Origin of the sequence: Streptomyces sp. NPDC059696, from assembly GCF_042733745.1 — a bacterium.
GTDB lineage: Bacteria > Actinomycetota > Actinomycetes > Streptomycetales > Streptomycetaceae > Streptomyces.
In genome coordinates this window covers 1-47,799 of record NZ_JBHWFG010000043.1, presented here as the reverse complement: position 1 = coordinate 47,799, position 47,799 = coordinate 1, and the positions used below count along the sequence as shown (strand labels likewise).

General features: G+C 71.2%; 40 protein-coding genes and 2 pseudogenes. 23 read left to right on the top strand and 19 right to left on the bottom strand.

What is annotated here, in order from left to right:
* Positions 1 to 290: 290 nt before the first annotated feature.
* On the bottom strand, positions 291 to 1,736 hold the full coding sequence (locus ACFV20_RS32655) for a glyceraldehyde-3-phosphate dehydrogenase (protein WP_385663493.1): 1,446 nt from the start codon (positions 1,734 to 1,736) through the stop codon (positions 291 to 293).
* A gap of 160 nt (positions 1,737 to 1,896) precedes the next feature.
* On the opposite strand from ACFV20_RS32655, the gene ACFV20_RS32650 reads away from it, so the two are divergent.
* The 4 genes from ACFV20_RS32650 (at position 1,897) to ACFV20_RS32635 (ending at position 6,633) form a co-directional block, all read left to right on the top strand.
* The gene (locus ACFV20_RS32650; protein WP_385663491.1) at positions 1,897 to 2,769 is read left to right on the top strand and encodes a hypothetical protein; all 873 of its coding nucleotides are present in this window, start codon (positions 1,897 to 1,899) and stop codon (positions 2,767 to 2,769) included.
* A gap of 178 nt (positions 2,770 to 2,947) precedes the next feature.
* Positions 2,948 to 3,385, top strand: coding sequence for a Fur family transcriptional regulator (locus ACFV20_RS32645; protein WP_385663488.1), 438 nt, complete (start codon positions 2,948 to 2,950; stop codon positions 3,383 to 3,385).
* Positions 3,386 to 3,453: 68 nt separating this feature from the next.
* Positions 3,454 to 5,679 carry a catalase/peroxidase HPI gene (gene katG / locus ACFV20_RS32640; protein WP_385663485.1) on the top strand — a complete coding sequence of 742 codons (2,226 nt, stop codon included), beginning with the start codon at positions 3,454 to 3,456 and terminating at the stop codon, positions 5,677 to 5,679.
* Between the two features lie 165 nt (positions 5,680 to 5,844).
* Positions 5,845 to 6,633, top strand: a complete 789-nt coding sequence (locus ACFV20_RS32635) for a carbonic anhydrase (protein ID WP_385663483.1) — start codon at positions 5,845 to 5,847, stop codon at positions 6,631 to 6,633.
* Positions 6,634 to 6,683: 50 nt separating this feature from the next.
* Here ACFV20_RS32635 and ACFV20_RS32630 read toward each other — a convergent pair whose 3' ends face one another.
* Together ACFV20_RS32630 and ACFV20_RS32625 are read right to left on the bottom strand one after the other, a co-directional pair.
* Positions 6,684 to 8,078 (bottom strand): Tat pathway signal sequence domain protein, encoded by a 1,395-nt coding sequence (locus ACFV20_RS32630; RefSeq protein WP_385663480.1) that lies wholly within the window; start codon positions 8,076 to 8,078, stop codon positions 6,684 to 6,686.
* Positions 8,079 to 8,191: 113 nt separating this feature from the next.
* Positions 8,192 to 9,907, bottom strand: a complete 1,716-nt coding sequence (locus ACFV20_RS32625; protein ID WP_385663477.1) for a VanW family protein — start codon at positions 9,905 to 9,907, stop codon at positions 8,192 to 8,194.
* Positions 9,908 to 10,124: 217 nt separating this feature from the next.
* On the opposite strand from ACFV20_RS32625, the gene ACFV20_RS32620 reads away from it, so the two are divergent.
* The 3 genes from ACFV20_RS32620 to ACFV20_RS32610 all read left to right on the top strand — a co-directional run bounded on the left by ACFV20_RS32620 (position 10,125) and on the right by ACFV20_RS32610 (position 13,097).
* On the top strand, positions 10,125 to 11,390 hold the full coding sequence (locus tag ACFV20_RS32620; protein WP_385663474.1) for a glycosyltransferase family 4 protein: 1,266 nt from the start codon (positions 10,125 to 10,127) through the stop codon (positions 11,388 to 11,390).
* The gene (locus tag ACFV20_RS32615) at positions 11,387 to 12,244 is read left to right on the top strand and encodes a transferase (RefSeq protein ID WP_385663471.1); all 858 of its coding nucleotides are present in this window, start codon (positions 11,387 to 11,389) and stop codon (positions 12,242 to 12,244) included. Before ACFV20_RS32620 ends, ACFV20_RS32615 begins: the two co-directional genes overlap by 4 nt.
* Before the next feature lie 190 nt (positions 12,245 to 12,434).
* Positions 12,435 to 13,097 carry a YceI family protein gene (locus ACFV20_RS32610; RefSeq protein WP_385663468.1) on the top strand — a complete coding sequence of 221 codons (663 nt, stop codon included), beginning with the start codon at positions 12,435 to 12,437 and terminating at the stop codon, positions 13,095 to 13,097.
* Between the two features lie 3 nt (positions 13,098 to 13,100).
* On the opposite strand, the gene ACFV20_RS32605 is transcribed toward ACFV20_RS32610, so the two are convergent.
* The 4 genes from ACFV20_RS32605 to ACFV20_RS32590 all read right to left on the bottom strand — a co-directional run bounded on the left by ACFV20_RS32605 (position 13,101) and on the right by ACFV20_RS32590 (position 16,753).
* Positions 13,101 to 13,649 (bottom strand): molybdenum cofactor biosysynthesis protein, encoded by a 549-nt coding sequence (locus ACFV20_RS32605; RefSeq protein WP_385663465.1) that lies wholly within the window; start codon positions 13,647 to 13,649, stop codon positions 13,101 to 13,103.
* A gap of 273 nt (positions 13,650 to 13,922) precedes the next feature.
* On the bottom strand, positions 13,923 to 14,945 hold the full coding sequence (locus ACFV20_RS32600) for an MASE1 domain-containing protein (protein ID WP_385663462.1): 1,023 nt from the start codon (positions 14,943 to 14,945) through the stop codon (positions 13,923 to 13,925).
* A gap of 51 nt (positions 14,946 to 14,996) precedes the next feature.
* Positions 14,997 to 15,827 (bottom strand): PP2C family protein-serine/threonine phosphatase, encoded by an 831-nt coding sequence (locus ACFV20_RS32595; protein ID WP_385663459.1) that lies wholly within the window; start codon positions 15,825 to 15,827, stop codon positions 14,997 to 14,999.
* A 122-nt stretch (positions 15,828 to 15,949) separates the two neighbouring features.
* Positions 15,950 to 16,753, bottom strand: coding sequence for a DUF817 domain-containing protein (locus ACFV20_RS32590; protein WP_385663457.1), 804 nt, complete (start codon positions 16,751 to 16,753; stop codon positions 15,950 to 15,952).
* A 357-nt stretch (positions 16,754 to 17,110) separates the two neighbouring features.
* Here ACFV20_RS32590 and ACFV20_RS32585 point away from each other — a divergent pair, with 357 nt between their 5' ends.
* The 3 genes from ACFV20_RS32585 (at position 17,111) to ACFV20_RS32575 (ending at position 20,050) form a co-directional block, all read left to right on the top strand.
* Positions 17,111 to 17,710 carry a DUF998 domain-containing protein gene (locus ACFV20_RS32585; protein WP_385663454.1) on the top strand — a complete coding sequence of 200 codons (600 nt, stop codon included), beginning with the start codon at positions 17,111 to 17,113 and terminating at the stop codon, positions 17,708 to 17,710.
* Positions 17,711 to 17,860: 150 nt separating this feature from the next.
* Positions 17,861 to 19,066, top strand: a complete 1,206-nt coding sequence (locus ACFV20_RS32580) for a glycoside hydrolase family 64 protein (RefSeq protein WP_385663452.1) — start codon at positions 17,861 to 17,863, stop codon at positions 19,064 to 19,066.
* Positions 19,067 to 19,378: 312 nt separating this feature from the next.
* Entirely contained in the window at positions 19,379 to 20,050 is a 672-nt protein-coding gene (locus ACFV20_RS32575) for a hypothetical protein (RefSeq protein ID WP_385663449.1), read from the top strand.
* Between the two features lie 305 nt (positions 20,051 to 20,355).
* Here the strand turns inward: ACFV20_RS32575 and ACFV20_RS32570 are convergent, their stop codons facing one another.
* From ACFV20_RS32570 to ACFV20_RS32560, 3 genes are all read right to left on the bottom strand, one after another.
* Positions 20,356 to 20,781: a DUF6003 family protein gene (locus ACFV20_RS32570; protein WP_385663446.1), complete on the bottom strand. Its 426-nt coding sequence runs from the start codon at positions 20,779 to 20,781 to the stop codon at positions 20,356 to 20,358.
* Positions 20,782 to 20,852: 71 nt separating this feature from the next.
* Positions 20,853 to 21,362 carry a hypothetical protein gene (locus tag ACFV20_RS32565; protein ID WP_385663443.1) on the bottom strand — a complete coding sequence of 170 codons (510 nt, stop codon included), beginning with the start codon at positions 21,360 to 21,362 and terminating at the stop codon, positions 20,853 to 20,855.
* A 61-nt stretch (positions 21,363 to 21,423) separates the two neighbouring features.
* Entirely contained in the window at positions 21,424 to 22,275 is an 852-nt protein-coding gene (locus ACFV20_RS32560; protein ID WP_385663440.1) for a restriction endonuclease, read from the bottom strand.
* 359 nt (positions 22,276 to 22,634) lie between these two features.
* Between ACFV20_RS32560 and ACFV20_RS32555 the strand changes: the two genes are divergently transcribed.
* The gene (locus tag ACFV20_RS32555; protein ID WP_385663437.1) at positions 22,635 to 22,943 is read left to right on the top strand and encodes a hypothetical protein; all 309 of its coding nucleotides are present in this window, start codon (positions 22,635 to 22,637) and stop codon (positions 22,941 to 22,943) included.
* Positions 22,944 to 23,035: 92 nt separating this feature from the next.
* Here the strand turns inward: ACFV20_RS32555 and ACFV20_RS32550 are convergent, their stop codons facing one another.
* Positions 23,036 to 23,410, bottom strand: a complete 375-nt coding sequence (locus ACFV20_RS32550; RefSeq protein WP_385663435.1) for a hypothetical protein — start codon at positions 23,408 to 23,410, stop codon at positions 23,036 to 23,038.
* Positions 23,411 to 23,673: 263 nt separating this feature from the next.
* Here ACFV20_RS32550 and ACFV20_RS32545 point away from each other — a divergent pair, with 263 nt between their 5' ends.
* Complete coding sequence (locus ACFV20_RS32545; protein WP_385663432.1) at positions 23,674 to 26,385, top strand: tetratricopeptide repeat protein; 2,712 nt, start codon at positions 23,674 to 23,676, stop codon at positions 26,383 to 26,385.
* A gap of 246 nt (positions 26,386 to 26,631) precedes the next feature.
* On the opposite strand, the gene ACFV20_RS32540 is transcribed toward ACFV20_RS32545, so the two are convergent.
* Together ACFV20_RS32540 and ACFV20_RS32535 are read right to left on the bottom strand one after the other, a co-directional pair.
* Positions 26,632 to 26,877, bottom strand: coding sequence for a DUF2283 domain-containing protein (locus tag ACFV20_RS32540; protein WP_385663429.1), 246 nt, complete (start codon positions 26,875 to 26,877; stop codon positions 26,632 to 26,634).
* A gap of 69 nt (positions 26,878 to 26,946) precedes the next feature.
* Entirely contained in the window at positions 26,947 to 27,711 is a 765-nt protein-coding gene (locus tag ACFV20_RS32535) for a transposase family protein (protein ID WP_385663426.1), read from the bottom strand.
* Positions 27,712 to 27,998: 287 nt separating this feature from the next.
* Between ACFV20_RS32535 and ACFV20_RS32530 the strand changes: the two genes are divergently transcribed.
* Positions 27,999 to 28,412: a hypothetical protein gene (locus tag ACFV20_RS32530; protein ID WP_385663423.1), complete on the top strand. Its 414-nt coding sequence runs from the start codon at positions 27,999 to 28,001 to the stop codon at positions 28,410 to 28,412.
* A 74-nt stretch (positions 28,413 to 28,486) separates the two neighbouring features.
* Here the strand turns inward: ACFV20_RS32530 and ACFV20_RS32525 are convergent, their stop codons facing one another.
* Positions 28,487 to 28,885, bottom strand: coding sequence for a nuclear transport factor 2 family protein (locus tag ACFV20_RS32525; protein WP_385663420.1), 399 nt, complete (start codon positions 28,883 to 28,885; stop codon positions 28,487 to 28,489).
* Positions 28,886 to 28,993: 108 nt separating this feature from the next.
* Here ACFV20_RS32525 and ACFV20_RS32520 point away from each other — a divergent pair, with 108 nt between their 5' ends.
* Together ACFV20_RS32520 and ACFV20_RS32515 are read left to right on the top strand one after the other, a co-directional pair.
* On the top strand, positions 28,994 to 29,290 hold the full coding sequence (locus ACFV20_RS32520) for a hypothetical protein (protein ID WP_385663417.1): 297 nt from the start codon (positions 28,994 to 28,996) through the stop codon (positions 29,288 to 29,290).
* A 246-nt stretch (positions 29,291 to 29,536) separates the two neighbouring features.
* Positions 29,537 to 29,830: a hypothetical protein gene (locus tag ACFV20_RS32515; RefSeq protein WP_385663414.1), complete on the top strand. Its 294-nt coding sequence runs from the start codon at positions 29,537 to 29,539 to the stop codon at positions 29,828 to 29,830.
* Between the two features lie 26 nt (positions 29,831 to 29,856).
* Here the strand turns inward: ACFV20_RS32515 and ACFV20_RS32510 are convergent.
* Positions 29,857 to 30,430: pseudogene (locus tag ACFV20_RS32510) on the bottom strand (dihydrofolate reductase family protein).
* Between the two features lie 314 nt (positions 30,431 to 30,744).
* Between ACFV20_RS32510 and ACFV20_RS32505 the strand changes: the two are divergent.
* The gene (locus ACFV20_RS32505) at positions 30,745 to 31,506 is read left to right on the top strand and encodes a ZIP family metal transporter (protein ID WP_385663411.1); all 762 of its coding nucleotides are present in this window, start codon (positions 30,745 to 30,747) and stop codon (positions 31,504 to 31,506) included.
* 108 nt (positions 31,507 to 31,614) lie between these two features.
* Entirely contained in the window at positions 31,615 to 32,823 is a 1,209-nt protein-coding gene (locus ACFV20_RS32500) for an acyltransferase family protein (protein WP_385663409.1), read from the top strand.
* 96 nt (positions 32,824 to 32,919) lie between these two features.
* Here ACFV20_RS32500 and ACFV20_RS32495 read toward each other — a convergent pair whose 3' ends face one another.
* A complete protein-coding gene (locus tag ACFV20_RS32495) occupies positions 32,920 to 33,804 on the bottom strand; it encodes an NAD(P)-dependent oxidoreductase (protein WP_385663527.1) in 885 nt (294 codons plus the stop codon).
* Positions 33,805 to 34,046: 242 nt separating this feature from the next.
* Here ACFV20_RS32495 and ACFV20_RS32490 point away from each other — a divergent pair, with 242 nt between their 5' ends.
* Entirely contained in the window at positions 34,047 to 34,646 is a 600-nt protein-coding gene (locus ACFV20_RS32490) for a TetR/AcrR family transcriptional regulator (RefSeq protein ID WP_385663406.1), read from the top strand.
* Positions 34,647 to 34,954: 308 nt separating this feature from the next.
* Here the strand turns inward: ACFV20_RS32490 and ACFV20_RS32485 are convergent, their stop codons facing one another.
* Positions 34,955 to 35,695, bottom strand: coding sequence for a YoaK family protein (locus ACFV20_RS32485; protein WP_385663403.1), 741 nt, complete (start codon positions 35,693 to 35,695; stop codon positions 34,955 to 34,957).
* 476 nt (positions 35,696 to 36,171) lie between these two features.
* Here ACFV20_RS32485 and ACFV20_RS32480 point away from each other — a divergent pair, with 476 nt between their 5' ends.
* From ACFV20_RS32480 to ACFV20_RS32470, 3 genes are all read left to right on the top strand, one after another.
* Positions 36,172 to 37,437, top strand: a complete 1,266-nt coding sequence (locus ACFV20_RS32480; RefSeq protein WP_385663524.1) for an MFS transporter — start codon at positions 36,172 to 36,174, stop codon at positions 37,435 to 37,437.
* Positions 37,438 to 37,699: 262 nt separating this feature from the next.
* A complete protein-coding gene (locus ACFV20_RS32475; RefSeq protein WP_385663400.1) occupies positions 37,700 to 39,781 on the top strand; it encodes a SpoIIE family protein phosphatase in 2,082 nt (693 codons plus the stop codon).
* A 321-nt stretch (positions 39,782 to 40,102) separates the two neighbouring features.
* On the top strand, positions 40,103 to 42,265 hold the full coding sequence (locus ACFV20_RS32470) for a SpoIIE family protein phosphatase (RefSeq protein WP_385663397.1): 2,163 nt from the start codon (positions 40,103 to 40,105) through the stop codon (positions 42,263 to 42,265).
* A gap of 187 nt (positions 42,266 to 42,452) precedes the next feature.
* Here the strand turns inward: ACFV20_RS32470 and ACFV20_RS32465 are convergent, their stop codons facing one another.
* Positions 42,453 to 43,640, bottom strand: a complete 1,188-nt coding sequence (locus ACFV20_RS32465; protein WP_385663394.1) for a type III polyketide synthase — start codon at positions 43,638 to 43,640, stop codon at positions 42,453 to 42,455.
* Between the two features lie 811 nt (positions 43,641 to 44,451).
* On the opposite strand from ACFV20_RS32465, the gene ACFV20_RS32460 reads away from it, so the two are divergent.
* Positions 44,452 to 46,428 (top strand): glycosyltransferase family 2 protein, encoded by a 1,977-nt coding sequence (locus ACFV20_RS32460; RefSeq protein WP_385663391.1) that lies wholly within the window; start codon positions 44,452 to 44,454, stop codon positions 46,426 to 46,428.
* 27 nt (positions 46,429 to 46,455) lie between these two features.
* Here ACFV20_RS32460 and ACFV20_RS32455 read toward each other — a convergent pair whose 3' ends face one another.
* Entirely contained in the window at positions 46,456 to 47,340 is an 885-nt protein-coding gene (locus ACFV20_RS32455; RefSeq protein ID WP_385663389.1) for an NAD-dependent protein deacetylase, read from the bottom strand.
* A 232-nt stretch (positions 47,341 to 47,572) separates the two neighbouring features.
* Here ACFV20_RS32455 and ACFV20_RS32450 point away from each other — a divergent pair.
* Positions 47,573 to 47,799 (top strand): annotated as a pseudogene (locus tag ACFV20_RS32450) (hypothetical protein); the annotation flags it as partial.

Genomic DNA, 47,799 nt, shown 5'->3' with positions numbered 1-47,799 from the left:
ACATGGTGGTCGGGTGGGGGGGGCGCTGCCCGGTGGGGGGACGCGGCACACGACCACGGCGGTGAGCCGACCCCAGCGGATCGGCCCCGCGTGCCGCGAGTTCCGGCTCGCGCCACGGTGATCGCCCAGAAAAACGCAGTCGACCAGTGGTGTGCCCGGCCGAGTTCGCCAGGCAGGCCGCTCATACGTTCTGCACGGCCGGGATCACGTCCGGCAGCCGGGTCGAGTTGACCCGCCGGTGACATACGAAAGCGCGGGGCCCGCACGCCCCGCGCTCTCGTCTTCCGGGGTCAGACCGCCGGGGCCGGGTACGTCGGGTACTCCACACCGGAGACGTGCTGCACGACGCGGATGACCTGGCACGAGTAGCCGAACTCGTTGTCGTACCACAGGTAGAGGATCGCGTTGTCGCCGTCGACCTTGGTGGCGCCGGCGTCGACGATCGAGGCGTGGCGCGAGCCGATGAAGTCGCTGGAGACCGCGTCCGGGGCCGTGGTGAAGTCGATCTGGCGCTTGAGCGGCGAGGTCAGGGAGACGTCGCGCAGGTGGTCGAGGACCTCCTCGCGGGTGGTCTCCCGGCCGAGCCGCAGGCTGAGGATCGCGATCGACACGTCCGGGACGGGGACCCGGATCGAGCTGCCGGTGATCGGCGCCTTGAGGTCGGGCAGCGCCTTGGCGACGGCGGAGGCGGCACCGGTCTCGGTGATGACCATGTTCAGCGGCGCGGACCGGCCACGACGGTCGGCCTTGTGGTAGTTGTCCAGCAGGTTCTGGTCGTTGGTGAACGAGTGCACCGTCTCGACGTGACCGCGCTGGACCCCGAACTCGTCGTCCATCGCCTTCAGCGGCGGCACGATCGCGTTCGTGGTGCAGGACGCGCAGGACAGGATCTGCTCGTCCGGCTTGATCGTGTCGTGGTTGACGCCGTGCACGATGTTGGGCACGTCGCCCTTGCCGGGCGCGGTCAGCACGACCTTGTCGATCCCGGGGCGCAGGTGCTGGGACAGGCCCTCGCGGTCGCGCCACTTGCCGGTGTTGTCGATGAGGATGGCGTCCTTGATGCCGTACGCCGTGTAGTCGACCTCGGACGGGTCGTTGGCGTAGATCACCTTGATCGCGTTGCCGTTGGCGACGATCGTGCTGTTCGCCTCGTCGACGGTGATGGTGCCCTGGAACTGGCCGTGGATCGAGTCGCGGCGCAGCAGCGAGGCGCGCTTGACGATGTCCTGCTCGCCACCGCCGCGCACCACGATGGCCCGCAGCCGCAGACCGTTGCCCGAGCCGGCCTTCTCGATCAGCAGCCGGGCCACGAGCCGGCCGATGCGGCCGAAGCCGTAGAGGACGACGTCCCTGCCCTCACGGCGCTCGATCTTGTCGGCGCCCGTGGCACCGGCGACGGCCTCGGCGGTGAACTCCGCGATCGACAGGCCCCGGTCGTCGGCCTGGTAAGCCTCGGCGAGCAGGCCGATGTCGATCTGGGAGGGGCCGAGGTCGAGCGTGGTGAGGGTCTGGAGGAACGGCAGGGTGTCGGTGACCGACAGCTCCACTCCGGCGATCTGCCGGGCGAACCGGTGGGTCTTCAGGATGCTGACCACCGACTTGTTCACCAGGGAGCGGCTGTGCAGCAGGACCGTCACGTCCCGCTCCCGGTGCAGCTTCCCGATGATCGGGATCATCGACTCCGCGATCTCCTCGCGGATCTTCCAGTTGGTGAACGAGTCGTCGTTGACAGTCACGAATCCATCTTTCGAGCTAGGCGGCGCTCATATGTTAAACCGTCGATTTTCCGGATCATGAGCGGGGTGCCTCCGGTGCGGTCGGCGGCGTCCCCGCGTGCCTCGAAGGGCGGTGCCTGAGACGATCGAAACCGGATCTTCCGTGCGAAACGGGGTGCCTATGGACTTCGACTCCGTGGCCGACGAGCTGTACGCCCTGCGCCCGGAGGAATTCACCGCCGCCCGTGCCTCCGCCATGGCCGCCGCCCGCACCGCCGGTGACAGGGAACTCGCCGAGCGGATTCGCGCGTTGCGCAAGCCCAGTCTCGCCGCCTGGGTCAGCAACCTCCTGGTCCGCAGCAGCCCCGGAGAGGTCGAGCCCCTGCTGAGTCTGGGGGAGGGGCTGCGCCAGGCCCACCAGAACCTGGACGGCCCACAGCTGCGCGAACTGAGCCGCCGCCGGCACGCACTCGTCCGGGCCCTGTCCCTGCAGGCGCGCGGGCTCGCGAGGGAGGCCGGTCACCCGATCGGTGAGAGCGTCCAGCGTGAGGTCGAGAACACCCTGCACGCCGTCCTGGCCGACCCCGAGGCCGCTCGGACCTGGGCCGAAGGCCGCCTGACCAAGCCCCTGAGCGCGGCCGCCGGCTTCCCCGCCGTCGCCGAAGGCGCCCGGCCGCAGCGACCCGCACCGGCGCCCGCACCCGCACCCGCCCCTCCGGGCAAGAAGGCGAGCGAACAGCAGCGGCGCCGACTGCGGCAGGCCCGCGAGGACGCCGAGGCCGCCGACCGTGAGCTGCGGGAGTCCCAGGGTGAGGCGGAGGCGGCGGGCCGGGCCGCGGCGGAGGCGAAACAGCAGGTCGACGCCCTTCAGCGGCGCGTGGAGGACCTCACCGGGGAACTGGAGCGCGCCAGGAGCGAACACCAGCAGGCCCGCTTCGCCGAACGAACCGCCCGGGAGCGGACCCGCACCGCCGAACGCCACGCCCGGGAAGCCGCGCGCAAGGCCGCGACGGCCGCCGCCCGGCTCGAGCGCCTCACCTCATCGGACGTGTGAACCACCGGTCCGCGCGGCGGTGCACGACGCCGAGCGTCTCTCGTGGCGCCATCATGCGAGTGTGACTGAACTCACATCCCCCAAGTAGCCCGCCCCACAGAGGCCTCACGCTCCCGACACCAAAATTGAACCGTTCGTTTTCTTGAACGAATCGTGTTTGTGTGGCTAGGTTGGCTCCATGACCGCAACCGGGAACCCGACCACCGCCGAGGAGCTGCGAGGTGCCGGCCTGAGGGTGACGGCCGCCCGCGTCGCGCTGCTCGAAGCCGTGCGGGACGGTGACCACCTCGGTGCCGAGGCCATCGCCTCCGAGGTGCGCGGCCGCGTGGGCCACATCTCCGTCCAGGCCGTCTACGAGGGACTGCACGCCCTCACCGCGGCCGGACTCATACGTCGCCTCGACCCACCCGGCAGCCCGGCCCTCTACGAGGGGCGGGTCGGCGACAACCACCACCACCTCGTGTGCCGCTCGTGCGGAGCCGTCGCCGACGTCGACTGCGCGGTCGGCCACGCCCCCTGCCTGACCGCGTCCGACGACCGCGGCTTCGACGTCGACGAGGCCGAGGTCATCTACTGGGGCCTGTGCCCCGCCTGCTCCACCGCTCGCAGTTCCTGAGCACGTGATCCACCCGAGCACCGTGATCCACCCGAGCACTGTGATCCACCCCGTCCGGAAGGATTTCCATGACTGAGAACCACGACGCGATCGTCACCGACTCGAAGTCGGAGGAGGCGGGAGGCGGCTGCCCCGTGGCGCACGGCCGTGCCCTGCACCCGACCCAGGGCGGTGGCAACCGCCAGTGGTGGCCCGAGCGGCTCAACCTGAAGATCCTCGCCAAGAACCCCGACGTGGCCAACCCCCTCGGCAAGGACTTCGACTACGCCGAGGCGTTCAAGAACCTCGACCTCGACGCCGTCAAGCGGGACATCGCCGAGGTACTGACCGACTCGCAGGACTGGTGGCCCGCCGACTTCGGCAACTACGGCCCGCTGATGATCCGTATGGCCTGGCACAGCGCCGGCACCTACCGCATCAGCGACGGCCGCGGCGGCGCCGGTGCCGGCCAGCAGCGCTTCGCGCCGCTCAACAGCTGGCCGGACAACGGCAACCTCGACAAGGCCCGCCGTCTGCTGTGGCCCGTGAAGAAGAAGTACGGCCAGTCCATCTCCTGGGCCGACCTCCTGATCCTCACCGGCAACGTGGCCCTGGAGCAGATGGGCTTCGAGACCTTCGGCTTCGCCGGCGGCCGCGCCGACGTCTGGGAGGCCGAGGAGGACGTCTACTGGGGCCCCGAGACCACCTGGCTCGACGACAAGCGCTACACCGGCGACCGTGAGCTGGAGAACCCGCTCGGCGCCGTCCAGATGGGCCTCATCTACGTCAACCCCGAGGGCCCCAACGGCAACCCGGACCCGATCGCCGCGGCCCGCGACATCCGCGAGACGTTCCGCCGCATGGCGATGAACGACGAGGAGACCGTCGCGCTGATCGCCGGCGGCCACACCTTCGGCAAGACCCACGGTGCCGGCCCGGCCGACAACGTCGGCGCCGACCCCGAGGCCGCCTCCATGGAGGAGCAGGGCCTGGGCTGGCGCAGCACCTACGGCACCGGCAAGGGCGGCGACGCCATCACCTCCGGCCTGGAGGTCACCTGGACCACCACGCCGACCCAGTGGAGCAACGGCTTCTTCAAGAACCTCTTCGAGTTCGAGTACGAGCTCGAGCAGAGCCCGGCCGGCGCCAACCAGTGGGTGGCCAAGGACGCCCCGGAGATCGTCCCGGACGCGCACGACTCCTCGAAGAAGCACCGTCCGAAGATGCTCACCACGGACCTGGCGCTGCGCTTCGACCCGATCTACGAGCCCATCTCCCGCCGGTTCTACGAGAACCCCGCGGAGTTCGCGGACGCCTTCGCCCGCGCCTGGTTCAAGCTGACCCACCGTGACATGGGCCCGAAGTCCCTCTACCTCGGCCCCGAGGTCCCGGAGGAGACCCTGCTGTGGCAGGACCCGCTGCCCGAGGCCGAGGGCGAGTCCATCGACGACGGCGACATCGCCACCCTCAAGACCAAGCTCCTCGAGTCCGGTCTGTCGGTCTCGCAGCTGGTGTCCACCGCGTGGGCCTCGGCGTCCACCTTCCGCGGCAGCGACAAGCGCGGCGGCGCCAACGGCGCCCGCATCCGCCTGGAGCCGCAGCGCGGCTGGGAGGTCAACGAGCCCGACGAGCTGGCGCAGGTCCTGCGGGTCCTGGAGGGCATCCAGCAGGAGTTCAACGCCGGTGCCGGCGCCAAGAAGGTCTCCCTGGCCGACCTGATCGTCCTCGGTGGCACCGCCGCCGTCGAGAAGGCCGCCAAGGAAGCCGGGTTCCAGGTGGAGGTCCCCTTCACCGCCGGCCGGGTGGACGCGACGGAGGAGCACACCGACGCCGAGTCCTTCGAGGCGCTGGAGCCGACCGCCGACGGATTCCGCAACTACCACGGCAAGGGCAACCGCCTGCCGGCCGAGTTCCTGCTGCTGGACCGCGCGAACCTGCTCACGCTCAGCGCCCCCGAGATGACCGTCCTGGTCGGCGGTCTGCGCGTGCTGGGCGCCAACTACCAGCAGTCCCAGCTCGGCGCGTTCACCAAGACGCCCGGCTCGCTGACCAACGACTTCTTCGTCAACCTGCTCGACCTGGGCACCACCTGGAAGTCGACGTCCGAGGACCAGACCACGTTCGAGGGCCGCGACGCCGCCACGGGCGAGGTCAAGTGGGCCGGTTCCCGCGCCGACCTGGTGTTCGGCTCGAACTCCGAGCTGCGCGCCCTCGCCGAGGTCTACGCGAGCGACGACGCGAAGGAGAAGTTCGTCAACGACTTCGTCGCGGCGTGGGTCAAGGTCATGAACCTGGACCGGTTCGACCTGGTCTGATCACCCCCGCACGACAGGACGCCCGGGCCGGCAGGCCCGGGCGTCCTCGCTGGTTGTCTGAGAGAGCGTCAAAAGGCGTTCAAGGTAAGAACATCACTTACCCAACGCTCACCATGAATCGGCAAGAACCGCGGCCGAGCGCACCTTCGGGCATACGTTCTGGCCGTGAACTCACATGCCACCTCCCTCAGAGGCACCGGCCCTGAACCCCACGCCTCCACCGGTTCACGGCCCTCAGCCGACGGCACCGTCCGCCGCGCCCTGCTGCGCACCGCGCTCACCGGGGCCGCTGCCCTGGGCGCGGGCCTCGGCGCCGCGCACACCGCCACCGCCGCCCCCGCCAACGGCTCGGGCACCGCGGACCCGCGACCCGCCACCCCGGATCAGGCCCTGCGCGAGCTGGCCGCGGGCAACCGCCGCTGGCAGACCTTCCGCGAACGCCATCCGCACGAGAACCCGGCCGTACGGCGGACACTGGCCACCGCCCAGCACCCCTTCGCGGTCGTGCTCGGCTGCATCGACTCACGTGTCCCCCCGGAGCTGGTCTTCGACCAGGGCCTCGGCGATCTGATGACCGTCCGTACCGCAGGCGAGGTCCTGGACGAGGCCGTGCTCGGCAGTGTCGCCTTCGGCGTCCTGGAGCTCGGGATACCGCTGGTCGTCGTCCTCGGCCACCAGTCGTGCGGCGCGGTGCGCGCGGCCGTGCAGGCGGAGCAGTCCGGGGAACGCCTACCCGCCCACATGCAGTACCTCGTCGACCGGATACGCCCGGCCATCGACCACAGCCAGGAGGGGGACGCGCGCATCGACGCGACCGTGAACTCCCACGTCCGGCTCGTACGCTCACGGCTGGCCGAGGAACCCGAATTCGCCGCCAGGATCGGCACCGGCAAGCTGGCGATCGTCGGCGCCCGCTACGAACTCACCACCCAGGTGGTCCACCGCCTCGCCTGAGGGGCGGCCGGCCCGGGCCGCGGCACCCGGCAGCGGACCGGGCCGGCCCGTCACACCCGGAGCGGATTGAACCGGGCCGCGGCCATCAGGTACCAGGCCGTCGCCCCGGTGTGACGGTACGGGTAGTAACCGAAGCCGAAGCCCGTGTCCAGCGGACTGCTGGCGGACACCACCCCGCTGCGCCCGGGCAGGGGCCCGCCCCCCACGGTCTGTCCCTCGCCCAGCAGATCCTGCGCCCGTTCGATCGAGGTGAGCAGACGCCGGGCGTGCGCCTCGTCGCCCCGCGCCCCGCGATCACGCAGGGCGAGCGCGAGGTGCGCCGTCCCCTCGAACCACACGCCGTTGCGGTCGGGCTTCGGCTGGCCCTCGGCGATCGGCGCGTCCTCGTGGGCGAAAAGACTCGCCGAGCTGAAGGTGACCCCCTCGTACGACTGCCCCACGGGCACGGTGCTGTTGGTGCGTCCGGAGTGGTCCTGGACGGCCAGCTCCGCCAGGGCCCAGTCCAGCGAACGGGAGTGGCGGCGGGAAGCGAGCGCGAGGTGCGTCCAGGTCTGCGTGTCCTCCGGGACCGGGGACTTGTTGACCGTCACACCGTCGTTCGTGCCGGTGTAGAAGAAGCCTCCGGACGGCTCCCACATCCGGCGCACGAACGCCTCGGCCCGGCCGCGCCGCTCCAGCCACAGGCGGTCGCCGGTCAGCCGGGCGAGCCGGCCGAACAGGCAGACGAGGTCGGTGTTGTGCTCGGTCGAGGTGAACGGCAGCTTCTGGTTCGCCCCGTCCACCCCGAACGTGTAGCCGCCGAGGGGCTCGTCGGTCCGGCCGGTCCGCTCGATCCACTCACCGATCCGCACGGCGCCGTCGAGGTAGCGCCGGGTCCCGGTGCGGTGGGCCAGGGCGCCGAGCGCGATGCCCGCCCAGGCCATGTCGCCCACGGCCGTACCGGTGAAGCCGAACTGGGTACCGACGTTGACCGTGCCGTCCGCCCGTACGAAGCCCTCGGGTTGCGGCGAGCCGTCGTAGAAGGTGTAGGGACCGACGTTGTAGGCCTGCCGGAGCCTGCCGTCGTCGTGGTCCGGGTCATGGTTCTGGGCGTGGAGCAGAGCGTCGCCCAGCGCCTCGGCCCGGATCAGCCCGGCCGGGGGCCGGGCCGCGAGGTGGGCCAGGAGCGCGAGGGCGTTGTCGTAGGTGAACGCGGTGCTGAACAGGCCGGCCTGGTCCGTGTAGCTCTGCGCCAGGCGGATGTCACCGTGGTCGGGGTAGGCGTCCATGGCCGCGGCGAGGAAGGCGTACCCCCGGGCCGGGGCCGGCGCCCGGCGTGTGCCCGGGGAGCCGGCGGGCGCGAAGGCCTGCCCCGGACCGGCGGCGATGAGCGAAACGGCGCCGGCACCGAGTCCGGCACCGATCAGCGAACGCCGGCTGAGCGCCGGGCCTTGTCTGCCAGTCATGGATCTCCCTTGAGAGCGCTCTCACACGGTGGTGGCTCATTGTGCTGGTGCTCCCGAGCGGGGTCAACGCTCGTGCGGGAAGGGAGAGTCGCGGACGGGAGTGAACACGACGGTCACTCGCAGACGATCTCGTCCCGCGGGGTGTAGTGCGTGCGGTACGGCTCCCGCTTCACTTCGCGGCCGTCGGTGTAGAAGACCCGCTCCACGGTGACGTCGAACCCTTCGAGCGGGGTCTGCGGCACGCACTCCTTGTCGTGGCTCACCGTCCTCTCCGGCTTCGTCACGTTGGTACGCGGGCCCGTGACCGACTTGATCTCGTCGTACGTGCGGGTGCCGAGGAAGGAGACCGTGACGGAGGTGTCGGTGGACTCGGCCTGGATGTAGAGGGCCTTGCCGGAGTCGTTGGTGAACCGCAGGTCCAGGCTGCCCCAGGCGACCGTCGCCTCGCGGCCTTCGGGGTAGCGCTCGATGTAGAACGAGTGCGCTCCGTGCTCCACGGGCTTGACCCCGGCGAAGAACAGCGCGTTGTACACGGTCGTCGCCACGGACGAGACCCCGCCGCCGGAGGCCTTCGTGAACTTGTCGTCGAGGATGATGATGCCGTCCATGAAGCCGTTGGCCTCGGTGCGTTCGCCGACGGTCCGGTTGAAGCTCCAGGTCTCGTCTGGCCGGACGAGGGAGCCGTTGATGAGTTCCACGGCCCGGCCTATGTTCTTGGTGCGGTACTCGGCCGGTTCGAAGTGGACGGTGAAGGAGGACATCTTCTCCGTCAGCCCCAGCCGGGCGGCGTTCTCCCGGGTCACTTCCGGCTGGGTCCGGTGCACCTGCACGTCGCCGGCGCGGTCGGCGCCCGTCTTCGTGAGCAGCGGCATCACGGCCTTGCCCAGTGCCTTGTCGTCGACCGACCGGCCCACCGTGGCGTCCTGGACCACCACGGCCTTGTCGCCCTCCGGCCGCAGCTTCGCGTTCTCGGCGGTCGTGGTGACGGCGTCCAGCGGGCCGGACACGGCGGGCTCGGCGCGCAGGCCCCTGGCGTCGAGTTCGGGCCGGAGCGCGCCGTTGTCGTCCGCCCGCATGGTCAGGTGATCGCCCAGGGTGTCCGGGGCGACGGTGAAGCGCCGGCCGGCCGCGGAGAGCGTGACGGGGCCCGACACGGCGGGTTCCGCGAAGGTACGCACGGCCCGCCGCACCTCGTCGGCGGTCACCTCCGGCCGGGTCTCGCGGGTGGGCAGAGCAGTGGCCGAACGGCTGCCTCGAACGAAGGCCTCGCGCAGGGGCTCGACGGCGTCGTTCACGTCCAGGGCGTACCCCGTCCGCGGTGCGACGGTCCGCACGTGCCCGTGGTCGAAGCTCACGGCACCGTCCCGCACCTTCTGGTCGAGCCCGTCCGCCAGCCGCCCGAGGGCCGCCCGGGCCTTGCCCTCGTCGAGGTGCACGACCGGTTCGATGGCGCCGCCCGAGCGGAAGAACCCGCCGAACACGCTGACCGGGTCGGATCCGGTGCGGGCCGCCCGGTCGACGGTCTCCTCGACGTCGTAGGACAGCCCCGCCCGCTGCGGATCGACCCTGCCGGTGCGGTCCCCGACCGTGACGTCCAGTTCCCGGGCGCCGGCCGGGCCCAGCTCCCGCTCCAGCTTCCGGACCGCCTCGGTGCGGCTCAGCCCTCCGATGTCCACCCCGCGCACGGTCGTGCCCGAGTCGATGTGGCCGCCGGTGAGGAGCAGACCGGCGAGATACAGACCACCGACCCCCACGGCCAGCGCGCCGCCCGCCAGGGCGACGGGCGGGAGGGAGGCGGTACGGGGAACCGGGGTGGCGCGGGGGCGCATGGGTCTCCTGAAGATCGATACGAGGGTGCACCCGAGGACGCGACGATGCGCGGGCAAACACATCCAGCTATCCACACATCGGGGGCGAATCGGTATGGCCCAGACCACTTCTGTCCGAGATCGTTCCGGAACAGGCCGGCTCGGCCCGTCAGCCGGGCACGGCCACAGAGTGGTAACGGCGGACAACGATCCGGCCGTCGGCGCGGTCTAGGCCACCATGAAGATCTCTTTCCTGATTCACAACGCCTTTGGAATCGGGGGCACGATCACCACCACGTTCAACCTGGCCGGAGCCCTGGCCGAGCGGCACGACGTGGAGATCGTCTCCGCGTTACGCCACCGGGAACGCCCCCATCTCGTCCTGGACCCCCGCGTGCGGCTGCGGGCCCTGGTGGACCTGCGCAAGGAGGCGGACCATCCGCTGCACGGCAGACCCGCGAAGGTGTTCCCGGCCGCCGAGTACCGGTACCACCAGTACAGCGAGCTGACCGACCAGCGCCTCGGCGAGTGCCTCGCGGCGCTCGACGCCGACGCCGTCATCGGCACCCGCCCGGGCCTCAATGTGCACATTGCCCGCCAGGCCCCGCCGCACGTCCTGCGCGTCGGCCAGGAACACCTCACGCTCGACAACCACTCGCCGCGGCTGCGCACCGCCCTGCGCCGCGCCTACCGGCGCCTCGACGTGATCACCACCGTGACGGAGGCGGACGCCGCCGCCTACCGGCGCAAGATGTGGCTGCCCGGGGTCCACGTCGAAGCCCTCCCGAACAGCGTCCCCGACCCCGCGCTGCCTCCCGCAGACGGGACCGCCAAGGTGGTGATCGCCGCGGGGCGCCTGGTGCCGGTCAAGCGCTACGACCTGCTCATCGAGGCCTTCGCCCGGGTCGCCGCCGCGCACCCGGACTGGCACTTGCGCATCTACGGCAAGGGCGAGGAGCAGGCCAATCTGCGCCGGCTCATCGAGCGGCTCGGGCTGTGGAACAACGTGTTCCTGATGGGGGCCGCCACCCCCATGGAGGCCGAGTGGGTCAAGGGGTCGATCGGGGCGGCCGCGTCCGACTTCGAGCCGTTCGGCATGACCATCGTGGAGGCGATGCGCTGCGGACTGCCCGTCGTCAGCACCGACTGCCCCTACGGCCCGGGCGAGATCATCGAGGACGGGGTCGACGGACGGCTCGTACCGGTCGGGGACCGCGACGCGCTCGCCGCGGCCCTGCTGGAACTCGTCGGTGACGACGAGCGCCGCCGCCGTACGGGCCGAGCCGCCCTGGACAACGCGCGCCGCTTCGCCCCCGGCCCCGTCGTCACCCAGGCCGAACGTCTGCTGGAGACCGCCGCCGCGGCCAGGAGATCCGGCGGGGCGGCCACCGAACCGCACCACCGCACCCACAGCCCACTGGCGGGCCGGGGCCACGCCGCCCGCGACGCCGCCCACGCCGCCGCCACCGGCGTACTGCGCTCCATACGGAAGGGACGCCGATGAGCACGCCGGAAGACAGGCCGACCCCCACGCACCAGGGCGCGCCCCCGAGCCCGGAGCACGAAACGCACCTGCGGGCCGACTGCGCGATCGACACCGACGGGCGGATCACCTTCCGGTTGCAGCCGACCGCGGCCGCACGTCCCCGGCTGCTCCTGCGGCTGCGGCCCAAGAAGGGCCTGCCCGAGACGACCCGACACCTTCTCGACCTGGAGACCGACCCGGCCGACGGCCGGCCCTACGCCGTACTGGACCCCAGTCCGGCCCTCGACGAGGGCCGCTGGGACGTGTACCTGCTGCCGGAGCCCGAAGCGGAGCGCCGGCGGCTGCGCCCCGGCCTGCGGGACCTGCGCGCACTCGTCGACGGCCACCTGCGCGACCGCCCCTCGCCCGTCGCGGTCCGGATCCCGTACGCCACGAAGGACGGCTTCCTCGCCCTCAGAACCTGGCGGCGCCCCTCCCACGCGGAAGCCCGCGGCATCGACTTCAGCAACCGGACGCTCAGGGTCACGGCCCGTCTGCACGGCGGCGAACTCCACCAGGACGCCACCGTGCGCCTGCGCCTGCGCGGCACCGACACCGTACGCACCGTAGGTCCGGAGCTCGACGGCGACGGAAGGGGTTTCTCGTTCACCGCCGCACCCGGTGACCTGACGTCCGGCAGCGGGGGAGCGGCCCGGATCTGGGACGTCTTCGTCCGCCCCACGGCCGGGGCCCCGCCCGTCAGGGTCGGCCGGCTGCTCGACGACGTGGCCGACCGCAAGCACGTGTACGTCTACCCGTCGATCGAGGCGGACGGATGCCTGGTCCGCCCTTACTACACCGTCGACAACGACCTCGCGATAGAGGTGACGTAACACCGATTCGCCGACATGCCCGACATGAAAATTCCCGGAGTTTCGCATGGTCGTTCCGGTGATACGCCGCGACAACCATGTGTGGGTTTTGTGCAAAGCGACGGCAAAAGCGGGCGGGGGCCGGTTCTCAACAGCCGCAAAACGGAAGGGGACTTGCGGCTATAAGCAAACTCAAGTACCTAGATGAATCATGAACCTGTTCAGCCGCGTTGTGCCGTCCCGCCGGCAGGCAGCGCCCTTCCCCCCACAGCACCGCAACGGCGCACCGGCATCCGCCGCTGCCGTGCTGCCGGACCCCAACCTGGCGAATCTGTCCGGTGAATGGGTCGTCGACCCCGCACACAGCAGGATCGGCTTCTCCGTCCGGCATGCCATGGTGACCACCGTGCGCGGTTGTTTCCTGGAGTATGAAAGCCGGTTGTACTTCGACGCGCACGATCCCACACGGTCACAGGCCGATATCACTCTGTTCACATCGAGTGTCGACACCGGAGTGGAACAACGCGACGCCCACCTGGTCGGCCGTGACTTCCTCGACGCCGCGACCTATCCCCGCATGCGCTTCACCAGCACGGCGGTCGAGCAGACCGGAGCCGACCTGTTCCGCATGTCGGGTGAGCTGACCATCAAAGGCGTCTCCCGCCCCGTGGTCCTCGACATGACCTACATCGGCTATGTCACCGACCCGTTCGGCTACGACCGCGTCGGCTTCGACGGCACCACCACCATCAACCGCTCTGACTGGGGCCTGACCTACAACAGCCGCCTGGCCGAGGGCGGCGCGATGGTGAGCGAGAAGGTGCGCCTGCAGCTCGACATCGCTGCCATCCGCACACCACCGTCGGGCGGCTGACCGTCAGGCACCGCCACCCGCGGGTCCGCCCGGGCGGCTGCCCGCCCGGGGACCTTCAGGACCTTTCGTCGGCCCGGCCACGACCTGGAACGTGGCCGGGCCGAGCGTGAGCACCCCGTCGCTCAACGGGGTGCACCGCACGCCGCCCCGGCCGCGCAGGGCGCGTTGTGCGCCGGGCCCGATCGTCACGTCCATCCAGGCGCAGGGCCGGGCGGGACGCTTCACCTCGAACACCACCGGCCCGGTGCCGCAGTCGAGCGAGATCGTCGTACCGACGAGGGAGTCGACGTCGACGCCCCGGAGCAGGACGTTCCGGCGGGTGTGCCGCAGGTCGGCGCCGGCCGGGAGGTTCTCGGCGGCCATCAGGGTCACGGCCGCGTTCCGATGGGCGGGCCGGGCGTAGTAGCGGTCGCCGACCAGGCCCAGCCCGCGGCGTACCTCCACCCGGGTCACCCGCTCGTCCGGCGGACCGGGAGACGGCCCGTCCGACGGTCGCCCGGCCAGCCGGTGCGCGGGCGAGACCAGCAGCTGCAGCACCTCCACCTGGGTCATGACGTCCAGATTAGGTCCGGAGAGCCCAGGTTCCGGAGAGGCCGGATCCCGGCCAACCCCGGTTTGGGAGAGGCCGGATCCAGGACAACCTCATTTCCGGCAGCCCTGGGCCCCGGCAGCCCTGGGCCCCGGCAGCCCTGGGCCCCGGCAGCCCCGGGTCCCGGCAGTCCCGGGTCCCGACAGTCCCGGATCCCCGTAGTCCGGGGCCCCCGTAGTCCGGGGTCCCCGCAGTGCCGGGTCCCCGCAGTCCCGGGCTCCCCACAGTCCCGGCCCTCACTCCTCCCGGCGCCCGAGTCCTCCACCCTCCTCCAGTGGCGGCCGGCTGTCCGCCGTCTCGCCCGCGGTGAGATGCTCCAGCACCTCGACCAGCTCCTGGCACGCGCGCTCCACGGACCGCCGTGTGTAGATCTGCTCGGTGATCACCGCCGAGAGGATCAGGGCCGTGAGCGCCATCGCCCCGTTGAAGGCCTGCAGCTTCATCATCACCTCGACCCGGCTGAGCCGTTCGAACGGCCCGACCCGGTCGGTCGCCGCCACCGTGGTCATCACCGAGGCGAAGAGCGCGCACAGCAGGCTGCCCGCCAGCTGGAACCGCAGAGCGGCCCAGATCAACAGGGGGTAGACGAGGAACAGCAGACTGACCGAGCTGCGCGCGGCCAGCGGCACCAGACAGCAGGCGATGACCGCCAGCCCCGCCGCCTCCTTCCAGCGCGACACGGGCAGCGGCAGACGTACGCGCGACAGCAGGAGCAGCACCGGCGTGACGATGAGCACGCCCATCGCGTCACCCACCCACCAGGCGAGCCACACCGCCCAGAAGCCGGGCCACTCGATCTTGTCCGTGGCGATCAGGGTGCCGGCGCCGATGGTCGAGCTGATCAGCATGGCGGCGAAGGCGCCCAGGAACACCAGGGCGAGCCCGTCCCGTAACCGTGCGAGATCGGTGCGGAATCCGGCCCGCCGCAGCAGCAGGTACCCGACCACGGGCGCGGCGGTGTTGCCGGCCAGGACGCACAGGGTCGAGGGCGTGAGGGAGGTGAGGGACAGGATGACGAAGAGGGCCCCCAGCGCGATCCCGGGCCAGCAGCGCAGTCCGAGGATCAGCAGACAGGCGACCGAGACGCCGGTGGGTGGCCAGATGGGCGTGACGACCGCGCCCTCGACGACCAGCTCGCGCAGCAGCCCCAGTTGGGCGGACACGTAGTAGCAGGCGGCGACGGCCGCCGTCCGCAGAGCGACGACGGCCGGCGTCCGCAGATTCCGGCTACCCACACGGCCACCCACCACAGCAGCCATGAGACACCGGGGCCGCCGCCTCGGCGAGGCAGGAGCGGGTCCGGTGCGGCCCTATGGCTGAGCGTCCGGCCCGTCCAGGCCGACGACCAGCACGGCGGCGTCGTCGTCGTGCCCCACGCGCTCGGCCCCCTTGATCACCGCACCCGCCAGCGCGTCCACGTCCATGCCCGCCACCGCGGCGATGCCCGCGAGCCGCGTCACCTGGTCCAGGCCTTCCTCCAGCCGCATGGACGGCCCCTCGACGACACCGTCCGTCAGCAGGACGAACACGCCGCCCGTCGTCAGTTCGTAGCGGGTCACCGGGTACGGCGTCCCGGCCTGCACACCGAGCGGCGGCCCACCCTCGTCCTCGGTCAGGCCGGACTTCCCGTCCGCGGTGGCCCAGACACAGGGAAGATGCCCGGCCCGTGCGCTCTCCAGCACCCCGGCGCACGGGTCGAGCCGCATGAACGTGCAGGTGGCGAAGAGGTCGGAGCCCAGGGACAGCAGCAGATCGTTGGTCCGCGCCAGCACCTCGCCCGGATCGCTCGTGACCGACGCCAGGGCCCGCAGACCCGCCCTCACCTGCCCCATGAAGGCCGCTGCCTCGATGTTGTGGCCCTGGACGTCGCCGATGGACAACCCGATCCGGCCGTCCCCCAGGGTGAAGGCGTCGTACCAGTCGCCGCCCACGTTGAGGCCCCGGTAGGCGGGCGCGTACCGCACGGCCAGGTGCAGTCTGCCGGCCACGGGCAGGTCCCGCGGCAGCATGCCGCGCTGCAGCGCGATCGCCAGCTCGACCCGGGACCTCTGCATCTCGGCCTGCGCACGCGCCTGAGCCGTCAGGGCCCCGAGCCTGGTCAGCAGCTCGTCGCCGTCGTCCGTCGTGCCGGTGCGGGACATGGTTCACTCCGGCGAGGATGGCCACGGTAGGTGAGGACCGCGAGGGAAAATCACCCGATTTACGTCCATAGGATGATACTCAGGCGAGTGCCGCCACGACGACTCCACGACCCCGGCGCCCCTCAGCCGACGTCCCGCACCGCCTCGGAGCCCGTACGCCGTCCGACCGCCGCCAGCACGAACGTCACGCTGATGAGCAACGCCCAGGCCCCGAACTTCTGCACCCCCACCGGCTCCCAGCCGTGCTCCTGATACGGGTACCGCCACGCACCGGCCAGGGTCGCCAGATTCTCCGCGACCCACAGGAAGAACCCGATCAGCACGAACGACAGCGCCAGCGGCATCCGTCGGCGCACCCCGCGCACCGTGAACCGCACCGACGTCCCGAGCGTCACGGCCACGAGCAGACCCGCCAGCACCCAGCGCAGGTCGGGCAGCCAGTGGTGGCTGAAGAAGTTGACGTAGACGGCCGCGGCGACCAGGGCCGTCGCACGCGGCCGGTAGCGCACCAGAGCGAGGTCGAACAGGTGCCAGGCGCGGCAGACGTAGCTGCCCACCGCCGCGTACAGGAACCCGCCGTACAACGGGACACCGGCGAACTTCAGCACGGCCGGCTCCGGGTAGCTCCAGGAGCCCAGCGACACCTTCACCACCTCGAAGGCCAGACCGATGACGTGGCACGCCGCGATGACGGCGACGTCCCGCCCGCTCTCCCAGCCGCGCGCCCAGAACACCAGGGTGAGCAGCACGCCGTAGACGACCAGGAGGTCGTAGCGTGCCACGGGCAGATCGGGCAGCAGCGCGGAGACGGCCACGCCGGACAGCAGGGCCAGGGCGAAGGCGCAGGCCTGCGTCTGGGTCCAGGCGAAGGCGAGCAGCTGACGAACCGGTGCGGCCCACGGGCCGGCGATGCTTGCGGAGATCATGGTGCCCGGTAGGACGGTCCCGCGCGGCTACCGGTTGCAGGAGACCTCCCGCACCGCGCCCCGGTCGTCCGTGTACCCCCGCGCCCGCGCCACGGCCTGCCGCAGCAGCCGCGAGAGCCGCCGCTCGGCGTCCGGTGCGGCGCACAGCGCCCGCAGAGCCGCTTCGAGATGCCGCCGCCCCGGCCCGCGCCACCACAGCAGATCGGCGATCCGGGACGCCGCACCGCCCGCCGGTGCGTGGGCCGGCCTCCGCGCCCGCCGCCGGCACGCACGGCCGGGGCCGGGTGACTACGCCACGTGTGTCAGGCAGTGCGGGGAAGGCCGAAGGAGGCGGATGCCCGGCTTTACGGTGTCCTGATGCGATCTGTACCTACCTGGGCGTTGTTGTCATCCGGGTGTGCGCCCGTCTTCCTGATCATGGGCTGGCTGGTCGCGGCATCGTTGCAGGGGCCCCCGTACGACCCGGCAGCCCAGACGATCAGCGTCCTCGCGGCTCCCGGGAACCAGGGGTCCTGGGTGATGACGGCGGCCTTCGTCGCCCTGGGGTTCTGTCATCTGCTGACGGCCTGGGGTCTGCGCCCGGCCGCGACCGCGGGGCGGGTGGCGCTGGCGGCCGGCGGGGTGGCGGCGCTGGCGGTCGCCGTGTGCCCGGCGCCGAGCAGCGGCGGTTCGCTGAGCCATGGTTCGGTGGCCGCCGTGGGCTTCGCGGTGCTGGCGGCGTGGCCCGTGCTGGCCGCCCGGGCCGGTGCGGCCGTGCCCTGGGCGCTGCGTCCCTTCCCGTCCCTGGGGGCGACCACCGTCATGGCGGTCGGCGCGGCCTGGTTCCTGATCGAGCTGAACCTCCACGGCGTGGCCGGTGTGGCCGAGCGTGCCGTGACGACCCTCCAGTCGGTCTGGCCGTTCGTCGTCGTCCTCTCCTGCCTGCGTGGACCGCTGCACGAGGGGACTCCGAGCTGACCCGGGGGCTACAAGCCGACCGGGGAGCCCTTGAACAGAGCGGAGTGGCCCCGAAGTGACCGGAGGCTGCACGTCTGTTGACAGGTACGTACCAAGGCGGGACATTGAGAGCGCTCTCAAAAACGGCCAACCGTCGAACGGAGGCAGAGCGTGTTGCGCACTCTCAGGAACCGGGCCACGGCCGCGGGGCTGTCCCTGGCCACGGTCCTCGCCGGCTCACTGCTGGCGACCGGAACGGGAGCGCCGGCCCATGCCGCCGTCCCGGCGACCATCCCCTTGAAGATCACCAACAACTCGGCCCGCGGTGAGCAGCTGTATCTCTACAACCTCGGGACGGAACTCTCCACAGGCCGGCAGGGCTGGGCCGACGCGAGCGGCACCTTCCACCCCTGGCCCGCCGGCGGCAACCCGCCTTCTCCCGCCCCCGACGCCTCGATAGCGGGCCCGGCGCCAGGGCAGTCGGCCACGATCCGCATGCCCAAGTTCTCCGGCCGGGTCTACTTCTCCTACGGCCAGAAGCTGGTCTTCAAGCTCACCACCGGCGGCCTGGTCCAACCCGCCGTTCAGAACCCGACCGACCCCAACCGCAACATCCTGTTCAACTGGTCCGAGTACACGCTCAACGACTCGGGCCTGTGGATCAACAGCACCCAGGTCGACATGTTCTCCGCCCCCTACGCGGTGGGAGTGCAGCGGGCCGACGGCAGCACCGCGAGCACGGGCCGGCTCAAACCCGGCGGGTACAACGGCTTCTTCAACGCCCTGCGGAGCCAGCCCGGAGGCTGGGCCAACCTGATCCAGACCCGCCCGGACGGCACCGTCCTGCGCGCGCTCTCGCCGCTGTACGGCGTGGAGACCGGTGCTCTGCCGGCCACCGTCATGGACGACTACATCAACCGCGTCTGGCAGAAGTACACCACCTCGACCTTGACGGTCTCCCCGTTCGCCGACCAGCCCGGCACCACGTACTACGGCCGGGTCTCCGGCGGCGTCATGAACTTCACCAACGGCTCCGGCGCACTCGTCACGAGCTTCCAGAAGCCGGACGCCTCGTCCGTCTTCGGCTGTCACCGCAGGCTCGACGCCCCGAACGACCAGGTGCGCGGCCCGATCTCGCGCACCCTGTGCGCGGGCTTCAACCGCTCGACCCTGCTGGTCAATCCCCACCAGCCCGACGCCGGCGCCACCGACTTCTACAAGGACGACGTCACCAACCACTACGCGCGCAAGATCCACGCCCAGACGGCGGACGGAAAGGCGTACGCCTTCGCCTTCGACGACGTCGGCCACCATGAGTCCCTCGTTCACGACGGCAACCCGCGCCAGGCCTACCTGACGCTCGAACCCCTCAACTGACCTTCCGGCCTCCTCCGGGACCGCCGGTGCCGCGCACGCCGTGTGGCGCCGGCGGTCTTCGCATGGCGCCGACGGTCTTCGCATGGCGCCGGCGGCCTTCCGTGCGGGGCCTGCGAGTGTCCCCGAAAGCGTTGGCCCGGCGCGAAGTTGGCAATTCATCAGTTCTGAAAATCAAATACAACTTTGCCATCTCTTGGTGTAGCCGGTCCGTCGTTTACGTGAGCCTCGTTGGCATCACACGGCGACCACAATCCCGCCCGGAACAAGGGGCATTGTGGCCACATCCCCCCACGCACATGCGAGGCAAGACGTATGACGAGGAACCACGCCCTGCGGTACGGCAGCCGCACGCTCGCGTTGACGGCGACCGCCCTCGGGGTGATCGCGACGGCAGTGCCCGCCGCGGCCGAGGAACAACCCACCGCGGAGCAGATCATGGCCGACTGCGCCTCCGGAGCGGGCAAGTGCAGTTTCAACGACCCCCGACTTGGCGAGGCCTACCTCGGTGAACCCCGCCAAGTCTCCGAACTGCTCTTCAACTGCACCGACTCAGCCGCCTCCCAGTCGATGTCCTGGGCCGACACCGTCGGCTCCTCCCACTCGGTCGGAGGCTCGGTCACCGTGGGCGGCGGCATCGAAGGCATCATCACGGCGAGTGTGACCGCGACCTACAACTACACCTGGCAGAGCTCGCACACGGAGACGAGTTCCTTCACAGTGACCGTCAAGCCGGGGGAGGTGGGCTGGATCTCCCGGGCGCAGGTGATGCGGCAGATATCCGGCACGTGGCAGACCCACTACGACGACCCCAAGTGGGGGCACTACTACTGGTTCGTGCCCGACACCGTCACCGGCCCGGCACCGAACGGCACGGACGGCAAACACAGCGCCGTGGTGGTCAAGTCCCGCAAGATGACGGCCGACGAGAAGAAGCTGTGCGACGGCGGCTCCACCCGGAACAAGGTCTTCACCCGCGGCCACTGATCCGGTCCGCCCCGGCGCCCGGCCTCGCGGCGGCGACTCCTGGCACGCAGGCGCGTCACCGGGCGGACGCTAGCCCGGGGAACGCCGATCGGCCCCGCCGGACCTTATCGCCCGGCGGGGCCGATGGCCGGACCGTGGTGGGGCGGACGGCCGGACCGGGGCCGGAGCGGTGGCCGGACCGCGGCGGGAGCGGATGGCCGGACCGCGGCGGGAGCGGATGGCCGGACCGCGGCGGCGCCGGGGGTCTGACCGCGGCGGCCGGAAATCTGACCGCGGCGGCCGGAGGTCTGTCCGTGGTGGTGTCGTCACCTGCTCGCGGCGGCGGTCACGGTGGCCGGGTCCACGCCGGTCAACTCGACGATGCGGTGCGGCGCCACACCGGCGGCCAGTGCCTTCCCGATCAGACCGTCCCGCCCGTCCGCGCAGTCACGGAAGGCGAGCAGTTCCTCTTCGACCCGGGCCAGCGGCTGCGGAACCATCTCGTGACGCAGGCGGCTCAGCTCCTCCTCGCTCAGCGGGACGGGCAGCCGCTCGGCGCCCTCCGGCACGGCCGCCCGCTCCTCCGGCGGCAGCAGGCGCAGCTGAGGAGAGGTCGGCGTGCTTCCCTGGGCAGCGAGCCAGGCGCGAACGGCGGGGGTCTCCATGCAGGCGAGTTCACCGACGGCGGCCGGCGCCACACCGAGCTGCGCGGACGCGTCGTCGAGCAGGAACAGATAGGCGTCGTCGGTCATCCTCGGCTCCATCTCCAAAAGGTGTGCTGAACGACATCCCATTACCCCGCCGCGCCCGTCTTACCGCCCGATCACCAGGCACTCAATCGGGTGAGACGGCACGGCGCCGGGTCTCGGTGATGTGGAGGTCGATGTGCGAGGCCAGAGTGAGCGCGTCCTGGGACTCGTCGGCCCAGAAGGAGACACGGCGCAGCAGGGATCACACCGTCGAGGGCGATGCCTTCGCGGACGAGGACGAACAGCAGGGTGAGGAAGACGCAGCGGGCGTTGCCGTCGTCGAAGGGGTGGAAGAAGCAGACGTCGAGGTAGGCCCGCGGGGCGCGAGCGGCCAGGGGAAGGGGCGTCCGCGCGTCGTCGGCGCTCTCGGCCAGACAGGCGTCCAGGCGGCCCTGGAGGTCGGGGGCGACCGGCCGGCCGTCGGAGTCCCCTTCGTCGTGCGACCAGCGCCGGCCCGTCGCCCAGCGGCCGTAGTGCTCCACCAGGGCGTGCGACATGGCGTCGGCCCACAGCTCGGCCTCCCCACGGCTCCAGGCACTCATCGCCGGGCGGGCGAAGGGGACGTCCTCGACCGAGCCGATCACCGGCAGAGCCGCACGCGTCTGCGGAGCGTGCGCCGACCAGCGCTGCGGGACCCCGCACCGCTCAGCACCCGGATCCGGCCGTCTCCCACCCCGCTGCCCCGTCCTCCAGGGCGGCCTCCCAGGGCCGGGGGCCGGTGCCGTCCGTCCATGCCTCGAGGCCCTCCCGGTTCACGCACACGATCCCGCACTGCTCGGCGTACTCGAGCGCCGGAGCCGTGAAGTCGCTCGTGGTGACCAGTACGGCCACATCGGCCTCGTGCACGCTGAAGCATGTGCCGCCGAAACGCTGCAGGTCCTGGGAGCCGACGCGGTTCGACTCGCCGTACTGCTTGCACTGGATGACGGCCCGGCGCCCTTCGGGTGTCACGGCTATGACGTCAGCACCCAAGTCCCCGGCGCCGCCGACGACTTCGACCTCCGTGCAGCCGTCCCGTTCACACAGTCCGGCGATCGCCTCCTCGAACCCCTCCGGACTCAGGGCGTCGTAGTCGACGGCGGTGACGGCGGTGACGGCGGTGACGGCGGTGACGGCGGCGACGGTGATGGGGGTGGTGGGGGCGGTGGGGGAGACGGTGGCCGACGTGGGGGCCGACACGGGCCGGACGGGATCCGAAGGAGCGTCCAGCACCTCGGCCGCTTCTCTGGCCGCCTCGTCCAGAGCTGCCGCCGCCCGACGCGCCACTCCCGCCAGGCGCCACCGGCGTCGCAGACCCAGACAGCCGGCGACACCTAGCGCGACGAGGACGAACACCCAGGCGGGGCGCCGCTCCACAGCGCCCGCCGCCACGCGGGCGGCCCATCCCAGGGCGCACACGACCACGGCGAGGAACACGAAGAACAAGGCAGTCGACCGAAGATCGAATCCGTAGCGGCTCCGCTTCACGAACGACGTACGACGCACAGGCACGGTCACGACATCCCCCCTCATGGGAGCCCCCTCAGGGGGCCAACAGCAAGATCACCTCCACCGTCTGCCCAAGATCACCACCTTCACGACCAAGCCCCGTGTGCGAAGCCCCACTTGCCGGTGCCGACCGCCGCCGCGAAGCGGTGGGGAAGACGGTCGATGGCGAACCCGCCCGTCCAAGCACCGGGCTAGAGTGACGTCATGGCAGACGCGCGTTCGACCGGTCCGACGGGCTTCCGGTAGCCCGCCAGGAGATACCTGGCGGTGGCTGCGAACGGAGCCCCGTGTCCCGCACCGCCCACCACCGGCCCCCTTCACCGAGCCGAAGCACTCACGACGTCCCGTCGGGAGCCCCTTGGCGTTCGGTGACCCTCTACGACCTGAGGTACAGCGCACGCAGCCTCGCCGACGCGACACGCGAGTCCCGAAAGCCCCAACCCCAACCGATCCGCCGCACGGTGAAGGTCTACTCGTTCGCCCGACGCGGCCGGGACCGCTCCCTCACCACATGGTCGGCACTGGAGGAACGCCGCGAACGGCAGCGGCTGCGATCCCGCGTGGGGACGCTGCTGGGCCTGGTGCGTGAGGGCCTCGACCCAGGCGGACGGGACGCTGTGGGCTCGGTGGACATCCCACCGGCACGCCACCGACGCAACGCGCTCTGGCACGCCTGAGAGCTGCCCCTATCGTGCCTGCACCGTGAGACGGCCTCGCTTTCCGGCACGCGTGGCGGAAAGCGATCAGTCGAGTGGGAACCGGAAAGCGATCAGTCGAGTGGGAACCAGTACTCCAGCGGTGAGATGAGCCCGTGCTGGTGGAGGTAGTAGGCCAGCACGTGGCTCACCGGCACCTCGAGCGCGGCTGCGGCCACGGCGAACCACCAGGCGAGGTTCCACTCCCGGAGCCTGCGCGTGAAGCGCCGTCGTCCGGAAACGGACGGGGGATGGAGCGGAAGAAGCGGCAGGGCCGCACTCGCCGTCGCCCGCGTAGCCCGCCCGTCCGGCAACGCCTCCACGCGCAGGGCGAGTACGACGGTCAAGCCAGCGGGGACGGCTCCCGCCGACACGGCAACGATCAGTACAGGCGCCGGGCGGGCGCCCGGCTCGGCTCCGGGTTCGGAGGGCACGGGTACGTCGGACATGGCGGTCTCCTGGGGGATCAGCCAGCAGCAGTCTGCCGCCGGCGGAAGGCCAAGGAAGCCGTTTACAAGGGGTTTCCATCGATGGGGTCACCGTCCCGCAGGGGGGCGACTAGGCTGGTCAGCCTTGGGTTCGAGGACTTTTTTGACAAGTGCGAACCTTGCAAGCCGTACGTGGTGAAAGGCCGGCGATGGGGCACGCGGAGCGGTTACGGGCGGAGCTGAAGGCGCTTCACGAGGCGGCGGGCTCGCCGACGTTGGCCAGCATGGCAAGCCTGGGCGCCAAGCAACTGCCGCCCGTCGCCATCTCCCTCTCGTCCGTCTCCGGGTGGCTGAAGGGCCCGGCCGTGCCAAGCGCCGGCGCGTACACCCGCTACTTTCTGGCCCTCGTACGCCACCTGCAGGCCGAGGCGCAGAAAGCCGGGTCGGACTACGCCCCGCGGCCCCCGCGATACTGGGAGGCGCTTCTGGGCCGGGCACAGGCGGAGCGTAAGGCGCGCGGCGGGCGTCCTCCGAGCGCCGCGGCCGATCATGTGCCGGCGCCCGCCCCGATGACCCTGCCGCCGGCCCCGGCAGGCTTCACCGGCCGGACCGACGAAATCGACCAGGTCTTGCGGTGGTTGCAGCCGCCCGACGGCAACGGTGAGGGGGACGAGGAGGCGGCGGCCGTCGTGGTGTCGGCCGTTTCCGGGATGGGCGGCGTCGGCAAGACGGCGCTGGCCTTGCACGCGGCCCATCAGGCCCGGGCTCGGGGCTGGTTCCCGGGTGGGACCCTCTTCGCGGACCTGCGCGGGTACGGTGACGAACCGATTGGCGCCGCCGAGACGGCCGACCGGATGCTGCGTGCTCTGGGAGTGAAGACCAGGGACTTGCCGCCCACGCCTGAGGGGAAGATCGACGCCTGGCGGCAGATGCTGGCGGGGCTCGCGGCACAGGACCGGCCGCTGCTGGTGGTCCTGGACAACGTGCGCAACCCCGCGCAGGCCGACGCTCTGCTGCCGGGCACGCCCCATCGGGCCTTGCTCACCTCGCGGCACCGGCTCTCGGCGATGCCCGTGCGCAGGATCGAGCTCGAGCCGTTGAGGGCCGCGGACGCCGTAGTGCTGCTGGACCGGGCCCTGCACGTCGGCGGCACAGAGGACGACCGCGTCACCACTCAGCCCGAAGCGGCACTGGACATCGTGCAGCTGTGCGGCTTCCTGCCGCTTGCCCTGCGGATCATCGGTGCGCTGTTACGGGACGAGCCGAGCCGGCCGTTGGCGGCCCAAGCGAGGGAATTGGCGGACGAACGGACGCGACTGGACGCGCTGGAGTACGGCAGCGCGGAGTCGGAGGGGCAGCCGCTGGCCGTGCGGGCCTCGTTCGAGCTTTCGTACCGGCACCTCACGCCGGATGAGCGGCGTGCGTTCAGGCTGCTGAGCGCGGCTCCCGGGACGGACGTGTCCACCGCGTCGGCTGCCAAGCTGTTCGACCTCGGCCCGGTGCACGCCCGGCGGTCCCTGGCCGGGCTGGCCCGGGCCCACTTGGTCGAGCAGCGGGCGCAAGGTGGGACCGACCATGAGCTGGTGGACGGCGAACGCTGGTCCATGCACGACCTCGTACGGCTCTTCGCGGACGAGCGCGGACGCGACCGTGCCGCGGACGACGGCCGGGATGCGGCGGTGGCACGCCTGCTCGACCACTACCTCGCTACCGCTCAGGCCGCCGACACCCACCTGCAGACGACGCCGGGCTGGCCTCTCCCGGACGACTTCACCGACCGCGGTCAGGCGCTGGAGTGGCTGGAGGCCGAACGGGGCAACCTCGTCGCCGCCGCCAAGGCCGCCCCCGCGCATCACGCCGCCGCGACAGGACTTGTACTGGCTCTTGGCACGTTCTTCGACCTGCGCCGCCACACCAACGACTGGCTCAACCTCGGTACTGCCGCCGTCGGCATCTGCCGTGCTGCCGGAGACCGTCACAACGAGAGGGCTGCGCTCGATGGTCTGGGGCGTGCGCTGATCCGTGCAGGCAGGTTCGAAGAAGCTGTCGATGTCTTCACAGCGGTTCTCGATGTGTGCCGTGAGACCGGAGACCGCCACGTAGAAGCCATCACGTTGACCAATCTCGGGCAGGCTCTGGCGTTCCAGGAGAACTTCGTGGATGCCGTCAACGTCCTCATGGACGCCGCAGCTCTTTTCGAAGAGGTAGGGGACAGTCTGGGCGGGGCCAGAGTACTGGGAATCTTGGGGCCCATTCAGATCGATCTGGGCGCGTCCAAGCAGGCCGTCGGCTACTTGACCGAGGCCGTCGCCTATTGGAGGGAGATAGGCGACCGCCACGCGGAGAGCGTAACGTTGGTCAACCTGGGGCTGGCGCTGGTTGCCGCGCAAGAGTTCAGGGAGGGAGTCAAGGCTCATTCTGAGGCCGTTGCGCTCTTCCGTGAACTCGGTGACCGCCATGGGGAGGCAGATGCTCTGAACAACCTCGGGGCCGCATTGATCCAGATGCGTGAGTTCGACGAGGCAGCCGACGCAGTCCTCAATGCTGCTCGCCTCTCCAAGGACATCGGATACCCTCGCTGCGAGGCCCAGGCGCTGGCCAATTTCGGTCAACTGTTGCTTCTGCAGAGGAGCTTCGACAAGGCCGTCGCTCCGCTCACCACCGCGGCCGGTCTCTTCAGGGAAACCGGCGACCGCCACAGTGCCGCCTCCACGCTGGATAGGCTGGGCCATGCCCTCGCCCAGCAAGGCAGATTCGACGAGGCTGCCGACGTCGGCACCCAGGATGCAACGCTCTGCCGGGAGCTGGGCGACCGCCACGGCGAAGGCATGGCTTGGAAGAACGTCGGGATCAGCCTGTGTCAGATTCCCAGATTCGATGAAGCCGTTGAGGCTCTTTCCGCTGCTGCTGCCCTCTTTCGCGAGACTGGCGATCGGCGCCGCGAAGCCGAAGTACGAGTCCACCTGGGCCGCGCCTCACGAGGGCGCCGCAGCTGACTGCCGTCCCCAACCACAGTCGCTGTCCTTTTGGCGGACGTCACCACACCCGTTGTCGAGCCGTGGGACTGGTCCGGCGTGCTGGAACTCGCCGACGATGTTGCGCAGTTGTGCCGCCACAGCCGACCCATGCATGTCGCCCAAGAGGTCGCCTGTCAGACGTGCGACCCGGGATGCGAGTCCTCGCAGCTTCGCCAACAATGAGCCTTTTCCAACCTGTTCGCCGCGAGCGTGGTGCTCGGCTGGTCATGCACCTTCGGTGTCAAGTCGCTCCGCGGACTGGAGTAGGTACTCGGGAAGTTTCGAACTGGCCGCCAACACCTCGATGCCGATGAGGCGGCCCTGCTCGTCGAAGTCGAGGTTGATCATGCCGTCGACGTCCACAGGATCGCAGGGATACATGCGCGCTGACTTCACGCGGGTCTGCGGTTCGGTGAGGTATATGTACGCTGCGTTGACGGTCTTGTCGTAGGTGACTCTGACGTCTGTCACGGTGAGTGGTCTCCCTTGCTATCGCTGATGGCGGCGATGTCCTTGTCCATGCCGCCGGCGGCATGGATCTCAGGCTCCCGTGGCGAGGTGTAGGGCCAGGACGGCCTTGACGATGTCGGTGATGCGGGTGGTGCTGCAACGCAGTTTGCGCAGGAGCCGCCAGCTCTTCAGCGTGGCGTTGGCCTGCTCTCCGACGGCTCGTATCCTGGCGTGGGAGGAGTTCACCGCCCGCTTCCCAGCTGGGAGCCTGCTCCAGCGGCCCCGGTAAGGCACCCGGATCGTCCCCTGAGCTCCCTGATATCCCTTGTCGGCCCACGTCCGGATGCCGGCTTGGGTGAGCGCTTCGATGATGCCGTGGGTGCGTGCGGCCTTGATGTCGTGGACCGCACCTGGCAGGGCAGGTGACACCCAGATCAGGCGTCCGAACGCGTCGGCGATGACCTGGACGTTCATGCCGTGGCGCTTGTGCTTGCCGGAATAGTAGGGGCGGTCGGCGGCAATGCGGTCGATGTGAAGCAAGGTGCCATCCAGGATCACGAGTGCCTTGCCGGCGGCAACGGTCATAACCTGCTGGAGGGTGGGGGCCAGGGCAGCCAGGACCTCAACCGCCTCGACGACGTACCGGAAGACGGTAGCGAGCCCAATCCCGAAGCCAGCCGCGAGCTGGGCGTACGTGTGCCCACAGCGCAGATGAGCCAGCGCGAGCAGAGCCTGCCGGTCCGCGGTCAGGCGGCGCCAGCGCGTGCCGCGCTCACGCCGCCGGGTCCTCAGCAGGCCGGACAAGTAGCGCAGTGTCGAGGTGGACAGATCGATCCCCGATGGGTAGACAAGCACGTGAAGCTCCGGGCGGACAGGTTGATCTTGGTCGACAACCCATCTACCAGGAGCTTCACCTTTTCCTCAACGCCGCTCTCAGCCAACCGACGTGCTACGCGACCAGGTTGGAAAAGCCTCAATGGTGATGAGAAGTCGTGTGGCTCACGGCCTGGGGCAAGCTTCCGCGGTCTCTCGCGATTTATTCAACGATCAAATACCCCTCGCCACTCAGGTGACTGATCATGTGCGTTTCACTGGCGACATCCCGCGGAACTCTGGCAAGAGCCGCGAGCGGAGGAAAGAACATGAAGTCGACAGAGATCGACCGGAGTCGGCTGGCGAAGAGCGAGAAGGAGTACGCCGCCTTGCTGGCGAGCGATGACGACTGGTTTGCCCGTACCGCCGAGGATGTAGAGCGCCTGCGTGCAAGCCGTCACCACGCCCTGTCAAACCTCAGTTATGAGGACTTCAGCGAGTTCCTGAGCAGCCTGGCCTTCCGTAACGGCGGAATGGTGTCCGGAAGCTACAAGCCGCTCATGTCCCTTCCCTTGACGCAAATCTTCGAAGTTTTCGAGAGCTTCGGGATAAGTCGGCAACTCATCGCTGAGGAGCCGACCCAAAGGGAAGGCTGCGACGTGCACCTTGAGTGCAGAGAAATCGCGCCGGGAGTCTGCGAGTTCAGCTTCTGGAGTTACTGCATCCATCCCCCGTCCTATTAACGGGGCACGACTCCCCGCTGACGCCCCGCACGTGGTCCCGACGCGCGCGGTCGGGTAGGAGCCGCCCGGCATGTTCACTCGGCCACCGTGTCGGCGTGGCGGTGGGCCACCCGCCACGCGCCGTCCTCACGGCGATACACCTGGGTGGCCCGCAGGGTGTAGGTGCGGGGTTGACCGTCGACGGAGGCGGAGGTGTGCTCGAGGCCGGCCGTATAGGCCATGTCCCCGCGGACATCGCATGCCAGCAGTTCGAAGACATAGGACGTGCAGTCGGAGAAGCTCCTCTCCAGCGCCGCGAAGAGACTGTCCAGCTCCTCCTGCCCCCGGGCGTTGCGCCACGCCCCGAGGACACTCACGGGCTCATGGCGCGACCAGAGCGCCCGGCGGGGAGCCGCGTCACCGTTGTGGAGCGCACGCTCCGCCTCGTACAGGGCGGTCTCGACCCACCCAAGGAATTCTTCACGGTCGGTCATGACCTCATCATCGGCCGAGACCCACGCGATGCCCGCGATGTCCGGCGGCGGCGCGCCCGGTGACCTCACGGAAAACGCGTTGTCAGTGGTCGCTGAGAGGCTGAACGGATGAACGGCGACGAGCAGCTGCTACGCGGCCGGGTCTACGGCCACGACCACGACGACCCCGATCCGGGCCCACGCCCCGGACGCACCTATGCCCAGCTCATCGGCGGGCCGCTGGACGGGCTGCTGCTGGACGTCACGGGCTGGACACCGGACGAGCTCGCCACCGGGGCCGCCCTCCCCACGGAACTCGGACGGTTCCCCGGCGGCCGCGCGCTGTACGACCCGGCCCCCGGGGCCCCGCGCACACCGGGCGCTGGGGTGACGTGCCGCTTCCACTACCGCGGCGACACTCCTTGACCGCGGAAGCGCGTGGAGGAGACGTGGGCCGGCCAGGGCGGGAGTCCGCAGGGATGAAGAACGTCCCGACTCCAGGATGCTCGGAGAGGCCGTCCCGCCCGGCGTGAGGTTCCGCCGAGGTGACGAAAGGGCCTTTTTCGCACGTTCTTTCCTCCGATCCGGGTGATCCGGACTCGATGCCGCCCTCACGAGCGTGACTGCGATTCCGAGCTGATATGCGGCGCGGATCGGGGTACCTGCGTCGGCATGGCTTCGGAAACTGATCACGCTGAGTCCGTACGTGCCCTGCGGCAGCTGCGCCGGATGCGCACCTTCTACGCCGGGGGAGCGGCGCTGTGGGCCGTCTCGGCCGGGTCGGCGGGGTGGGCCGACCCGGGAAGCAGGCAGATGTGGGTGTCGGTGGTGTTCCTCGTGGTGTTCGCCTCCCTGCTGGCCATGACCGCTCTCTGGCTGAGGCGTCGGCAGGCCGACCAGCCCACCGAGCCCGTCCACCACGCCGCTCCCCGCAGGACGGCCTGGCGACGTCACGCCAACGCCTGAGCGGGGGTGCCACCACCGCCGCCGGGTCAGTGCAGCCTGGGGCGGTAGGTGAGTTCCTGGATGTGACCGTCGAGCGTGCGGGCCTCGACCAGCTCCAGGTCGAAGTCCGCCGCCTCCCGGAAGACGGGGTCCAGGCCGGTCCGGCCGGTGATGACCGGGAAGCGTCACCTGCAAGCGGTCGACCAGACCGGCGGCCATCAGCGCCCGGTTCATCGACAGACTGCCGTGCGAACGCAACGGTACGTCGGACTCCTCCTTGAGCCGGGCGACCACATCGACCGCGTCACCGCTCGCCACGGTGGCGTCCGGCCAGTCGAGGGGGCCTTCGAGCGTCCTCGACACCACCGTCGTCGGCAGGTTCCTCATCCGTGTCACCCACGGATCGCGCACGTCGGAGTCCTCCGTGCTCGTGGCCGGCATCTGCGCGAACAACCGGTAGGTGTGCGCCCCGAAGATCATCCGTTGCTCCTCGCCGTACAGGGCGAGGCGGCGGTCGAGCAGTTCGGGCCCTTGTCTGCCCCAGTAGCCGGTCCAGTCGCCGCCGGCGGCACCGTAGCCGTCGAGGCTCGAGAAGACGTCGAAGGTGTAGGGGGCGGTCATGTCGTCCTCCTCGCGAGCGGCCGGTCACGGTGCGTACGGCCGATGAGCAGCTGTCCGGGTGCCTCTCGGCGACCGTCGCACTCGTGGACCCGCCGCGCCCCCGGAACTCATCGCCGTGACCACCCGACGGACCGCCGCCCCCTCGAACGGCGGATGGCACAAGGGACACCCGGGCCGCCGGGCCGCCGGGCCGCAGAGCGGGCGTGCCGCCGTGCCGCCGAGCGGGCGGTGCCGTGCCGGTGGCGCGAGGGTTCCGCCGACAGATGGCAGGCGGACGCAGGTGCCGATCACCCTCAGGCGGGTACACGCGCCGCATGTCCGAGGTGATCCAAGCAGGTGGTTGGGGGTTGCTGGCAGGAAGTGCCCTCCTGCTGGGAGCGGTGTTCGGCTACGGGATGCGCGTCCCGCAGAAGGTCATCGCACTGGTGATGGCGTTCGGTGCCGGCGTGCTTCTCTCCGCCGTCTCCTTCGAACTGGTCGGCGAGGCCTACGACCAGGGCGGGCTGGGCCCGGCGGCTGTCGGAACCCTGGCTGGAGCGGTGGCCTACACGGGCGGCAATCTCTGGCTCGCACGCCGGGGCGCACGCCACCGCAAGCGATCCGGTCACCACAGTGAGCAGACCCAGCCGTCCGAGGAGCAACAGAGCGGCTCGGGCCTGGCGCTGGCGCTGGGCGCGCTGCTCGACGGTGTGCCCGAGTCGGCGGTGATCGGCGTCAGCCTGCTCGACGGCGGCACGGTCAGTCTCGTGACCGTCGCAGCGGTGTTCATCAGCAACGTCCCGGAAGGGCTGTCCAGTTCGGCCGGGATGAAGAAGTCCGGCCGCAGCAAGGGGTACGTCTTCGCCGTGTGGGGCGCCATCGCCGTCGCGAGTACCGTGTCCGCCGTCCTCGGGTACGCCGTCCTGGGCGGTTTCTCGCCCACCGGGATCGCGGGCGTGACGGCTGTGGCCGCCGGTGCGATCCTCGCCATGATCGCCGACACGATGATCCCCGAGGCCTTCCAGGACGCGCATCTGGCGATCGGACTGGTCACGGTCAGCGGCTTCCTGGTCTCCTTCGCGCTGTCCCACGCCTGACGCCGCATCCCGGGGCGTCCTCCCGGGGCCGGCCTGCGTGGGTATGGTCCTGCGCGCCCCTCCCCGCCACCATGGGTGCACGCACCCGAGTCGGGGGAGGGGCGCCGCATGGCGACGCGTACGGAAGTACAGGCCACCTCACCGGAGCGGCGCCCGGAACTGGACGCGATACGCATGCTGGTGGTGATCGGGCTGATCTTCTTCCACTCGGCATTGGTGTTCGCGACGGAAGGCGACTTCTACGTCACGAACTCCGAGACCACGGAAGTCGTCACCGTCATCGCCGGGTTCGGGGTGGTCTGGGCGATGCCGCTCCTGTTCCTGATCTCCGGCCTGGGCGCCCGGTATTCGATGCAGCGCCGCGGTGCGGGCCGTTTCGTCACCGAGCGCCTGCTGCGACTGGGCGTTCCCCTGCTCGTCGCGACCGTCCTCCTGAACCCGCTGCCGCAGTGGCTCCGACAGCGCGCGTCCGACCCGGCCTACGACGAGTCGTACCTCGCGTTCCTGCCCCACTTCTTCGACGTGCACGTGGAGTTCGACGAGTTCCCCTTCCTGGTGCAAGGGCGCTACTTCGAGACCGGCCACCTGTGGTTCGTCGTACTGCTGCTGACGTTCTCCCTCATGCTGGCCTGCCTGCACCGATGGCTGCCGCACGGGCCGGTCCGGCGTGCCCTGGACCGTACGGCGACGGCCGTGTCTCTGCGGCGAGGCCTCGTGCTGTTGCCTGCCCTCGGCTTCGCCGCTCTCTGCGCCTTCGCCGGCATGGAGGAGGACTATGCGGGCTGGCACCGGTGGTCGTACCTGCTCTTCTTCGCCGCCGGTTTCGTCCTGGCCACCGACACGCGCTGGCGCACCGCCATGCGGCGCGACGCGCGTGCGGCGGCCTGCCTCGGCGTGCTGTTGTTCGTGGCGGCGGCCCCCGGTTTCACCACCGTCGACGATCCCTTCACGGGGACCACCCCTCTGGCCGTCGCATCACGAGCCCTGTTCGGTGCGGCCGGATGGTGCCTGGTCGTCGCCATCCCCGGCGTCCTCGACCGCCCAGGACGCCGACTGCCGCAGGAGCCGGTGACCTCACCGGACAGGACCTCGCGCCGACGTGCCTACCGCTATCTCGCCGCCGCGGTCCTGCCGTTGTACGTCCTCCACCAGCCGATCGTCGTCGCCGTTGCCTACGTCGTGGTGGGCTGGTCGGCGCCGATCGCGGTCGAGTACCTGGCGCTGGTGACGATCTCCCTCGTGCTGACCCTGACCGCGTACGAACTGCTGGTGCGCCGGACACGCGTGACGCGTCTCCTGTTCGGCATGCGGGCATGAGCTCTGGTGCCCGAGTCCTGATGCCGATTGCCGATTGCCGATTGCCGATTGCCGGATGCCGGACGCCGATTGCCGATTGCCGGATCCGACGTCGGCTCAGGTGTGCCGTTCCTTCGCCGTCCGGGTCTCCAAGGCGTGCAGGACGGCGACCATGTCCTGGTCGCCGTGGCCCTGTCGGACGGTCTCGTCGTAGAGGGCGTGGCACACGTCGAGGAGCGGGGACGTCAGGTCCGCCCCGCGGGCGGCCTCGGCGATCAGCCGGTTGTTCTTCAGGACGTCCGCGGCGGCGGCCTGCACGGAGAAGTCGCGCTCCAGCAGCTTCGGCGCCTTGCCCCGGGAGACGGAGCTGGCCATGGGCCCGGCGTTCAGGACGTCTCGCAGGAGGCGTTGGTCGAGCCCGTGCCGCTCGGCGAAGTGGAACGCCTCGGCGAGCCCCGTGACCAAGGTGATCAGGAACAGGTTCACCGAGAACTTCATCAGCAGCGCACCCGGGACGGCTCCGCACGTGAACGTCTCACGGCACATCGGCGCGCACAGGCGCCGTACGGCCGCCACGGCGTCCTCGTCGCCCGCCAGCATCCCCACCAGGTCGCCCCTCTCGGCAGGGACACGGCTGCCGGAGACCGGGGCCTCGACGTACCGCCCGCCCGCGGCCCGCACGTCCTCCTGGAGGTCGCGGGAGAAGCCGGCCGAGGTCGTGCCCATGTGCACGACGGTTCGGCCGATGACACGCGGTGCGAAATCCGGTGTGCCGCGCCCCAGCACCGCGTCCACGGCCGCCTCGTCGGCCAGCATGAGGAACACGGTCGCCGCCCGGTCGAAGACCTCGGCAGCGCTCGCGGCGATTTCGGCGCCGGCGGCTCCGAGCGCCTCGCAGCGCTGCGGGGTGCGGTTCCAGACCACGAGAGGCGTCCCGGCCCGGGCGAGACGGAGGGCCATGGGCTGCCCCATGACCCCCAGACCGATGAAACCGACGTACATCACGCACCGCCTTCCCGGCCCCGCGCGCAGGCCGAGCCGCCTCACCGCCGCCGGGCCGCCGACCTCACCGCGCTTGACTATGACCGCGGTCATAGTAGCGGTGATTATGACCACGGTCATAGACTCCGGGCGCGGAAACAAGGCGAGAGCACGGCGCGCATGGACCCGCTTCCCGGCGCGGTGGACCTGGAGAATGGCGCCGAGTGGACTCGGAGAACCTGGCGAGCGAACGGAGGCCGGCCATGGCGAAGGCCGAACGGGGACCGCGCGAGCGGATGGTCTTCAGCGCGGCCCAGTTGATCCGCCGTGACGGAGTCCACTCCACCGGCATGCGCCAGGTCGCCGTCGACGCGGCGGCGCCCCGCGGATCGCTCCAGCACTACTTTCCCGGCGGCAAGACGCAGTTGGTCGACGAGGCGGTGGGCTGGGCCGGGCGGTACGCGGCACGCCGTGTCCCACGCTTCCTTGCCGCGCTGCCCGAGCCGACGCCGAGCGGGCTCTTCGCGGAGATGGTGCGCCAGTGGACCGACGAGTACAAGGCCGCCGGCTTCGCGGGCGGGTGCCCGGTGGCCGCCGCGACGGTGGAGTGCGCGGAGTCGGTCGCCTCGACGCGCACCGCCGCGTCCGGGGCCTTCACGATGTGGACCGGTGCGGTCGCCGAGGCCCTGACCGGGATGGGCGTCCCCGAGGAACGGGCCGGCGCACTGGCCACGCTCATGATCAGCAGCCTGGAGGGAGCGATCCTGCTCGCGCGCGCCGAGCAGGACGTCCGTGCCCTGACGACCGTGGCGCGGGAACTGGGCCCCTTGCTCGACGCGGCCGTGAGGCAGGACAACCCCTGACGGAGCCAGGCCAGCCGCCGCGCTTCCCAGCCCGACGACGCCCACCCAGCGGGACCGCCCCCTCTCCCTGCGTCACCCAGCCATGCCCGGCCCGGTCTCGCCCGGCGCGGGGCCGCCCCTGACCTTGGTGTCACCCGGCCCGGCCCATCCTCGCGCGGCTCAGGGACCGCCCCTGATGCCGCGTCACCCTGCGCCACCCGGCCCGGCCTCGCCCGGCCCAGGGACCGTCCCTGATCCTGCGCCACCCTGCGCCACCCGGCCCGGCCCTGCCCGGTCACTCCCGCGCAGGGGCCGCCCCTGATCCCGCCTCACCCGGCCCCGACCGCTCCCGGTCCACCCGGGCGCGCGACCATGCCCGCCCCCGCGAGGAGCAGCACCGCCGCCGCGAGGACGAGCAGCGCACGCCCGGTGCCCAGCGGCACCAGCAACAGCGCGCCGAGCACCCCGCCGCTGAAGATTCCCCCCACGGTCGCCGTCCAGCGCGTCCTGGCCAGCCGCTGCTGCGCCGTCATCCCGTGCAGCGCCGCCCGGGGGCGCCTGAGTACGTCGTTGATGAGCTCGGCGATGGCCGTCTGGCTGAGCAGCGTCGGCATGCCCGGCACATGCACCCGCAGCACGGTGGAAGCACGTACGCCCATGGCCAGCGCGACGAGTGCCACGACCCCGTGATCGCCGGCGGCGGGGACGGTCCCCGTGCCGTACCGCGCCAGGGCCAGCGCACCTGCGCACACCAGCAGGGCGGCCTCGCAGACGAGCCCGACCGGGAACCACGGCCCGCTGCGATCCGCCAGGTGCGTCAGAACGACGCCCGCGACGGCTGCTCCGGCCATGAACGCGCCGATCGCGGTGGCGGGCCGCGCCACGGGGACGACACCCTCCCCGGCGAGCGCGAAGGAAAGGAAGAGGACGTTGCCGGTCGCCAGGGCGCAGAACACCTTGCCCATGGTCAGAAAGCTCACGGCGTCGACGGCACCCGCGAGCACGGTGAGCACGGTCATGACGGCCACCCGCCGGGCATCGGTCGCGAGGACCGTGGACGCATCGGACATGCGCCCAGTGTGATCAGCACCGGTGGCCGGCGACCGGACCACGGCCGGGACACGCGACCGATGGCTACGGGCGGACTACCACGGCCGACGCGGGGCGGCTGAGGACGCCGCCTTCCGCGGCGGCGCTCCGGCGGTTAGGGTCCGGGGACGGCGAGTCACCCACGAGGAGCTGAGACATGGTCGGTCGCCCGGGCGCGCGTTGACGTCGTAGGCCGTTCGAGCGGCCTGTCATCGCGTGCTGGCCCTGATGCCGCGGCACAGCGAGCCTTCTCCTGCCCGGACAGCCGACGCCCGGTACGCGTACGCGGCTGCGGGCCTCGTTGTCGGCCACCCGAGGGACACCCGTGTCGTCCGCTCCCGTTCCTCCCTCTCCGTCCTCTTCTTCTGCCTCTGCTTCTCCCTCTTCTTCTTCCTCTTCTTCTGCCTCCTCCGCTTCGTCCGCCGGGTCCGGTTCCGATCGGCGTGCTCCGTCCGGTCTGTGGCGGGACGCCGACTTCCGCAGACTCTGGTGCGGTCAGACGGCGTCCCAACTCGGTGAACACGCAACTCTGGTGATCCTGCCGCTCCTTGCGGTCCTGACGCTCGACGCCGGCGCCGCGGAACTCGGCGTCCTGCGCGCGGTGGGACAGGCTCCCGTCCTGCTGCTGTCGCTGCTCGTCGGTGCGTGGGTCGACCGATGGCGTACCCGCACGACGATGGTGCTCGCGGATCTCGGCAGGGCCCTGGCTCTGGGCGCGGTCGCCGTCGCCGAGCTCGTCGGCGGGCTCGGCATGCCCGCACTGCTGGCGCTCACCTTCACCGTCGGGGCCCTGTCCGTGGTCTTCGACGTGGCGTACCAGGCGTCTCTCGTGCGGCTGGTGGAGCGTGACGAACTGGTGCGGGGCAACAGCGCGCTCGAGGGCAGCCGGTCCGCCGCGCAGATCGGCGGTCCCGCGCTCGGCGGGGCACTGGTCTCCCTGTTGTCGGCCCCCGTCGCCGCCGCCTCCGGCGCGCTGTTCTTCGCGTTGTCGTTCCTGTCGATCCGGCGCATCCGACGGGACGAGTCGACTCCGGCAGGCCGGGAGGAGGAGCCCGCGCGGATCGGACGGCGGATCCGCGAGGGGCTGGGCTTCGTCGTCCGTGACGCGTTGCTCCGGTCCGTCTGCCTGGCCTCTGCCGCGTTCCAGTTCTCCTTCGCGGCCATGATGACCGTCCACCTCCTGTTCCTGCCCCGGGAGCTGCACCTGTCGGGCACGCTCGTCGGGCTGGTGCTCGCGGCGACGGGGCCGGGCGCGCTCCTCGGCTCGCTGCTGGCCGCCCGCCTGCCGGCCCGGTTCGGACACGGCACGGTGCTCGTGGGCGCGGCGGCGCTCGGCGACGGCGCGTTCCTGCTCGTGGCCCCGCTGGACGGTTCCCCCGCGGTCACGGTTCCCGTGCTGCTCGGGGTGGGCTTCCTGTTCGGGTGCGGCGGCCAGCTGGTGAATGTCACCATCATGGCCGTGCGGCAGGCCGCCACCCCCGACGAGATGCAAGGACGCGCGGCGGCGACGATCACGTGTGCCGGCCTGGGGCTGACCCCGCTCGGCTCCCTGACCGGCGGGTTCATCGCGGGGGAGTGGGGGCTGCGCACCGGCCTGCTGGTGACCGCCGCGGGCATGCTGCTGTCCCCGCTGGTGATGGCCCTGTCTCCGCTCGCCCGCCTCGGGCGGCGGCTCCCGTCCCCACCCGGCCGACCCGGAAGCGCGAGCCCACGCGAACCGTGATCTCCCCGGTCGGAGCCGGACCTGTGGAAGGCTGGAGGGGTACGGACCGACCTGTGGGCCGGACCCCGGGCGGCGCCCGTGCTGGTCACCGGGCCGTGGGGTCCGACCGGGCCGTGGTGCCCTCCCCGGCGCGTCCCCTGGCCGTTCGCAGGTCTGGTACCGCATCGTGAACGGGTTGCTGACCTGCAAGGAGGCCGCCGCGGACGTCTGCTCGGGCAGACGGGTGCGCCGGTGAGGTCGACAGGCCTAAGGGGCGAATGTGATGAGCCGAGCGAACCAGCGGTCTGAGCAGGCGGTCTACCCCGAGGGTTCGGCTTCCGGCCCGAGCGGGCTGATGGACGTGCTGGGTATCGCCGCGGTCCTGTTGGAGGCCGACGGCCGGATCGACATGTGGAGTCCGCAGGCCGAGGCACTGTTCGGTTACACCGGTGACGAGGCGGTCGGGCAGTACGCGGCCCGACTGCTCCTCCATCCGGAACACCGGCGGGCCGGGATGAGACTGTTCGCCGAGGTGATGGAGACCGGCCGGGGCTGGGCCGGATCGTTCCCCGTCCGGCACAAGGACGGCAGCACCCGCACCGTCGAGTTCCGCACCATGCGGCTGACCGACAACCTCGGCGACCACTACGCCCTCGGTCTGGCCACCGACCGGGCCACGGTGCAGCAGATGGAGCGCGAGGTGGCGCTCTCCAGCCAGCTCGTCACCCAGGCGCCGATCGGACTGTCCGTCCTGGACACCGACTTGCGGTACGTCGCGGTCAACAGCGCCCTCGCCTCGATGCACGGCGTCCCCGCGGCCGACCACATGGGCCGCCACTTCCGGGAGATCCTGCCCGGAGCGCCCTTCGCCGCCGCCGAGAACCACATGCGGGAGGTCCTGGAGACCGGGCGGCCCCTCGTGGACGAGCAGGTGGTGGGCCGCACCCGCGCCGACCCCGACCACGACCACGCCTGGGCCGTGTCGATCTACCGCCTGGAGGACCAGGGCGGCCACGTACTGGGGATCGCCAACGTGGTGGTGGACGTCACCGACCGGTACGAGGCCGCCCAGCAGGCCGACCGGGCCCAGCAGCGCCTGCGTCTGATGGCCGACGGCTCGGCACGCATCGGGACCACCCTGGAGGTCGAACGCACCGCGCAGGAACTGGCGGACGTCCTGGTGCCCGACCTGGCCGACATGATCGCGGTGGACATTCTGGACTCCGTGCTGCGCACGGGCCGCCCGGACCGGGGAGACGGCCCCGCGCTGTTCCGGGCCCTGGCGGTGAAGACCGCCTACCCCACCGGGGCCTCCGAGGCGATCATCGCGCCCGGGCACCTCACGACGTACCACACGGACCACCCTGCGGCCCACTGCCTGCGCACCCGCAAACCGGTGCTTATCACGCACATCGACAAGGGCGACCTCCGCCGGATCGCAGCCGACGACGCCGCGGCCGGGCTGCTCGCACAGGCCGGTGTTCACACCGACATGGCCGTCCCCCTCATCGCCCGCGACGAGATCATCGGCGTGATGGGGCTGGCCCGCGCGCGCAATCCGCAGCCCTTCGACGAGGACGACCTCACCCTCGCCTGCGAGCTGGCCTCGTCCGCCGCGCTGAGCATCGACAACGCCATCCTGCACCAGCACATCCGCACCGCCGCCGAGACCCTCCAGCGCAGCCTGCTGCCCCGGCCCTCGCCCCGCCGCCCCGGTCTGGAGATCGCCGCCCGGTACCGGCCCGCGGTGGCCTTCAGCGAGGTCGGCGGCGACTGGTACGACGTCATCCCGCTCGGCGGGGACCGCACCGCGCTCGCCGTGGGCGACGTCATGGGCAGCGGGATCCCGGCCGCCACCGCCATGGGCCGGTTGCGTACCGCGACCTCCACCCTCGCCGACCTCGACCTCGCCCCGAGCCGCATCCTCACCCACCTCGACAAGATCACACAGGGCCTCGACCCCTACATCGCCACCTGCGTGTACGCGGTGTACAACCCGCACGCGGCCCGCTTGCAGGTCGCCTGCGCCGGTCATCTCCCACCGGTCCTGGTACGGGCCGGCCGAACTCCCGAACTGCTCGACCTGCCCACCGGCACCCCGCTGGGCGTCGGCGGCGGCCACTTCGAGACCTCCGCCGTCGCCATGAACCCCGGTGACCAACTCGTCCTGTACACGGACGGACTGGTCGAGACCCGGGACGACCCGATCGACGAGCGCCTGGAGGCCCTCCTGCGTCTGCTCTCCCCGCCGTGCGACTCGGCGGAGGAGACCTGCGACCGGCTGCTGCGGGAGCTCCGGGGGCCGACCGACCACGACGACGTCGCGCTGCTCATCGCCCGAGCCCGCCCGCTGTCCCGGCCTTGAGCACGCCACCGGCCTCCGTGCCCGCTCCGTGCCCGCCCGCTGTCCCGACCTTGAGTACGCCACCGGCCTCCGTGCCCGCTCCGTGCCCGCCCGCTGTCCCGGCCCTGAGCACGCCACCGGCCTCCGTGCCCGACCTGTGGCCCGGCCCTGGGCACGCCACCGGCCTCCGTCGCCGGTCCCGTGGCGGCCCGCGCACTCGCTGATGTGTGCGAAGCGGTCACCGGTGTTATTCAATGAGGTGTGCGGTCAGGGACTCGGGGCCCACCCGCACGGGTCCGGAAACAGCCCCGGCACGGTGCCGGGGATTGCTGAGAGAGCCGCATGGACTCCACACCCTCGCCCTCGCCCCCACCCTCGTCCTCCTCGGCGTTCGAACTGGTCAGCCACGCCCTGGGGCGCTACATCCCGCAAGGCGGCACGTCGGCGGCCGACGCGCCGCGTGAGTCCGCTCCGCGCGAGCGGGTGCAGGAAGATCCGGCGGACGGCCGACAGGAACAGATCCTCGGCGCCCTCAACCTGGACCGGGAACTGCGCATCACCCGCTGCAACCTCGACGCCCCCGTGTTCGCCGGTCTCGATGCCCGGGCCGGCAAGCCGTTCGTCGACCTCCTGCCCCCCGGGGACGTCCCCACGGTCACCCGCCGCCTCCGGCAGGTCGTGGAGAGCGGCGAGGCGCACGTCGCCCGGATCCAGCGGCTGAGGCGCGGCGACGGGTCCGAGCTGGTCGTGTCGATGAGCATCCTGCCCGCCGCGTCACCGGAGGAGGACCTGACCGTCTCCGTGATCGCCATGGCACGGAGACTGCACCTCTACGCCGCCGAGACCGCCATCGGCACCTCGCTGGACATCGGCGAGACCGCGCAGTCGCTGGCGGAGTCCTTGCTGGCCTGGGGAGACGTCGCCGCCGTCGACCTCGACTTCGCCGTGTGGACGGGCGAGGGAGTGACCGGCAAGGCGCAGGGGCGCATCCACCTGCGGCGGGCGGCGCTGGTCCCGGACCGGGTGTGGCCCGAGGGCTACCTCACCCCGGGCGACGACCTGCCCGGCGACGCGAGCCGGCTGCTGGCCCAGGCGGTCCTGCGCGACGACGCCCCGCAGACCATCGTCATCCCCGACCGGCAGGCGGTCGAGCGGGTCTTCGGCAATCCCCGGGTGGTGCGCGCCCTGGTGCCCAGTGGACGGTCGGCGGGCGTGGCGTGCATTCCCCTGGTCCTGGACGGCGTGCCGCCCGTCGTCCTGGGCGTCGCGGAGGTGTGGCGGCGGGCGGACTACCCCTTCCGCGACAGCGAGCTGTTCGACCTGCAGGAACTGGTGGCCAGAACCGCCCACCACGTGGACCTGGCCCGTCAGCACCAGCGCGAGCACACCCAGGTGCTGGCCCTGCAGCGCCGGCTCCTGCCCCGCACCGGCGGCGACACCATCGACATCGCCAGCATCTACCAGCCCGCCACCCCCGACAGCGCCGGCGTCGGCGGCGACTGGGTGAACAGCTTCCCCCTGCCCGACGGCCGCACCGCCCTGGTGGTCGGCGACGTCGTCGGCCACGGTCTGGGAGCCGCGGCGACCATGGGCCAGCTGAGCATGGAGGCCCGCGCTCTGCTGTCCGCGGGGCTCGCGCCCGACCAGGTGCTGGAGCACCTGGACGAGACCGTGACGATGCTGGACGACGCGGAGTCCGGGCTGGCCGCCGGCTACAGCGCGCTGGGCTCGACCTGCTGCATCGCCCTCTACGACCCGGTGGGCCATCACGTGACCCTGTCGAGCGCCGGTCACCTGCCCCCGATCCTGGTCTCCCCGGACGGGCGCGCGGGGCCGCTCTCGCTCCGTCCCCACCCGGGCCTGGGCGCCGAGTTCGCGCTGCGGGAGCCGTTCGACGTGTACACCATCGGCGTGCCCCCGGGCTCGGTGCTCGCCCTGTACACCGACGGCCTGGTGGAGGATCCCGCCCTCTCGATCGACGAGGGAATCGACCGGCTGGCGGACAGGGTGTCGAGGGTGCACCCCTGGGACGCCCTGCAGCAGACGGCACGGGACGTCGTCTCCGCCCTGGCACCCGCCCCCCAGCGCGACGACGTGACCCTGCTGCTCGCGCGGATGATCGGCTACCGCAAGGGCGACACGGCGACGTGGCGGCTGCCCGCGCGCAGCGACGCCCCCGCCCGGGCCCGCGAGCACGTCGCGGCGCTGCTGAGGCAGTGGGACGCCAGGGACGACACCCGGGAGAGGGTCATGCTGCTGGTCAGCGAGCTGGTCACGAACGCGGTGCGCTTCGCCACCGGCCCCATCACCGTACGGCTGATCAGGGCCGGTCACGGCCTGCTGTGCGAGGTGGGCGACACCGGCAACGGCAGGCCCCGCCTGAGGCGCGGCGACCTGCTCGACAACGGCGGTCGAGGCCTCGGCATCGTGCACCGCCTCACCACCCGGTGGGGGGTGCGGTGGACCGACACCGGGAAGGTGGTGTGGGCGGAGATCGCGAGGTGACGCGGCGCACCCGGCACGCGTACGTCCGCCGCGCGACCCGGACCGGTCCCGTCCTCGGGCGGAGCCACCGGAGCTCCGGACGGTACGTGCGGGCCTGCTACCGGCGGAGCCGCCGGAGCTCCGGACGGTACGTGCGGGCCTGCTACCGGCGGAGCCGCCGGAGCTCCGGACGGTATGTTCGCGCCTGCTACAGCCACTGCCCTTCCAGAGCGGTGGCGGTGAGTCCCGGTGCCGCGGCGTACAGCACCGCGCGGTTGCCCGGCTTCTGCTGCCCCGCGTCGTGTGCCCGCCGCAGGATGTCGAACACGGCCGCCCCTCCGCGGTTGCCGCTGGTGTAGCTCTCCCGGCTGTAGTCCAGCAGCCCCGACGGCCACCCGTCGGGCATCGTCTGCTCCATGTACTCCAGCACGCGGGTGCCCCCGGGGTGCGCGAGCAGGACGTCGGGGTGCCAGGAGTCGGGGTCGTCCTGGTACCGGGTGCGCAGCCACTCCCACATCGCGGTGACCGTCTCCTGTACGGCGCGCGGCCCACGCCGGTCCATCACGAAGTGGGTGCCGTCCACCCGCGTCTCCAGCCGGTGCAGATCCTGCGTGCCGGGCAGGGTGTGGTGCCAGGCCGCGTCGAGGCGCAGCACCGACTCGGGCCGCGGGCGGCCGGTGACCACCGCGGCGACCGCGGTGTCCGCGAACAGCAGCCGGACGATCAAGGACTCCAGCGTGTCGTCCCCGGGCTGGTAGGTGGTGCTCAGCGCCTCCGAGATGACGACCAGGACGACCCGGTCGGGGTCCGCGGCGACCAGATCCGCCGCCAGCGCCAGGGAACGCGTCCCCGCGATGCACGCCCACTGCGTGGCCGGCAGCAGCATCACGTCGCTGCGCAGCGGCAGCCTGTTGGCGAGGGCCATGTCCAGGCCGGGCAGAGCCGGGGTCGTGGAGTGACTGGTGATCAGGCAGTCGACGTCGGCGGCATCCAGCCCGGCGGTCTGCAGGGCCCCGCGCGCCGCACGCTCACCGTAGGCCTGCACGGCCTCCCAGGCGGGTGCGGTGCGCTCCTCGACGGTCTGCGGCGCGGGTATGGACTCCAGGGCGGCGATCACGCGCTCCACGTCCCGCGGGGCGAACCCGTCGCGAGCCAGCGCCTCTTGGGCCGACGCGGTGCCGACAGCCCCCAAGGTTGAGCCCTTGCCCGGTGCGACGGCGGTCTCCAGCGGCAGCATCCAGCCGCGCGTCTCGATGCCCGTGCTCGCCGCGATGCCGTCGACCCGCGGCGCCCACGCCGCATGCGGGTGCCGTTCGTTCACCTCCGCCACGATCTGGCTGGTCTTCACGGCGTGCTCGCCGTGTATCACGGCTGGCGGGCAGAGATATGCGGCCATGAGGGGGCACCTTCCGAGGGGATACGGGGAGAAAGTCGAGAGTGCTGTGTCATGGGTCACTTTTGAACGTCACACTCAAGAGGATGTGCGTAGGCCCCAGTTCGGGAGCACTCATCCGCTTCGAGCATGGACGCCAAAGGGACATTTCCGCTGTGATGCAGACAACTTAGGCGGCATTTCGGGCATGTGACACGCCGCACATCGCCGAGTGCACCCCTTCTCCCCACCCGGCGAGCGAGCTGCCGTCCCGCTACCGGACAGGCTCCAGCGTGCACCGGAGTGGCGCAGGCCGAATGCCGCGCCCTGGCACGGACGTTGCCGGACGCCCTGTCGGCGGCTCCGGTGACGTACAGGGAGGGAGTCCACGCCATGCCCGTCAGAGGCGATCCGGCCGGCAGGGAACTGCTGGCCGAGGCGGACGCCACGCACCGATGCGCCGGGATTCGGGCGTGGCCCTGACCGGCCTGCGTCCGTTCCACGAGACCCACCGCAGCGCCGATGGACAGGTGAGCGCATCGCTGGGCGGCGAGGAGTACGCGGCGGCCCGGTCTCGTGGTGCCTCGGCCGAGAACGCCCCGCGACCGGTGCGGGAGGAGGGGACGTCCACCGGGGGCCGGCCCGCACCCGAACGGGTGGTTCCCGCACTCCGACAGCGTAGGGGGACGCCTCACGCAGGGCGGCGGAACCCGGTCGGGCCGGAAGCTCCGAGGTGCGGTCCGTTCACCTGCCCCACCGGAACCGGACCCCCTCCCTCGCCTCCGACCGCCTCACCGTCCGGGAGCCCACCATGTCCCCTGCGAACCCTCCCCGCGTGAGCGTGATCATCCCCGCCTACAACTCCATGCCCGAACTCACCGCATGCGTCACCTCCGCCATGGAGCAGACGCTCGGCCCGGACGAGATCGAGATCATCGCCGTCGACGACGGCTCGACCGACGGCACCGGCGCCGAACTCGACCGCCTCGCACGGACCTGCTCCCGCATGCGCGTCGTCCACCAGCCCAACAGCGGAGGAGCCGGAGGCCCCCGCAACACCGGACTGGACCTGGCCCGCGGCGACTACGTCTTCTTCCTCGACTCCGACGACTACCTCGGTCCGGACGCCCTGCGCCGCATGGTCGCGATGGCGGACGAGAACCGCACGGACGTGGTCCTCGGCAAAATGGTGTCGGTCGGCGGACGAGCCGTGCCGACGGCCGTCTTCTCCCACAACCAGCCCCGCACGGACATCTTCTCCTCCGCCGCCTACCGCACCCTCGGCTGCTGGAAGCTGTTCAGACGCTCCCTGATCGAACGGCTCGGCCTGCGCTTCCCGCCGTACCGCAACTGCGAGGACAAGCCGTTCACCGCCGCGGCCTACCTCAACGCCGACGGCATCTCCGTCGTCGCGGACTACGACTGCTACTACTCCCGCAACCGCCAGAACGGCAACAACCTCACCCTCACCGCCGCCGACCTCGTCCACCGCATGGACGGCACCCGGTTGTGCTTCGAAACGGTCGCCCGCTACCTGGAGCCGGGGCCGCGCCGGGACCGGATCATGCGCCGGCACGTGGAGTGGGAACTGTGCGGACCGCTGCGGGCCCTGCTGCCCCGCGAGAGCGAACGGCGGGCGAGGGAGCACTTCTACCCGCAGTTCCGGCACTGGGCCCGGAGTTACGTGAGCGACGGCCTCTTCCGGTCGCTCGCCCCGCCGGACCGGCTGATCGTCCACCTGCTGCGCACGGACCGCTACGAGGACCTCATGACCGTGGCGCGCAACGCCAAGGAGGACGCGGCGCGCGACAACGTCGTGGACAAGGGCCGCGTCTACTGGTCCCACCCGTTCTTCCGGGACCCGGCGAAGGCGGTCCCGGACGACTGCTTCGACGTCACGGACCGCCTCCCGGTCCACCACGAGCTGACCGAGGTGTCCTGGACGGGCGACGGCCACGTGCTCCGGCTCACCGGACACGCCCGCATCGAGTCCCTCGGCCCGCTCCAGCCCACGACCCGGCTGATCCTGCGCCCGAACGGATTCCGGCACCCGGACATCCCCGTGCCGGTGACCGTCGGCACCGCCGTGCGTCCCGGCGACGACCCGGCGACCGGATTCACCGTCGACGTGGACCTGCGCACCGCGGACGCGGGCTCCCCCCTCAAAGACGGCCTGTGGGACGTCCACCTCGACGTCCGCGCCCAGGGAGTCCGCCGAACCGTCAGGCTGCGAACCACCTCGACGGCGACCGACAGCCGACGGGCGACGCCCCCGCGGCGAGAGCCGGCGGCCGACGCCCGGCCCGGGACGGAACCCGCCACCGCCCGTCCCTTCCTCACCGCCCAAGGTCACTTCTCCCTGGAGGTCCGGAGCCCGGATGCCGGTGCGGCGTCCCCCGTGACGGAAGTCGCCTGGGACCCCTCCCGACGCGCCACACTCGTCGTGAGCGGTCGCCTCACCGGCGAAGCCGGAGGCCCCCGGCCCACCGCGCTGCACGCAGAAGCGGACCGGGGCTCCGTACGAGAGGTGCCGCTGCTGTACGCCCGGGACGGCAGCCGGTCCTTCACCGCCCGCATGCCGGTCCGGAAACTGCGGCCGGGGCGGTGGACGCTGACCCTCCGCACAGAGGCCCCGGGGCGTCGCCTCCCCGTCCGGGCCACGACGGAGCTGCCCGGCACCCGCTGGTTCCGCACCTCACGGCTCGGCTACCCCTACTACGCCAAGCCGCTGCGGAACGGCCCGCGGGGAACCCTGGTGCTGCGCGTGGCGCCGATCAGGCTGGTGGCGGCCGTCCGGCGCCTCCTCGGCTGACGCCGGCGCACGACCGATCCCCTCACCTCAGTCGAGGGAAAGGCCCAACTGCAGGGCGACGGTGCTCAGGGCCGCCCCCAGCGGGAGAGCGACCCTCGTGAGGGCGTGCCGGTCGCCCCGGGTCTGATCCCGGTTGACGATCAGCACCGGCTTCCCGGCCTGGGCCGCCTGGCGGACGAAGCGGAGGCCGGACATCACGGTCAGGGAGGAGCCCAGGACCAGCAGCGAGGCCGCCTCGCGCACCAACGCGCGGCAGTGTTCCACCCGTTGGGGCGGAACGGCTTCGCCGAAGAACACGACGTCCGGCTTGAGGATGCCGCCGCATGCCGTGCAGGGGACGACACGGAAGCCTGCCACCTGGTCGTCCGTCAGGTCGGCGTCCCCGTCGGGGTTGATCCCGGCGGCCACAGGCGCGAAGCCCGGGTTGGCCTCCTCGAGCCGCCGGGCCAGGTCGCGGCGCGGGCTGAAGGCGCCGCAGGAGAGGCAGACGACCCGGGCCAGGGACCCGTGGAGTTCCACGACGTGCTCGCTGCCGGCGGCCTGGTGCAGACCGTCTACGTTCTGGGTGACGACACCCGAGAGCAGGCCGTGCCGTTCGAAGGCCGCCACGGCCCTGTGCCCGGCATTGGGCCGGGCCCGGCCGAAGGTGCGCCAGCCGAGGTGGCTGCGCGCCCAGTACCGGCGCCGCGCCGGGGCGGTGGCGGTGAAGTCCTGGTAGGTCATCGGGGTGTGCCGGCTCAGGCTCCCGCCCTCGCCCCGGTAGTCGGGGATGCCCGACTCCGTGGAGATACCGGCTCCGCTGAGCACCAGCACTCCACCGGCACGCAGCGCATCGGCGACCGGCTCCAGATCCGTGGTCCCCGGCGGCAGGTCCTCGGCAGGGGTCCAGCTCAGGGTGGGACGCATGCGCATGCCGCAAGGGTACGAAACGGCAGCCCCGGCGGAGCGTTCACTCTCAACCCATTGCAACGCACTGGATCCTGTCATTGCGTTAAGTGCCATCGTCGTTGCAACGAATTAGCGCCCTTGAGCTGCACACGCGAGGTTCGTGCGCAACAAGGGCGTTGCTCATTGCGTGAATGCAACGTAGCTTTTCCATCATCGGAAACAGCGCACCGCGCGCACCGAACGAAGGAGAAGCACGATGCAGAAGTTCGACACCCCCGCCCCCGTCTCCGCTGTCCTGGACGTCCCCGCCGGGCGCATCCGGCTCATCGCCGCCGACCGGGCCGACACCACCGTCGAGGTCCTGCCCGCGGACGCCGCCGGGAGCCGCGACGTGCGGGCCGCCGAGCGGATCGACGTCCGCTACGACGACGGCGTCCTGCGCATCACGGCCCCCGGGGCGAAGAACCGGATGCTCGGGAACTC

What these genes read in the sequence shown, in the direction of transcription:
- ACFV20_RS32650 (WP_385663491.1), top strand. Translation starts at nt 1,897, where the DNA reads ATGGACTTCGACTCCGTGGCCGACGAGCTGTACGCCCTGCGCCCGGAG.
- ACFV20_RS32645 (WP_385663488.1), top strand. Translation starts at nt 2,948, where the DNA reads ATGACCGCAACCGGGAACCCGACCACCGCCGAGGAGCTGCGAGGTGCC.
- katG (WP_385663485.1), top strand. Translation starts at nt 3,454, where the DNA reads ATGACTGAGAACCACGACGCGATCGTCACCGACTCGAAGTCGGAGGAG.
- ACFV20_RS32630 (WP_385663480.1), bottom strand. Translation starts at nt 8,078, where the DNA reads ATGACTGGCAGACAAGGCCCGGCGCTCAGCCGGCGTTCGCTGATCGGT.
- ACFV20_RS32625 (WP_385663477.1), bottom strand. Translation starts at nt 9,907, where the DNA reads ATGCGCCCCCGCGCCACCCCGGTTCCCCGTACCGCCTCCCTCCCGCCC.
- ACFV20_RS32620 (WP_385663474.1), top strand. Translation starts at nt 10,125, where the DNA reads ATGAAGATCTCTTTCCTGATTCACAACGCCTTTGGAATCGGGGGCACG.
- ACFV20_RS32615 (WP_385663471.1), top strand. Translation starts at nt 11,387, where the DNA reads ATGAGCACGCCGGAAGACAGGCCGACCCCCACGCACCAGGGCGCGCCC.
- ACFV20_RS32610 (WP_385663468.1), top strand. Translation starts at nt 12,435, where the DNA reads ATGAACCTGTTCAGCCGCGTTGTGCCGTCCCGCCGGCAGGCAGCGCCC.
- ACFV20_RS32605 (WP_385663465.1), bottom strand. Translation starts at nt 13,649, where the DNA reads ATGACCCAGGTGGAGGTGCTGCAGCTGCTGGTCTCGCCCGCGCACCGG.
- ACFV20_RS32600 (WP_385663462.1), bottom strand. Translation starts at nt 14,945, where the DNA reads ATGGCTGCTGTGGTGGGTGGCCGTGTGGGTAGCCGGAATCTGCGGACG.
- ACFV20_RS32595 (WP_385663459.1), bottom strand. Translation starts at nt 15,827, where the DNA reads ATGTCCCGCACCGGCACGACGGACGACGGCGACGAGCTGCTGACCAGG.
- ACFV20_RS32590 (WP_385663457.1), bottom strand. Translation starts at nt 16,753, where the DNA reads ATGATCTCCGCAAGCATCGCCGGCCCGTGGGCCGCACCGGTTCGTCAG.
- ACFV20_RS32585 (WP_385663454.1), top strand. Translation starts at nt 17,111, where the DNA reads ATGCGATCTGTACCTACCTGGGCGTTGTTGTCATCCGGGTGTGCGCCC.
- ACFV20_RS32575 (WP_385663449.1), top strand. Translation starts at nt 19,379, where the DNA reads ATGACGAGGAACCACGCCCTGCGGTACGGCAGCCGCACGCTCGCGTTG.
- ACFV20_RS32570 (WP_385663446.1), bottom strand. Translation starts at nt 20,781, where the DNA reads ATGACCGACGACGCCTATCTGTTCCTGCTCGACGACGCGTCCGCGCAG.
- ACFV20_RS32550 (WP_385663435.1), bottom strand. Translation starts at nt 23,410, where the DNA reads ATGTCCGACGTACCCGTGCCCTCCGAACCCGGAGCCGAGCCGGGCGCC.
- ACFV20_RS32545 (WP_385663432.1), top strand. Translation starts at nt 23,674, where the DNA reads ATGGCAAGCCTGGGCGCCAAGCAACTGCCGCCCGTCGCCATCTCCCTC.
- ACFV20_RS32530 (WP_385663423.1), top strand. Translation starts at nt 27,999, where the DNA reads ATGAAGTCGACAGAGATCGACCGGAGTCGGCTGGCGAAGAGCGAGAAG.
- ACFV20_RS32525 (WP_385663420.1), bottom strand. Translation starts at nt 28,885, where the DNA reads ATGACCGACCGTGAAGAATTCCTTGGGTGGGTCGAGACCGCCCTGTAC.
- ACFV20_RS32520 (WP_385663417.1), top strand. Translation starts at nt 28,994, where the DNA reads ATGAACGGCGACGAGCAGCTGCTACGCGGCCGGGTCTACGGCCACGAC.
- ACFV20_RS32515 (WP_385663414.1), top strand. Translation starts at nt 29,537, where the DNA reads ATGGCTTCGGAAACTGATCACGCTGAGTCCGTACGTGCCCTGCGGCAG.
- ACFV20_RS32505 (WP_385663411.1), top strand. Translation starts at nt 30,745, where the DNA reads ATGTCCGAGGTGATCCAAGCAGGTGGTTGGGGGTTGCTGGCAGGAAGT.
- ACFV20_RS32500 (WP_385663409.1), top strand. Translation starts at nt 31,615, where the DNA reads ATGGCGACGCGTACGGAAGTACAGGCCACCTCACCGGAGCGGCGCCCG.
- ACFV20_RS32495 (WP_385663527.1), bottom strand. Translation starts at nt 33,804, where the DNA reads ATGTACGTCGGTTTCATCGGTCTGGGGGTCATGGGGCAGCCCATGGCC.
- ACFV20_RS32490 (WP_385663406.1), top strand. Translation starts at nt 34,047, where the DNA reads ATGGCGAAGGCCGAACGGGGACCGCGCGAGCGGATGGTCTTCAGCGCG.
- ACFV20_RS32485 (WP_385663403.1), bottom strand. Translation starts at nt 35,695, where the DNA reads ATGTCCGATGCGTCCACGGTCCTCGCGACCGATGCCCGGCGGGTGGCC.
- ACFV20_RS32475 (WP_385663400.1), top strand. Translation starts at nt 37,700, where the DNA reads ATGAGCCGAGCGAACCAGCGGTCTGAGCAGGCGGTCTACCCCGAGGGT.
- ACFV20_RS32470 (WP_385663397.1), top strand. Translation starts at nt 40,103, where the DNA reads ATGGACTCCACACCCTCGCCCTCGCCCCCACCCTCGTCCTCCTCGGCG.
- ACFV20_RS32465 (WP_385663394.1), bottom strand. Translation starts at nt 43,640, where the DNA reads ATGGCCGCATATCTCTGCCCGCCAGCCGTGATACACGGCGAGCACGCC.
- ACFV20_RS32455 (WP_385663389.1), bottom strand. Translation starts at nt 47,340, where the DNA reads ATGCGCATGCGTCCCACCCTGAGCTGGACCCCTGCCGAGGACCTGCCG.